This is a genomic window from Streptomyces sp. NPDC056628, assembly GCF_042792555.1.
Taxonomy (GTDB): Bacteria; Actinomycetota; Actinomycetes; order Streptomycetales; family Streptomycetaceae; genus Streptomyces.
The window spans coordinates 56,664-106,702 of sequence record NZ_JBHTWG010000026.1; the positions used below are offsets into that span (position 1 = coordinate 56,664).

The following is a 50,039-nucleotide window of genomic DNA, read 5'->3' on the forward strand; positions in this document are numbered from 1 at the left end:
GGCTGCAGTCGGAGACGATCGCCGAGGCCGACCGGATGCTGGCCGAGGCGCTCGCCAAGGCCGAGAAGCTGGTCGGTGACGCCACATCGGACGCGGAGCGGCTGCGCGCCGAGGCCGCGGAGGCGGTCGGGTCGGCGCAGCAGCACGCCGAGCGGGTCCGCGGCGAGTCGGCGCGGGTCCGCGCGGAGGCGGCCGCGGAGGCCGAGCGTCTGGTGGCCACGGCCCGCGAGGAGGCCGAGCGCACCCTGGACGAGGCCCGCAAGGACGCCAACAAGCGGCGTTCGGAGGCGGCCGAGCAGGTCGACACGCTGATCACGGAGACGACCGCCGAGGCGGACAAGCTCCTCACCGAGGCGCAGCAGCAGGCGCTCAAGACGACCGCGGACGCCGAGGCGCAGGCCGACACGATGGTCGGCGCGGCCCGCAAGGAGGCGGAGCGGCTGGTCGCCGAGGCGACGGTCGAGGGCAACACCACGGTGGAGAAGGCCCGTACGGACGCCGACGAGCTGCTGGTCGGGGCCCGCAGGGACGCCACCGCGATCCGGGAGCGGGCGGAGGGGCTGCGCGACCGCATCACGAGCGAGATCGAGGAGCTGCACGAGCGCGCCCGGCGGGAGGCCGCCGAGACGATGAAGTCGACCGGTGACCGCTGCGACGCGCTGATCAAGGCGTCCGAGGAGCAGCTGGCCAAGGCGCAGGCGAAGGCCAAGGAGCTGGTGTCGGAGGCCAACTCGGAGGCCGGCAAGGTCCGTATCGCCGCGGTGAAGAAGGCCGAGGGTCTGCTCAAGGAGGCCGAGCAGAAGCAGGCGCGGCTGATCCGGGAGGCCGAGGAGCTCAAGGCGGAGGCCATCCGCGAGGCCAAGGCCACGGTCGAGGAGGGCAAGCGTGAGCTGGAGGTCCTCGTCCGGCGCCGTGAGGACATCAACGCCGAGATCTCCCGGGTCCAGGACGTCCTGGAGGCACTGGAGTCCTTCGAGGCCCCCGGCGGGGCCAAGGACGGCGGGGTCAAGGCGGGGGCGACCGTGGGCGCTCCCCGATCGGGTGGCAAGTCATCAGACGGCTGACGGCCGATGCGGCTTCGGGTGACGTCTGGGGGCTTTGACCGGGTTTTTGGCAAGCCGTCCGACGGTTAGCCACTCAAAAGGGGTCTCATTCTCCAGATCAAACACGTATCCGCTCGATGACACACCGCTTCGGCCCCTAGGATTCCACTTATCACCTCACCGGTCTCATTCGACAGGAACCCCATGAGCGACACTTCCCCCTACGGCTTCGAGCTTGTGCGGCGTGGGTACGACCGCGCTCAGGTGGACGAACGGATCTCGAAGCTCGTCTCCGACCGTGACAGCGCTCTCACCCGTATCACCGCCCTGGAGAAGCGCATCGAGGAGCTCCACCTCGAGACGCAGAACGCCCAGGCGCAGGTGACCGACGCCGAGCCGTCGTACGCGGGCCTCGGCGCGCGGGTCGAGAAGATCCTCCGCCTCGCCGAAGAGGAGGCCAAGGATCTGCGCGAGGAGGCGCGCCGCGCGGCGGAGCAGCACCGCGAGCTCGCCGAATCGGCGGCCCAGCAGGTGCGCAACGACGCAGAATCGTTCGCCGCGGAGCGCAAGGCCAAGGCCGAGGACGACGGCGTCCGCATCGTCGAGAAGGCGAAGAGCGACGCCTCGCAGCTGCGTTCCGAGGCGCAGAAGGACGCTCAGTCCAAGCGCGAGGAGGCGGACGCCCTCTTCGAGGAGACCCGCGCCAAGGCCGCGCAGGCCGCCGCCGACTTCGAGACGAACCTCGCCAAGCGCCGGGAGCAGTCCGAGCGCGACCTGGCCTCGCGCCAGGCCAAGGCCGAGAAGCGCCTCGCCGAGATCGAGCACCGCGCCGAGCAGCTGCGCCTGGAGGCCGAGAAGCTGCGCACCGACGCCGAGCGCCGTGCCCGCCAGACGGTGGAGACCGCGCAGCGCCAGGCCGAGGACATCGTGGCCGACGCGAACGCCAAGGCCGACCGGATCCGTTCGGAATCCGAGCGCGAGCTGGCCGCTCTCACCAACCGCCGCGACAGCATCAACGCCCAGCTGACGAACGTCCGCGAGATGCTCGCGACGCTCACGGGCGCCGCGGTGGCCGCCGCCGGCACGCCGGCCGAGGACGAGCCGATCTCCCGCGGGGTCCCGGCGCAGCAGACCCGGTGACCGGCTGACGCCGTAGGACGACCGAGGCCCGTGCCCCTCCGTGGGGCGCGGGCCTTCGCCGTGCCCGGGCCCGTCCGGCGGACATCGCCCAGGGCTGTTTGCCTCGCCCGGGTGGCATCGGCCCAACCGGCCCCCTAGCGTGGCCGCATGATCGAGCTCTCGGGGCTGACCAAGCGGTACGGCGACAAGGTGGCGGTGAACAACCTCTCCTTCACCGTCAGACCGGGCATCGTCACGGGCTTCCTTGGGCCGAACGGCGCGGGCAAGTCGACGACCATGCGGATGGTGCTGGGCCTGGACCACCCGACGGCAGGCGACGTCCGGATCGACGGCCGGCACTACGAGGAGCTGAAGGACCCGCTGACGTACATCGGCGCCCTGCTGGAGGCGAAGGCGTGGCACGGCGGCCGCAGCGCCTACAACCATCTGCTGTGTCTCGCGCAGAGCAACGGCATCCCTGTCGCCCGGGTCCGCGAGGTGCTGGAGACGGTCGGCCTGACGGCGGTCGCGCGCAAGAAGACCAAGGGCTTCTCGATGGGCATGGGGCAGCGGCTGGGCATCGCGGCCGCGCTGCTCGGCGACCCCCGCATCCTGATGTTCGACGAACCGGTCAACGGCCTCGACCCCGAGGGCATCCACTGGATCCGCAACCTGATGAAGTCGCTGGCCGCGCAGGGCCGCACCGTCTTCGTCTCCTCCCACCTGATGAGCGAGATGGCGCTGACCGCCGACCACCTCGTCGTCATCGGGCAGGGCCGGCTGCTCGCCGACACCTCCATGGCCGACTTCATCGCCCGCAACTCCCGGTCGTACATCCGCGTCCGCAGCCCCCAGCCGGAGCAACTGCTCGACGTGCTGCGCGCGGCGGGCGTCACGCCGGTGGGGGCGGGCGACGGCGCGCTGGAGGTCGACGGCGGCACGCCCGCGCGGATCGGGGAGCTCGCGGCGCGCCACCGGATCGTGCTGCACGAGCTGAGCACGCAGCAGGCGTCCCTGGAGGAGGCCTTCATGCAGCTGACCGCGGAGTCGGTCGAGTACCACGCGCACACCGGGCAGGCCCCGGCCCCACCACAGCCGGCGTGGGGCGACGGCTGGAGGAGGAGCTGAGATGGCGACGACGCAGGTGCTCCGCTCGGAGTGGACCAAGATCCGCTCCGTGGCGTCCACCGTGTGGACGCTCTCCCTGGCGCTGGTCGTGACCGTGGCCCTGGGCGTGCTGATCTCGGCGCTGTCGAAGAACGAGTTCGGCACCATGGGCGAACGGGACCGGCTGGACTTCGACCCGACCTTCATCAGCTTCGCGGGGATGGGCCTCGGTCAGCTCGCGATGATCGTGTTCGGGGTGCTGGTCGTCTCGAACGAGTACAGCACCGGGATGATCCGCGTCTCCTTGGCCGCCGTGCCGCGCCGCGGCACCTTCCTGTTCAGCAAGATCGCGGTGGCGACCGGGCTGGCGCTGGCCGTCGGTCTGGCGACCAGCTTCCTCACCTTCTTCCTCGGGCAGGCGATGCTGGGCGACCACCGGGCGTCGATCGGTGACCCGGGGGTGCTGCGGGCGGTGTTCGGCGGCGGGCTGTACATGATGCTCATCGCGATGTTCTCGATGGGGATCGCGGCGATGCTGCGCTCGCCCATGCTGTCGCTGGGCATCCTGATGCCGTTCTTCTTCCTGGTCTCCAACATCCTCGGCAACGTCTCCGCCACCGAGAAGGTGGGCCGCTACCTGCCTGACCAGGCCGGCAGCGCCATCCTGCAGGTGGTCACCCCGGTCCACGACGCCCGTCCCTACGGCCCCTGGGGCGGGCTCGGCATCATGGCGCTGTGGGTGATCGCGGCCCTCGTGGGCGGGTATCTCACCCTGCGGAAGCGGGACGCCTAGCACGCGGGGCCAAAGGGGCCGGCGCGGCGAAGTTTTACCCGCCCTTGAGTGGAACCGTCAGCGCCCTTATATCCTCCTAACCCTTACGGGGGGCGTGCGCCCCGCTGTCCTGAACCTTTCGATGGGTGCGGAGCATGATCGAGGCAGTCGGCCTGACCAAGCGCTACGGCGACAAGACCGCTGTGTACAACCTGTCCTTCCAGGTGCGGCCCGGTGCCGTCACCGGCTTCCTGGGCCCGAACGGCTCCGGCAAGTCGACGACGATGCGGATGATCCTCGGTCTGGACAACCCGACCGCGGGCCATGTCACCATCGGCGGCTATCCGTACCGCAGGCTGCCGAACGCGCCCCGCCACGTCGGCGCGCTGCTGGACGCGAAGGCCGTCCACGGCGGCCGGTCGGCCCGCAACCACCTGCTGAGCCTCGCGCAGCTCGCCGGCATCCCGGCCCGGCGCGTGGACGAGGTGCTGGGCGTGGTCGGCCTGCAGGACGTCGCCGGGCGCCGCTCCAAGGGCTTCTCGCTCGGCATGGGCCAGCGCCTGGGCATCGCGGCGGCGCTGCTCGGCGACCCGCAGGTGCTCCTGTTCGACGAGCCGGTCAACGGCCTCGACCCCGAGGGCATCCACTGGGTGCGGAACCTGATGAAGTCGCTGGCGGCCGAGGGCCGTACCGTCTTCGTCTCCTCCCACCTGATGAGCGAGATGGCGCTGACCGCCGACCACCTCATCGTGATCGGGCGCGGCCAGCTGCTCGCCGACATGAGCGTGAAGGACTTCATCGCGGCGAACTCCGCCGGGTTCGCCCGGGTCCGCACCCCCGACACCGAGCCGCAGCTGCGCGAGAAGCTGGCCGGCGCGCTCACCGAGGCGGGCGGGCACGTACTGCCCGAGCAGGACGGCGCGCTGCGGGTGACCGGGCTGCCGCTCCCCCGCATCAGCGACGTCGCCCACGCATCCGACGTACGGCTGTGGGAGTTGTCGCCGCACCAGGCCTCGCTGGAGGAGGCGTACATGCGGATGACGCAGGGCGCCGTCGACTACCGCTCGACCGCCGACCAGAAGGCGGGGCTGCAGCAGCCGCTGCCGCCGGGCGCCCAGCCGCCGATGCCGGTGCCCGGTCAGGGCCAGCCCGGCTGGTACGCCCCGCCGCCGCCCCAGCAGGGCGCGCCCGGCTCCTACGGCGCGCCCGCGGGCCCGGGCGCCGCCCCGGCCAACCCGTACGCCCAGCCGGCCCCCCAGGCGCCGCAGGAGGCTCCCGCGAGCCAGGCGTCCGCGGCGCGGCCCGCCGAGGCGCCCGCGCCCACGCAGGCGCCCGCCCAGCCGCCCGCGCCGGCCTCCGCGCCGCAGGACGCCGCCCCCGCCGCCCCGACCAAGCCCGAGGAAGCCCGATGAGCACGCCCCAGCCCCCGATGCCGCAGACCGCCGCACCGACCTGGCAGGCGGCTCCCGGTGCGCCGTACCCCACGTACACCTCGCCGATCCCGGTGGTGCGCACCCACCTCGGGCACGCGCTCGCCTCGGAGTGGACGAAGATCCGCTCGGTGCGCTCCACGATGTGGACGCTCGGGGTGTTCGTGGTGCTCGTGGTCGGCATCGGCCTTGCGGTCGCCGCGCTGATCTCCGCCAACGCCGCGGAGGAGAGCATGTCGGGCGAGAGCCCCCTGTCCTTCGGGTTCTTCGGGCTGCTGCTCGGCAGCATCTGCGTCATCACGCTGGGTGTGCTGACGACGGCGTCGGAGTACGGCACCGGCATGATCCGGACCACGATGACGGCCTGCCCGAGCCGCGGCCGGGTGCTGGCGGCCAAGGCGATCGTGTTCTTCGCGGTGGCCTTCACGGTGACGCTGGTGTCGGCCCTGCTGGTCGCCCTCGCGGACGTGGCCATGCTGGACGGCGCCCGTGAGCCGTCCACCGAGGAGTGGCTGAAGGGCACCGTCGGCATCTCGCTCTACATCGCGCTGCTCGGGCTGCTCTCGCTCGTCGTCGGCTCGGTCATCCGGCACTCGGCGGGCGCGATCACGATCATGATCGGCCTGGTCCTGGCGCCGCTGGTGATCGCGCTCTTCATGTTCGCGGAGTCGCTGCAGGTCCTGCAGGAGGCCCTGTTCGAGTACTCCATCCCGAACCAGCTGAGCGTCTTCTACGCGCAGTCCCTGTCGGAGTCCGGGCCGCAGGGCTGGGACCCGCTGTGGATCATGCTCGGGGTGACGGCCGCCGCGTTCGCGGGCGCCTGGGCGCTCCTGGAGCGACGCGACGTGTAGCGCCGGTCTCAGAACCTCGGCGCGTTACGGGACCGCTGCACCCGCGTGGTGCGGCGGTCCTTCGCGTTCCAGCACGCCTTGTGCCAGTGCCGGCGGTCGTCGACGCCCGCGTGGTCCGGCCAGGCGACGACGTGCGGGACGCCGTCCGGGATCATCTGGTCGCAGCCCGGGCAGCGGTACGACTTGCCCTGCGCGCTCGATCCCGCGACGTGCCGTACGTTCCAGTCCTCGCCCTGCCAGGTCTCCGAGGACTGCCAGCCGCCGTAGCGGCCGGAGCGGTCCTCCCCGGCACCGCGGCCGGACGAACCGGCGCCCTTGGATCGGTTGCGACGCGGGGACACGGAACACCTCTCGGAGCTATACAGGACGGGGAGCCGTCTCCAGCCTACGCGGCGCGGACGGGGGTACCCGTACGGAACCAACCCCCACAAGTCCCCCACGCGGACCCGTGATTCTGCAGACAATCCGCAAATCCCCCCGCCAGGCCGTGTCCTCGGCACGTGTCAGACGGTTATGCCCGCTGGGGGAGCTCCGCGTCGGAGCCAAGGAAGCAGGAAGACAGCGATGCGCGTAGGTAGTTTCGTGTTGGCGGCCCGGTTCCCGGGCCAGGGCGACGGGGAGGCGCTGCACCGGGCGGTCCGCTCCGCGGAGGTCGCCGAGGAGGCGGGCCTCGACTCGGTCTGGCTGGCCGAACACCACTTCGTGCCGTACGGCACCTGTCCGTCCGCGGTCACCCTGGCCGCCCTGCTGCTCGGCCGCACCCGCCGGCTGCGCGTGGGCACCGCGGTCAGCGTGCTGCCGACCGCGCACCCGGTGGCCCTGGGCGAGCAGGCCGCCCTGCTGCACATCACCTCCGGCGGGCGGTTCTCGCTGGGCGTGGGGCGCGGCGGGCCCTGGGTCGACCTGGAGGTGTTCGGCTCGGGTCTGGGCGCCTACGAGGAGGGCTTCCCGGAATCACTCGACCTGCTGCTGCGCTGGCTGCGCGAACCGGCGGTCGGGGCCTCGGGCGAGCGGTTCGGCTTCCGCGAGGTGCCGGTCGTGCCCCGCCCCTCGGAGTGCCTGACCGAGACGGACGGCCCCGAGGTGGTCGTCGCCTGCACCTCGCCGCGCAGTGTGCGCCTCGCGGCCGAGCGCGGTCTGCCGATGCTGCTCGGCATGCACGTGGGCGACGAGGAGAAGGCCGAGATGGTCGCCCTGTGGCGGGAGCACGCGCGCGCCGCCGGGCGCCCGGAGGACGAGATCCGCGCGGCCGCCCATGTCTCCGCCGGGGTCTGCCAGATCGCCGACCGGCGCACGGACGCCGTCGAGACGCTCACGAAGGCGATGCCCGGGTGGCTCCGGCAGGGTCTGGAGGCCCATGTGACGGTGGACGGCCGCGCGCGGGCCATGCGCGACCCGCTCGCCTACACCGAACTGCTGTGTGGGCTGCACCCGGTGGGCACCCCGCGCCTCGCCGCCGACCGGCTCGCGGCGACCAGTGAGCGGACCGGGATCTCCCGTTTCGCCCTGCTGGTCGAGGGCTCGGGCGACTTGGCGGCCACCGAGGAGAACGTACGGCGGCTGGGCGCCGAAGTCCTCCCGCAGCTCGGCTGAATCGCGCGCGGGGAGGTCCCCCGCCGGTGGGCTTGCCGCCCCGGTACTGATGCACCTCCCACGTACGGAGCGGCAAGCAGGCGGCTCGCGTCAGCAGTCCCTGAACTCCGGGGACTGGTTGAGCACCTGACTGCGGACCGAGGTGAAGCGGGCCAGCGTCTGGTCGACCGAGGAGTCGACCGGGAACACCGCGACCCGGTGGCAGTTCTGGAAGGCCAGCCGCACCCCGAAGTGCCGCTGCAGGGCGCCGCGAATCGCGTCGCTCGCAAGGGCACGCAGCAACTGTCCCCGTGCCTGCTCGTCCGGCGGGGGCGTCTGGTTGTCGGCGAACTGACCGCCGTCGACCTTCAGCTGAGCCACCAGGGAGCTGATCATCTCCCATGCATAGGGCAGGGAGGTCCGGACGCAGTCGACGAATTCGGCTTCGTCGACCTCGCCTCGCTCGGCCTTCTCGAGTAGGGCCGGTGAGACGTCGAGCGACATGGGTTCTCCTCTCGCACCCCCGCCCGCGGCAGGGGTTGCCGGACAGATGAGGGAGTCCGCGCGACCGGACACGCTGTGTACACACCCCGCGACCTCCCGTTTAATACGGTAGGCAACAGACCGTGACGGCACCAGCAGAATGCGTACATGAGCCAGTCTCTTGAGGCTCACAATCGGCCAGAAACGAACAGGGGCAGTCCGGGGTCTTCCGGACTCCCCCAGGGCGGATCGCGTCGACCCAGGCCCGTCGAGTAGCGTTGCGGACCATGCGTCTCGTCATTGCCCGATGCTCCGTCGACTACGCGGGCCGGCTCACCGCCCACCTGCCCCCGGCGCCCCGTCTGATCCTGGTCAAGGCGGACGGCAGCGTCTCGATCCACGCGGACGACCGGGCCTACAAACCCCTGAACTGGATGTCGCCGCCCTGCACGCTGAAGGAGGGCGACGGCGAGCAGAAGGACGTCTGGACGGTCATCAACAAAGCGGGCGAGAAGCTGATCATCACGATGGAGGAGATCCTCCACGACTCCTCGCACGAACTGGGCGTGGACCCCGGTCTGATCAAAGACGGCGTGGAAGCGCACCTCCAGGAACTGCTCGCGGACCGCATCGAGACGCTCGGCGAGGGCTACACACTGATCCGGCGCGAGTACATGACGGCCATCGGCCCGGTGGACATCCTGTGCCGGGACGCCGAGGGTCGCACGGTCGCGGTCGAGATCAAGCGGCGCGGCGAGATCGACGGCGTGGAGCAGTTGACGCGCTATCTGGAGCTGCTGAACCGCGATCCCCATCTCGCCCCGGTGCGCGGCATCTTCGCCGCCCAGGAGATCAAGCCGCAGGCCCGGGTCCTCGCGACGGACCGCGGGATCGGCTGCCAGGTGCTGGACTACGACGCGCTGCGCGGCATCGAGGACGACAAACTGCGGCTGTTCTGACGCACCGCACGACAGCACAGGGCCGGCTCCGCTCGACGGAACCGGCCCTTTTGTGCTGATCGGACCGTCAGATGACGGTGTCGGTGCCGGTCGGCCCGGTGCCACCGGACTGCGACGCGCTCGCGGGACCGCTCGCGGGCGCGCTGGACGCCGGTCCGCTCGCCGAGTCCGAGGACTGCGGCTCGGACGGAGGCGGCTCACTGGTGGGCGGCTCGGACGTCGGGGGCTCGCTGGTGGGCGGCTCCGAGGTGGGCGGCCTGGTGGACGTCGGGGGCTTGGTCGTCGGCGGCTTCGTCGACGACGGCGGCCTGGTGGTCGACGGCGGCTTCGTCGTCCCGTCCGAGGAGCCACCGCCCGGCTTGTGGGTGCCGCTCGGGTCGTCCGACGGCTTCGCCGAGGTGGTGGGTGTCGGGTCGTCCGAGGTGCCGAGTGTGCCGTCGGGACCGGGGTCCGTCGGCCGGCTGGTCGCCGACCCGGTGTCGCCGGAGTCCTTGCCGTCGGCGCCCGCCGCCTCGTCCGCGCCGAGACTGTCGTCGCCGGCACCCTGGCTCGCGGACGGGTTGACGCCGACCCGCGTGGACGGGCTCCCGGGGTCGCCGTCGGAGGTCGCGCCGAGTGTCACGACCGTGCCGAGCACGGCCACCAGGACCGCGCCCGCGCCGGCCGCGACGAGGTTGCGCCGGGCGAAGCCGCGGATACTGCCCCGGCCCTTGTGGGTGGGCACCGGGGAGGCGGGCGCGGACGCCTGGTGGGTGACGAGCGTCGAGGTGTCGAGGACCGGCGGGAAGGGGGCGGGCACTCCCCCGGGCGGCGACTGGGACTCCTCGTACCGGGCGTCCGGGACCTCCTCGCCGGCCGTCGCGGTGAGGGAGACGAGTCCCGGCGCGGTGCCGCTGCGGTCGGCGACCAGGGCGAGCGCGCGGCGGCCCGCGACCGTGCCGCGCTTGTCGGCGAGGGCGCCGCGCAGGCCGATCGCGGTCTCCAGCTCGGTGCGGGCCCGGTCCAGCCGGCCGTCGCACAGCGCGAGGACGCCCAACTCGTGGTGGAAGTAGGCCTGTTCGGTGACGTCACCGGCCGCCCGGGCCGCCTCGGCGCCCGCGCGCAGCGCGCGCTCCCAGGCGCTCCAGTGCAGACCGGCCGCGAACGCGGGCGCCGCCGCGCGGGCCAGCTCGACGGCGGGGTCGGTCGCGTCCTCCTCGGTGCCGGAGGAGTCGGCGGCCGGGGCCGGGGAGGCCACGAGCACGCCCAGTGCGGCGAGCACGGCGTCCGCCTCGGCGCTGACGCGCTCCGGGGTGACCGAGGGGTGGCCGGCCCACCAGGTGTAGTGCCGGGCGGCGCTGAGGGCGGTCTCCTCGACGTCGTCGGCGTAGCCGGCGGCCTCCAGCTGGATCTGCACCCCGGCGGCGAGCCGGTAGCGGGTGCCGATCGGCGAGACGAGCCCGCAGCCGGTCAGTTCGCCCAGGGCGGCGTCCGCGTGCGTGTCGCCGACCAGGGCGGGCAGATGGGCCTGGTGCGGCATCTCGCCGCCCAGCGCGACGGCGAACCGCAGGGCGGCCCGGGCGGAGGGGCTGAGCCGTGAGGCGAGCAGCCGGGCCGGCGCGGCGGCCTCCCCCAGGGACGGCAGCGGCACCTCCTCGCGGTCGCGGACGCTCTCGGTGTCGACGGCGTCGGCGGGCGGGGCGTCCTCGAAGACGCCGTACTCGTCGACCGCCTCGGCCTCGGCCCGCAGCCGGTCGCGCTGCCGCAGCAGCGCCCCCGCCTGGACGAACCGCAGCGGCAGGCCCTCCGACTCGAACCAGAGGTCACCCGCCCAGTTCCGCTCGTCCTCGGTGAGGTCCCGGCCGACCACGTGCTCCAGCAGCTCCATGCCGGCGGCGCGGTCCAGGCCGCCGAGCGCGACCTCCTCGACGTCGGACTCGGCGGACGGGGCGGGCACGTCGGGCGTGGCGCCGATCAGGAAGGCGCACTCGGGGGTCGCGTCGAGGAGCTGGTCGAGGGCGGTGCCGCCGAACTCGATGTCGTCGAGGACGACGACCGCTCCGATGTCCCGTACGCACGCGAGCAGTTCGTCCTGTTCCGGACGGTGCAGCGGGGCGTCGTGAACGGCGCGGAAGAGGTCGTGCAGGAGATCGTCCGGGGTGCGGCGGAAGCCGGTGAGCCGGACCACCCCGTCGGGCGCGAGGTCCGCGCAGTCGTCGGCGACGAGGTCGAGGAGGCTGGTGCGGCCGGCGCCTCGGGGGCCGACCAGGCGTACGGAGCGGCCGCGCGCGAGCAGCCGGACCAGTTGCTCGCGTTCGTCCTGGCGGGCCAGCAGGGGCGGGGCGGGGCGCGTCGGCCCGGGCGGCACGGGCGGCCGCGCGGCCCGGTCGGCCTCGGCGCGGTCGGCCGCGGAGAGTTTCTCGGGACGGGACGGCCGCTCGGCGGGCGGGCAGGGTTCTATCTCGCTGCCGTCGACCGGGTTGACGGTGAGCAGGAGGTCGCCCGAGACCAGTTGCACGGTGCGGGCGAGCGTCGGCGCGTGCTGTCCGAAGTCGGATGTCAGGGGATCCCTGGGCGGCCGCGGACGCGACGACTCGTCGTCGGCGTCATGGCCGTACCCCTCGGGTCCCCGGGTGTTCGGGTCCATAGGTTCCAAGCCCCCCAAAAGCGTCGTGTGCGTATGCCAAGCCCCTCCCGGCCTTGCTGCACACCGCGCTGTCGCTTCTGGTCCGGGCCCGCTCGAAGGGAAACGTCTAGCCAGCGGGCAGCCGAACCCTAAACCTTCGCACAGTATCTACGACAGCCCGGGGTCCCGCGCCGTCCGAGACATCACAGTCTCGTGAGGATTGTGCGCGGTGTGCGCTTCGCAGACGGAACGCCCGACTGTCCCGCCCCACCCGTGCCGGGGGGTCACACGCGGGGCAGGGACTCCACCCCGATGCCGCCCTCGATCGCCAGGATCCGGTGCAGCCGGGTGGCCACCAGCAGGCGCTGCATCTGCAGCGGCACGCCGCGCAGCACCAGGCGCCGGCCGCAGCGGCCGGCCCGCCGGTGGGCCCCCATGATCACCCCGAGTCCGGTGGCGTCCCAGGAGTCCAGCTCGGACAGGTCGAGCACCAGATCGCCGACTCCGTCGTCGACGGCCGAGTGCAGGACCGTACGGGCGTCCGCCGCGCTGCGGACGTCGAGGCGGCCCCCGACGACCAGCTCGGCGTGGTCGCCCCTGATGTGCATAGCGCTCCCCTAAGCGTGCGTTCGTGCTCCGCGGTGTGTGGTCTGCGTACGTGCGTGGATCTGTCTTTGCTACGAGTCTTCGCGATGGCCGGTGATGCAACCTCTGACTGTGTTCAGCGGCCAGAGGTTGCCGTCTGTAGGCGAACCGATACCGAATTCACCCCATCGCGTGACTCGTACGGGGGCTGTGCGGTGGTGTACGAGACCTCAGTAGCTGTAAAAGCCTTGCCCGCTCTTGCGGCCGATGTCACCCGCGTCCACCATCCGGCGCATCAGCTCCGGCGGCGCGAACTTCTCGTCCTGGGACTCGGTGTAGATGTTGCTGGTGGCGTGCAGCAGGATGTCGACGCCGGTGAGGTCGGCCGTGGCGAGGGGGCCCATGGCGTGGCCGAAGCCCAGCTTGCAGGCCAGGTCGATGTCCTCGGCGGTGGCGACGCCCGACTCGTACAGCTTGGCCGCCTCGACGACGAGCGCCGAGATCAGCCGGGTGGTGACGAAGCCGGCGACGTCCCGGTTGACGACGATGCAGGTCTTGCCGACGGACTCGGCGAACTCACGGGCGGAGGCGAGGGTTTCGTCGCTGGTCTTGTAGCCGCGCACCAGCTCGACGAGCTGCATCATCGGCACCGGCGAGAAGAAGTGCACGCCGACGACCCGCTCGGGGTGCTCGGTGGCCGCCGCGATCTTGGTGATCGGGATGGCGGAGGTGTTGGAGGCGAGCACCGCGTCCGGGCGGACGATCTTGTCCAGCGCGCGGAAGATCTCGTGCTTGACCTCGAGCTTCTCGAAGACCGCCTCGACGACGACGTCCGCGTCGGCGGCGGCGTCCAGGTCGGTGGTCGCGGTGATCCGGGCCAGGGCGGCGTCGGCGTCGTGCGCCTCCATCCTGCCCTTGCTCACGAACTTGCCGTACGAGGCCTTGATGCCGTCCGTGCCGCGCTTGAGCGCCTCGTCCGTGACGTCTCGCAGGACGACGTCCCAGCCCGCCTGCGCGGAGACCTGGGCGATCCCGGAACCCATCAAGCCGGCGCCGATGACGGCAAGCTTCCGTGCCACTGTTGCGACTCCCCTTAGAAACGCCTAACACCCTGTTGAGGTTGCTCTTCGGCGGACCTTAGCGGCAGTGAGGCAGTGTGTGACCGGTTAGTAACGCGAGTCACGTCTCATCTGACGGACATCACACCGGCACGGCTCATTGCGCGCTCCGCACGGCGTAGTTGAGCACCTTCTCGCTCAACAGCTCCTCGACGTCGTCGAGAAGCGCCAGCGTCTCACGGGACACTTCGCCCGGTTTGCGCCCCTTGACCATCTCCCGGCCGACGGCCTCGAAGACGGTCTGGCGGATCCATGCGAGCTGACCGGCGATCAGCCCCGGCAGCGGGTCGCCGGCGGCGGCGCCGGTCTCCTCGCGCAGGGTCGCCTCCAGGTCGTCGTGGACCTCCTGCTGGAGGCTCCAGAGCCGGGAGCGCAGCGGCGGTGCCTCCTGGATGCAGCGCATGAAGCGGTCGTAGCCCTCCATGAGCCCGACGCGGGGCGAGACCGCCTCGACCTCGGCGCGCAGCTCGCGCAGCACGGCGCGGGCGGCCGACTCCCCCTCCGGCCGCGCCCGCACCCAGCGGGACAGCTGGTCGACGACCCCGGAGGAGCGGTCGAAGAACAGGTCCTCCTTGGCCGGGAAGTAGTTGTAGACGGTGTTCACGGAGACGTCCGCGGCCTCCGCCACCTCCGCGACGGTCACGGTCACGAAGCCGTGCTCCAGGAACAGCCCGGTGGCGATGTCCGAGATCCGCTGCCGCGTCTCGCGCTTCTTGCGCTCCCTGAGCCCTTCCGTCATGCCCCCATCCTAACTTCGATGGACTCTCTTGAATTTTGGTGACATTGCAAAATTTCAGTGACTCTGTTTTTCTGTGCGCATGCCTGTCATCAGTGCGGCCGGACTGGCCCGTACCTTCCAGACCAAGCGCGGCCCCGTGGAGGCCGTGCGCTCCGTCGACCTGACCGTCCAGGAGGGCGAGATCCTCGGCTTCCTCGGCCCGAACGGCGCCGGCAAGACGACGACCCTGCGGATGCTGACGACCCTGCTGGCGCCCACCGGCGGCGCGGCCACCGTGGCGGGCCACGACCTCGCGACCGACCCCGCCGGGGTGCGCCGCGCGAGTGGCTACGTGGCCCAGTCGGGCGGGGTGGACCCGCAGATCACCGTGCGGGAGGAGCTGGTGACCCAGGGCCGGCTGTACCGCCTGCCGAAGGCGCGGGCCGTCGAACGCGCCGCGGAACTGGCCCACGACCTCGGCCTGACCGGGCTGCTCGACCGCAAGGCCGGCGCCCTCTCCGGGGGCCAGCGCAGGCGCCTGGACATCGCGATGGCGCTCACCCACCGCCCGAAGGTGCTCTTCCTCGACGAGCCGACGACCGGCCTCGACCCCGGCAGCCGTGCCGACCTGTGGGACCTGGTGCGGCGCCTGCGCGACGAGCAGGGCACCACCGTCTTCCTCACCACCCACTACCTGGACGAGGCCGACGCCCTCGCCGACCGCCTGGTGATCGTCGACGGCGGCACCGTCGTCGCGGAGGGCACGCCGAGTGCGCTGAAGCTGCGCCACGGCGGCTCGATCGACGCGACCCTCCAGGACACCTTCCTCGCCGTCACCGGCCGCGGCCCGGCCGCGGCCGACGCAGCCCCCGTCGCCGTATAGGACCCCTCATGCTGATCCAGGACACGGCCCTCATCTACGGCCGCTACCTCCGCCAGTCCCTGCGCTCCCGGTTCGCGCTGCTCTTCGGCGTGCTCATGCCGCTGCTGTATCTGCTGTTCTTCGGCCCGCTGCTCACGGACCTCCCGCTCGGCGCGAAGGGGTCCTCCTGGCAGGTGCTGGTGCCGGGACTGCTGCTGCAACTCGGCCTGTTCGGGGCGTCCTTCGCCGGCTTCGCGGTCATCATCGAACAGAGCCAGGGCGTCGTCGACCGGATGCGGGTGACGCCCGTCAGCCGGCTCGCCCTGCTGCTCGGCCGGGTGCTGCGGGAGGCCACGGTGTTCGTCTTCCAGGCGGTACTGCTGGTGCTGGCGGCGCTCGTGATGGGGCTGCGGGCCCCGCTGCCCGGCGTGCTGATCGGGTTCGCCTTCGTGGGCCTGCTGACGGTGTCGCTGGCCTCCCTGTCGTACGCCCTCGCTCTGAAGGTCCGCACCCCGCAGGAGTTCGGCCCGGCGGTCAACGCCCTGACGATGCCGATGATGCTGCTGTCCGGACTGATGCTGCCGATGACGCTCGGGCCCCGCTGGCTGGACGTCCTGTCCCACTTCGTCCCCTTCCGCTATCTGGTGGACGCGGTACGGGACGCCTACGTCGGCGCGTACGCCACGCAGCACATGCTGTACGGCGCGGTGGTGGCCGTCCTGTTCGCCGCGCTCGCCGTGACAGTGGGCACACGCGTGGTCCGCGGTGCCGGAGCGTAACTAGGCTGGTCACATGGTCAATCTGACGCGCATCTACACCAGGACCGGCGACCAGGGCACCACCGCCCTCGGCGACATGAGCCGGGTCGCCAAGACCGATCTGCGGATCTCGGCGTACGCCGACGCCAACGAGGCGAACGCCGTCCTCGGCACCGCCATCGCCCTCGGCGGGCTGGACGAGGAGGTCGTCGAGGTCCTCACCCGTGTGCAGAACGACCTGTTCGACGTCGGCGCCGACCTGTCGACGCCGGTGGTGGAGAACCCCGCGTACCCGCCGCTGCGGGTGGAGCAGTTCTACATCGACCGGCTGGAGGCGGAGTGCGACCGCTTCAACGAGCGGCTGGAGAAACTGCGGTCCTTCATCCTGCCGGGCGGCACCCCCGGCGCGGCCCTGCTGCACCAGGCGTGCACGGTCGTCCGGCGCGCGGAGCGCTCGACCTGGGCCGCGCTGGACGTCCACGGCGCGACGATGAACCCGCTCACCGCGACCTACCTCAACCGTCTCTCCGACCTCCTGTTCATCCTCGCCAGGACGGCGAACAAGGAGGTCGGGGACGTGCTGTGGGTGCCGGGCGGGGAGCGCTGACCGGGCCGCGCGGTCACCCCACGGGCTCCCGTTCCGGTTCGCGGTCGGACTCCTTCTCGGGCCTCTTCGGCCACAGCAGGTAGGTCAGGGCGATCAGCCCGTGGATGCCGGCGGCCCGCAACGCCACGGCCTGGAAGGACCGCAGGGACGAGGTGTCGCCGTCCCCGACGTACCGGATCGCGGCCTGGAGCAGGGCCAGCGCGACCGCCGCCCCGAGGAGCGTCCGCAGCCACAGGGCACCCTCGTGGCGGGCCCGCGCCATGCCGTACCGCGGCGGGCGCGGGGGGCGGGGCGCCCCGGCCAGGCGGTGCGCGGCATGGCCGTCCAGCCAGCGGATCGTGTAGTGGCCGTAGGCCACCGTGTAGCCGATGTAGAGCGCCGCCAGGCCGTGCTCCCAGCCGGGCTCGGCGCCGTTCTTCAGGTCGACCGCCGTGGCGGCGAACAGGACCAGCTCCAGCACCGGCTCGCACAGCAGCAGGACCACACTGGTCCTGCGCCACTTCAGCAGGTACCGCACGGCCAGCCCCAGGGCCAGCAGCACCCAGAAGCCGACCTCGCAGGCGACGATGAGGGCGACGATCACAACGGGCTCCCTTCGCTCACCCTTCCAGGCTCCCGCCGGACGCGGCCGCTTCCGTCGTCAGCGGTGACGAAACCGCCGTACATCGAAAGATGCAGTCCGGGACCCGCCTGCGGCATCACGCGTCCGCCGGGGGCAGCGTGTTGGATGGACGCATGACCCTCCCCCGCCCGCACCGCTTCGACGTGTACGTCGCCGTCGCCGGGCTGCTCGGGGGTCTGCTGCTGGTGGGCATCGGCCTGGGCACACGGACCCCCGAGGACCCCGTCACGCTCTTCGACGGGCCCTGGCCGGTCCTGGTGCCGCTCACCGTGATGGCCGGCTGCGAGCTGCTGCGCCGGGCCGCCCCCCGTACGGCCCTGCTGATCGGCACACCCGCGATCTGCGCGGACGTCGTGACCCAGGGCAACCTGGCCACCGTCCTGATGTTCACCGACATCGTCTACGCGGCCGTGGTGTACGGCCCGCTCGCCTCGGCCCGGCGCATCCAGTGGATCACCGGTCTGCTCACGGTGGCCGGGACGCTCGTCCCGTACGCGGCCTGGCGGGTGCCGGAGGCGCTGCTCATCGGGGTGGTCATCGGGGTCGTGGCGTACGGCCCCGCCGCCACCGGCTGGATCGTGCGCAACCACCGCGACGCCGCCGAGGCGGCCCGGCTGCGCGCCGAGCAGACGGCGCTGCTGGCCGAGATGGACCGCGCCCAGGCCGTGTCGTCGGAGCGCGCCCGCATGGCCCGCGAGCTGCACGACCTGGTGGCCAACCACCTCTCCGCCATCGCCATCCACTCCACCGCCGCGCTCTCCCTCGACGACCCGGCGACGTCCCGGGACGCCCTGTCCGTGATCCGGGAGAACAGCGTGGCGGGGCTCGCCGAGATGCGCCGGCTCATCGGCATCCTGCGCGACGCGGGCGACGACGCGGCACCGGCGGCCGCGCCGACGCTGGACAGCCTCGACGCCCTGACCGGCAGCGCCCGCGCCAACGGCCTGGACGTCCACCTCGACGCCGACCCGGGGACGGTCCCCGCCCCGGTCGAGCTGGCCGCCTACCGGATCGTCCAGGAGTCGCTGACCAACGCCCTCAAGCACGCGGCGCCCGGCCGGGTCGCGGTCACGCTCGCCCGCCGGGACGGCTGTCTGGCCGTCACCGTGACCAGCCCGTTCGGCGGCCGAGCGGGGCCGCGCGCGCCCGGCTCGGGCGCCGGTCTGGTCGGCATGCGGGAGCGGGTCGCACTGCTCGGCGGCACGTTCGAGGCGGGCCCCACCCGTGACCCGCGTTCCGCGGACGGCACGCTCTGGGCCGTACGCGCCCTGCTTCCGCTGACCGAAGGAGACTCCGCATGATCCGTGTCCTGGTCGCCGACGACCAGTCCGCGGTCCGCGCCGGCCTCGTCCTCATCCTGCGCAGCGCGCCCGACATCGAGGTCGTCGGCGAGGCTGCGGACGGCGAGCAGGCGGTTTCTCTGGCCCGGGAGCTGCGCCCCGACCTGATACTGATGGACATTCAGATGCCGCGTCTGGACGGGGTGTCGGCCACCCGGCGGGTGGTCGCCGAACGGCTCGCCGACGTGCTGGTGCTGACCACCTTCGACCTGGACGAGTACGTCTTCGGGGCGCTGCGCGCGGGGGCGTCCGGGTTCCTGCTGAAGAACACCGAGGCGAAGGACCTGATCGACGCGGTGCGCACGCTGGCGCGGGGCGAGGGGCTGATCGCACCGGCGGTCACCCGGCGCCTGATCGCCGAGTTCGCGGCGAAGCCGGTGCGGGAGACGGCGGCCGATCCGTCCGTGCTGGACGCGCTCACCCGGCGCGAGCGCGAGGTGCTGTCCTGTCTCGGCGAGGGACTGTCCAACGCCGAGATCGCGGCCCGGCTGGACATGGCCGAGGCGACGGCGAAGACGCACGTCAGCCGTCTGCTGGGGAAGCTGGAACTACGCAGCCGGGTCCAAGCGGCCGTGCTGGCGCAGGAGTTGGGTATCTAGACCGCGGGCGGGGGACGCTCATCCGGCGTGAAACGTCAAGTGGTCCAGACCTATTGACCTGTGGTCCAGACCTTTCTATTCTCACCGCACCATGAGTGGGCGTGAGGCTCAGTCACGCCCCAGGACTCCCCCAAGGAGGCGCGACATGCGCTTCAGACACAGAGCCGCGGCAGGATTCGCGACGCTGTTGCTCCCGCTGGCCGGTCTGGTCGGCCTCGCGAGCCCCGCCGAGGCCGCGGCATCCGCCACCGCCACCTACTCCAAGCCCCAGGACTGGGGCACCGGATTCGAGGGCAAGTGGACGGTGAAGAACACCGGCACCACGACCCTCAGCTCGTGGACCGTCGAGTGGGACTACCCCTCCGGCACCTCGGTCACCTCCGCCTGGGACGCCGACGTCACCTCCTCCGGCACCCACTGGACCGCCAAGAACAAGTCCTGGAACGGCAGCCTCGCCCCCGGCGCCTCCGTCAGCTTCGGCTTCAACGGCACCGGCTCCGGCTCTCCCTCCAACTGTAAGCTCAACGGCGGCAGTTGCGACGGCGGCACCACCAACCCCGGTGACAATCCGCCCAGCGCCCCCGGCACCCCCACCGCCTCGGACATCACCAACACCTCGGTGAAGCTGTCCTGGAGCGCGGCCACCGACGACAAGGGCGTCAAGAACTACGACGTCCTGCGCGACGGCGCCAAGGTCGCCACCGTGACGGCCACCTCGTACACGGACACCGGCCTGAGCGCCGGCACCGACTACGCGTACACCGTCCGCGCCCGCGACACCGCCGACCAGGTCGGCCCTGCCGGCGGCGCCCGCGCGGTGCGCACCACCGGCGGCGGCACCACCGAGCCGCCGACCGGCGACAAGGTCAAGCTCGGCTACTTCACCGAGTGGGGCGTCTACGGCCGCAACTACCACGTCAAGAACCTGGTGACGTCGGGCACGGCCTCGAAGATCACCCACATCAACTACGCGTTCGGCAACGTCAAGAACGGTCAGTGCACCGTCGACGACACCTACGCCGCCTACGACAAGGCGTACACCGCCGACCAGTCCGTCAGCGGCCAGGCCGACACCTGGGACCAGCCGCTGCGCGGCAACTTCAACCAGCTGCGCCAGCTGAAGGCGAAGTACCCGCACATCAAGGTGCTGTACTCCTTCGGCGGCTGGACCTACTCCGGCGGCTTCGGCCAGGCGGCGCAGAACGCGGCCGCGTTCGCCAAGTCCTGCAAGGCCGTCGTGGAGGACCCGCGCTGGGCCGACGTCTTCGACGGCATCGACATCGACTGGGAGTACCCGAACGCCTGCGGTCTGACCTGCGACTCGTCCGGCCCCGCGGCCTTCAGGACGCTGATGCAGGCCCTGCGCGCCGAGTTCGGCTCCACCTACCTGGTCACCGCGGCCATCACCGCCGACGGGTCCAACGGCGGCAAGATCGACGCGGCCGACTACGGCGGCGCCTCGCAGTACCTCGACTGGTACAACGTGATGACGTACGACTACTTCGGCGCCTTCAACGCGCAGGGCCCGACGGCCCCGCACTCGCCGCTGACGTCGTACGCCGGCATCCCGCAGGCCGGCTTCAACTCGGCCGACGCGATCGCCAAGCTCAAGTCGAAGGGCGTGCCGTCCAAGAAGCTGCTGCTCGGCATCGGCTTCTACGGCCGCGGCTGGACCGGGGTCACCCAGGCCGCCCCCGGCGGCTCGGCGACCGGCGCGGCCCCCGGCACCTACGAGGCGGGCATCGAGGACTACAAGGTCCTGAAGAACTCCTGCCCGGCCACCGGCACCATCGCCGGCACCGCCTACGCCTACTGCGGAAACAACTGGTGGTCGTACGACACCCCGTCGACCATCGCCGGGAAGATGAGCTGGGCCAAGAATCAGGGCCTCGGCGGCGCCTTCTTCTGGGAGTTCAGCGGTGACACCGGCAACGGCGAACTGGTGAGTGCCATCAACAGCGGTCTGCAGTAACCCGTACGGCAGCACCCCGCCACGGACAGGTCACGCGCCTGTCCGTGGCTCTTTTTCGTTCCCCGCACGGGAACACTGCGTATCTTCAGCCGGCGAGTGGAATCCGTAATCCGGGGGGCGGCGATCAAGCGCAGACTCAGCGGGCCGACCGGCCGGCGCGAGCAGGGCAGCAGAAACGCGCCGATACCCCAGCAGCCGCCGGTGTGTCCGACGGCGTGATCGGCGCGTGGTCCAGGGGGGGCCGGGCCTCAGGCGACGTTGACGCGCTGGCCGGGCGGGGCCGCCTCCAGCCACGCCAGGAACCCGGTCAGCGCGTCCTCGCTCATGGCCAGTTCGAGCCGGGTGCCCCGGTGCAGGCACGTGAGGATGAAGGCGTCGGAGAGGAGCGCCAGCTCCTCCTCGCCGTCGGGGACGCGGCGGCCGACCACCTCGATGGCGGAGCGCTCCAGGACGCGGCGCGGACGGTAGGCGTAGGAGAAGACGCGGTACCACTCGATGCGGTCGCCGTTGTAGCGGGCGACGCCGTAGCTCCAGCCCTTGCCGTTCGTGTCCGGTTTCTCCGGCACGTCCCAGCGCAGGGAACAGTCGAAGGTGCCGCCCGAGCGCTGGATGAGTCTGCGGCGCAGGCCGAAGACGAACAACCCCAGCACCACAAGGGCGACGACGGTTCCGCACACAGTCAGAGCGAGGACCATCGGCACCGACCTCCTCGTCTCCTAGGTAACGGAACGTAAAAAACATCCATATCTGCCTCAGCCGCGACCGGCACCGGATCGCTCCGGTCCCAGCCGCGGCTGAGTGACGTCAATCGCGAGCGCTCCCCCAGAGCCTAAAGGGCCCGGGGGGCGACCCGTGGGGTCAGCGCGCCGTCGCCGCCCGCAGGCGGACCTCCGCGCGGCGCCCGGCGGAGGCGTCGTCGTCCGACTTCGCGCGCTCGAGCGCCCGCTCCGCGCGCTGGACGTCGATCTCCTCCGACAGTTCGGCGATCTCCGCCAGCAGCGACAGCTTGTCGTCCGCGAACGAGATGAAACCGCCGTGCACCGCGGCGATGACGGTCCCACCATCACTCGTACGGATGGTCACCGGGCCCGACTCCAGCACACCGAGCAGCGGCTGGTGACCGGGCATGACGCCGATGTCGCCGGACGTGGTGCGCGCGACGACCAGGGTGGCCTGGCCCGACCAGACCTCACGGTCGGCGGCGACCAGCGCGACGTGCAGCTCAGCAGCCAAGATGGCTCCTCGGGTCACCACCCGGCGGTTCTGCCGGGTGTTGGTTACAAGTCTAATAGGCATGAATGAGGGGGCGGGACGTGCCCCGCCCCCTCATCACGAGCTCAATGGCTCACGAAGACCGATGCGTCAGGAGACGCCCAGCTCCTTCGCGTTCTTCTTGAGGTCCTCGAGACCACCGCACATGAAGAACGCCTGCTCCGGGAAGTGGTCGAACTCACCGTCGCAGATCGCGTTGAACGCGGTGATCGTCTCCTCCAGGGGCACGTCCGAGCCGTCCACACCGGTGAACTGCTTGGCGACGTGCGTGTTCTGGGACAGGAAGCGCTCGACGCGGCGGGCACGCTGGACGACCAGCTTGTCCTCCTCGCTGAGCTCGTCGATACCGAGGATCGCGATGATGTCCTGGAGGTCCTTGTACTTCTGGAGGATCCCCTTGACCCGCATGGCGGTGTTGTAGTGGTCCTGCGCGATGTAGCGCGGGTCCAGGATCCGGGACGTGGAGTCCAGCGGGTCCACGGCCGGGTAGATGCCCTTCTCGGAGATCGGACGGGACAGAACCGTCGTCGCGTCGAGGTGGGCGAACGTGGTGGCCGGGGCCGGGTCGGTCAGGTCGTCCGCGGGGACGTAGATCGCCTGCATCGAGGTGATCGAGTGACCACGGGTCGAGGTGATGCGCTCCTGGAGGAGACCCATCTCGTCGGCCAGGTTCGGCTGGTAGCCCACCGCGGAGGGCATACGGCCGAGCAGGGTCGACACCTCGGAACCGGCCTGCGTGAAGCGGAAGATGTTGTCGATGAAGAACAGCACGTCCTGCTTCTGCACATCGCGGAAGTACTCCGCCATGGTCAGACCGGCGAGGGCCACGCGCAGACGGGTGCCCGGGGGCTCGTCCATCTGGCCGAAGACCAGCGCGGTCTTGTCGATGACGCCCGACTCGCTCATCTCGCCGATGAGGTCGTTGCCCTCACGGGTGCGCTCACCGACACCGGCGAACACCGACACACCGTCGTGGTTGTTGGCGACGCGGTAGATCATCTCCTGGATGAGCACCGTCTTGCCGACGCCGGCACCGCCGAACAGGCCGATCTTTCCACCCTTGACGTACGGGGTGAGAAGGTCGATGACCTTGACGCCGGTCTCGAACATCTCGGTCTTCGACTCGAGATCGGCGAAGTTCGGGGCCTTGCGGTGGATGGACCAGCGCTCGCCGTCGTACTTCTCGTCGGTGTTCAGCACCTCACCGAGAGTGTTGAACACCTTGCCCTTGGTGAACTCGCCCACCGGGACGGTGATGCCGTCGCCGGTGTCGGTGACCGGGGCCTGGCGGACCAGACCGTCGGTGGGCTGCATGGAGATGGTGCGGACCAGGCCGTCACCCAGGTGCTGGGCGACCTCCAGGGTCAGGATCTTCTTCTCGCCGGCGTTGGCCGGGTCGGCCACCTCGACGTGAAGGGCGTTGTAGATCTCCGGCATCGCGTCGACGGGGAACTCCACGTCGACGACCGGGCCGATGACCCGGGCGACGCGGCCCGTAGCCGTCGCGGTCTCAACAGTGGTGGTCATTATCGGTCACTCCCCGCGGTCGCGTCGGCCAAGGCGCTGGCGCCACCGACGATCTCGCTGATTTCCTGGGTGATTTCGGCCTGGCGGGCCGCGTTGGCAAGACGGGAGAGCGTGTTGATCAGCTCGCCCGCGTTGTCGGTGGCCGACTTCATCGCGCGCCGCGTGGCGGCGTGCTTGGAAGCGGCCGACTGGAGCAGCGCGTTGTAGATCCGGCTCTCGACGTACCGCGGCAGCAGGGCGTCGAGGACGTCCTCCGCCGAGGGCTCGAAGTCGAACAGCGGAAGGATCTCGCCCTGGGACGGAGCCTCCTGCGCGACCTCGTCGAGGCGCAGCGGCAGCAGCTGGGCGCCCAGCGCCTGCTGCGTCATCATCGAGACGAACTCGGTGTAGACGATGTGGAGTTCGTCCACGCCGCCCTCGGCCGTGTCCTTCTCGATGGCCTCGATCAGCGGGGCCGCGACCTTCTTGGCGTCCGCGTACGTGGGCTCGTCCGTGAAGCCGCTCCACGACTCCGCGATCTTGCGCTCGCGGAAGTTGTAGTGCGCCACACCGCGCCGGCCCACGATGTACGACTCGACCTGCTTGCCCTCGCGCTCGAGGCGCTGGGTGAGCTCCTCCGCGGCCTTGATGGCGTTGGAGTTGAAGGCGCCGGCGAGACCGCGGTCGCTCGTGAGGAGCAGCACCGCGGACCGCGTGACCGTCTCGGCCTGCGTGGTCAGCGGGTGCCTGGTGTTCGAACCGGTGCCGACCGCCGTGACCGCGCGGGTGAGCTCGGTCGCGTACGGCGTGGAGGCCGCCACCTTGCGCTGCGCCTTGACGACGCGCGAGGCGGCGATCATCTCCATCGCCTTCGTGATCTTCTTGGTCGCGGTGACGGATCGGATGCGACGCTTGTAGACCCGGAGCTGAGCTCCCATGAGTCAGGTCCCTTCCTTACGTCACTTGGCGGCAGCGGCCGGAGCGTCCTCGCCGAGCAGCCTGCCGTCCGAGGTCTCGAACTGCTTCTTGAACTCCGCGATGGCGTCGGCGAGCGCCGTGAGGGTGTCGTCCGACATCTTGCCGCCCTCCTTGATGGAGGTCATGAGGCCCTGGTGCTTGCGGTGCAGGTACTCGAGGAGTTCCTTCTCGAAGCGCCGGACGTCGGCGACCGGGACGTCGTCCATCTTGCCGGTGGTGCCGGCCCACACGGAGACGACCTGGTCCTCGGTGGGCATGGGCTCGTACTGGGCCTGCTTCAGCAGCTCGACCATGCGCTGGCCGCGCTCCAGCTGCGCCTTCGACGCGGCGTCCAGGTCGGAACCGAAGGCGGCGAACGCCTCCAGCTCACGGAACTGGGCGAGGTCCACGCGCAGACGGCCGGAGACCTGCTTCATCGCCTTGTGCTGCGCGGAACCACCGACTCGGGAGACGGAGATACCGACGTTCAGCGCGGGGCGCTGACCGGCGTTGAACAGGTCCGACTCCAGGAAGCACTGGCCGTCGGTGATGGAGATGACGTTGGTCGGGATGAACGCCGAGACGTCGTTGGCCTTGGTCTCGACGATCGGCAGACCGGTCATCGAGCCGGCACCCAAGTCGTCGGAGAGCTTGGCACAGCGCTCCAGCAGACGGGAGTGCAGGTAGAAGACGTCACCCGGGTAGGCCTCACGGCCCGGCGGGCGGCGCAGCAGCAGGGACACGGCGCGGTAGGCGTCGGCCTGCTTCGAGAGGTCGTCGAAGACGATGAGGACGTGCTTGCCCTCGTACATCCACTGCTGGCCGATGGCCGAACCGGTGTACGGCGCCAGGTACTTGAAGCCGGCCGGGTCGGACGCCGGGGCGGCGACGATGGTCGTGTACTCCAGCGCGCCGTTCTCCTCCAGCGCGCGGCGGACCGACGCGATGGTCGAGCCCTTCTGGCCGATGGCGACGTAGATGCAGCGGACCTGCTTGTTCACGTCGCCCGAGCGCCAGTTGTCGCGCTGGTTGATGATCGTGTCGACGGCCAGGGCGGTCTTGCCGGTCTGACGGTCACCGATGATCAGCTGACGCTGGCCACGGCCGATCGGGGTCATCGCGTCGACGGCCTTGTAGCCGGTCTCCATCGGCTCGTGCACCGACTTGCGCTGCATGACCGTGGGGGCCTGCAGCTCGAGGGCACGACGACCGCTGGTCTCGATCTCGCCGAGGCCGTCGATCGGGTTGCCGAGCGGGTCGACGACACGGCCGAGGTAGCCCTCGCCGACGGCCACGGAGAGCACCTCACCGGTGCGGTGCACCGGCTGACCCTCCTCGATGCCGCTGAACTCACCGAGGACGATGGCGCCGATCTCGCGCTCTTCCAGGTTGAGCGCGAGGCCGAGGGTGCCGTCCTCGAACTTCAGCAGTTCGTTGGCCATGGCCGAGGGCAGGCCCTCGACCTTCGCGATGCCGTCGCCGGCAACGGTGACCGTACCGACCTCCTCGCGCGAGGCCGCGTCCGGCTTGTACGACTGGACAAAGTTCTCCAGCGCGTCCCGGATCTCCTCCGGCCGGATCGTGAGCTCCGCCATCTGGGTTCCCTGCTCTCCTTGTTGGGCCCGAAGTTTCACTTTGGGGGGGTGGGGACTCCCCCCTGAACGAGGTGAATCCTCTGTACGACCCAACTGGGCCGTCGTAAGTTCGTACTGCGTATTGAGTTGCTGCTAGCCCGCCAGGCGGCGGGCGGCGTCCTCGATGCGGTCCGCGATCGCGCCGTTGATGATCTCGTCGCCGACCCGCACCCGGATCCCACCGACGACCGCGGGGTCCACGTCGAGATTGAGGTGCATCGGACGGCCGTAGACCTTGGCGAGGGCGGCGCCCAGGCGCTGCTTCTGCCGTTCGCTCAGCGGCACCGCCGAGGTGACGACGGCGACCATGCGCTCCCGGCGGTCGGCGGCGAGCTTGGACAGGGACTCCAGTCCCGACTCCAGGCTACGTCCACGCGGCGCGGTCACGAGGCGCGTCACCAGACGCACGGTGGTCGCCTTGGCCCGGCCGCCGAGAAGGCTGCGCAGCAGCTCGCTCTTGGCCTCGGCGGTGGCGGCGCGGTCGGTGAGCGCGGCACGCAGCTCCGTGTTGGAGGAGACGATCCGGCTGAACCGGAACAGCTCGTCCTCGACGTCGTCGAGCGTGCCCGCCCTCTCGGCGGCCGTGAGGTCGGCGATGTTCGCCAGCTCCTCGAGCGCGTCCACCAGGTCGCGGGACTGCGACCAGCGCGAGCGCACCATGCCGGCCAGCAGGTCGGCGGTCTCGCCGCTGACCTGGTTGCCGAGCAGAAGCCGGGCCAGGTCGGCCTTGGCCTCGCCGGGCTGCGCCGGGTCGGTGAGGACCCGACGCAGCGACACCTCGCGGTCGAGCAGCGCGGTGACGGCGGCCAGCTCGTCGGCGAGCCGTGCGGCGTCGACGGACGTGTTGTCCGTCAGCGCGTCGAGTCGCTCACGTGCGGCTGCCAGGGCCTCGCGGCTCGCTCCGTTCATCGTCCGGCCTCGGCCTTCTCCTCGAGCTCGCCGAGGAAGCGGTCGATGACGCGGCTCTGCCGGGCGTGGTCCTCGAGGGACTCGCCGACGAGCTTGCCGGCCAGTTCGGTGGCGAGCTTGCCGACGTCACGGCGCAGCGCGGACGCGGCGGCCTTGCGGTCGGCCTCGATCTGGGCGTGACCGGCGGCGACGATCTCCTCGCGCTGCCGCTGGCCTTCCGCGCGCATCTCGGCGATGAGCGTGGCGCCCTGCTCCTGCGCCTCCTGGCGCAGACGCGCGGCCTCGTGCCGGGCCTCGGCGAGCTGGGCCTTGTACTGCTCCAGGACGCTGTGGGCCTCGGTCTGGGCGGCCTCGGCCTTTTCGATACCGCCCTCGATGGCCTCGCGACGCTGCTCCAGAACCTTGTTGATGTTCGGGAGGAGCTTCCAGGCGAGGAAGCCGAAGACGATGACGAAGGCGAGCAGGCCGATGACAAGCTCGGGGATCGGCGGGACGAGGGGGTTTTCCATCTCCTCGGCCGCCACAATGAGCAGTTGGCTCATGTCAGTGCCTTTCGTCTGGTCGGCTGGTCGTGGATCGTCAGATCACTTGCCGTAGACGAACGGCATGACCAGACCGATCAGGGCGAGCGCCTCACAGAAGGCGAAGCCGAGGATCTGGTTGGCACGGATCAGGCCGGCAGCTTCGGGCTGGCGGGCGAGCGCCTGGGTGCCGTTACCGAAGATGATGCCGACGCCGACGCCGGGGCCGATGGCAGCGAGGCCGTAACCGATGGAGCCGAGCGAGCCGGAAACAGCGGCAAGGGTCTGGGACATGCCAGTTCTTCCTTTTCTTTACGGACCGGTGGGGGTTGGCCACCGGACGACTTGAGGTCGAGGGGAGGAGGGGCTCAGTGGTGCTCGGCGAGCGCGCCCTGGATGTAGGTGCACGTCAGGAGCACGAAGACGTACGCCTGCAGAGCCTGGATGAAGAGCTCGAAGGCCGTCATCACGATGGTCATGACGAACGAGACACCGGCGTAGGCGATCCCGATGCCGTTCAGCAGGTACCAGCTGGCGATCGTGAAGAGAAGCAGCAGGGTGTGGCCGGCGAACATGTTCGCGAAGAGTCGGACGGCGTGCGTGAACGGGCGCACCAGCAGGTTCGAGAAGAACTCGATGAGCATGGCGAGCGGAAGCACTGCACCGAGCGACTTGTCGTAGCCCGTGACGTTCTTGAAGAACCCGACGAATCCGTGACGCTTAAAGGTCAGGGAGACCCACAGGACGTAGACGATCAGCGCCAGCACGGCCGGGTAGGCGATGATCGCCGTCACCGGGAACTGGGCGACCGGGATGATCGACCAGAGGTTCATCATCCAGACGAAGAAGAACAGCGAGACGATCAGAGGAACGTACTTCTCGCCCTCCTTCTTGCCGATCGTCTCGTAGACGACACCGCGCCGGATGAAGTCGTACCCGGCCTCGGCGACCATCTGCAGCTTGCCCGGAACGACCTGGGGCTTGCGGAACGCGGCCCAGAAGAAGCCGACGATGACGATCGAGCCGAGCAGCGCGAGCAGCATCGTCTTGTTGAAGTAGACGTTGCTGTCCGCGTCGCCCCACAGAGGCTCGAACAGGAACGAGTGCAGGCCGGGAGCCGGGAAGCCACAGCCGTCGAAGATGTGGCAGTCGGTCTCGAAGGCGAGCACCTGCGTCGGGTCAGCACTCACCGCGGGCTCCTTCAGCGTGACGCATAGGTACGGCAACCTCGTTGTGTCGGCGCGGCGCGAGGCCGCGGGTCGGCACGGGACTGGTGTTACGGATATGGGGGCGGCTGGGGGGCATCTCGCCTCGCGATTGAGCAGGCGTCAGCTCAGATGCCCGCGCCCGCGATGCCGCAGTTGGCACCGGACGATAGCAGGACTTCTCGAGCGCCTTTATCCCGCCCCTACCCCTCACGACGAATGCCCCGTCTTTTCGGACCTGCCGCCCTGGGAGGAGGCGTCCGAACCGGGTTCCACGTAGAGGATTTTGGCCTTCATGTGGGCCCGGGTCTGCGCGGCGATCCACACGAGTGTGGTCGCGAGCAGGGTGATCGCGAAGGCCCGCGGGTTGAACAGCGTCGTGTTCTTGAACGCGGCCATGAAGATGAAGAGCAGCAGGATCTGCGCGGCGTAGAGCATCAGCCCCATGGCCTGGAACAGGTGCGGAAGCGACTTGGCAGTGCGCTGCAGGATGTAGAGGCCGATCCCCATGAAGAGGATCACAACCAGCGTCGCGACGACGGCCCCGATCGCGCCCTTGCCACCGGCGACCACACCGCTGACGACGGCGGCTACGGCGCCGGCGCCGGCTGTGGGCACAGCGGCCTGGAGCAGGGTGCGGGCGTCATTGGACGGCATGGCGGCAACTCCGCTTTCACGGTGGGGGCAGGGTGTCGTCATGGACGAGCGTAGTCCCGGGTGGAGAGAGAACCTCACGCCGGTGGACCGTCGCACTGCGGTCCTACGGCTCTGTCCGGGGGTTCTCGTGAACCGTATCACAAACTATTTGATGAGGTCTTTACCTAGGAGTGTGCCTACTGTCACACATGAGAGTGACGGCGCGCGTCTGTGCGGTCCACGGGGTGACTTGTCTGCTATTGGGGTGCTTCGCTCCCCCATGACTTGGCAATGCTCTCGTCAGATTCTTACCTTGAGGCGCTTCTCACCTGGTCCGTGAGCGGGCCCCGAGCGCGGTCGCCCCGTTGGCGCCGGGCGCCCCCGCGGCGACCGGAGTGCGGAGCTCGGCGTCCTCGGTCGTGCCGGATGACGGCGCGGTCGCCGTCGACTCCGCGGTGACGGACCGGCTTCGGCGGTAGCGCGGCGGTACGAAGTGTTCCGCCCAGCGCGGGGTGCGCGGGGTGAAGCGTGGAAGGAGCAGGAGGACCAGGCCGATCGCGCTGAGGAAGACCACGCCGAGGACGATCCACATGGACGCCGAGTTGACCGAGTAGGCGAGCGCGCCGAAGGCGATCAGGGCCGACCAGAAGTACATGATCAGCACCGCGCGGCTGTGGGAGTGGCCGATCTCCAGCAGCCGGTGGTGCAGATGCCCGCGGTCGGCGGCGAACGGCGACTGGCCGCGCCAGGTGCGGCGCACGATCGCCAGGATCAGGTCGGCGGCCGGGATCGCGATGATGGTGAGCGGCATCAGCAGCGGGATGTACAGGGGCACCATCTGGTGCACCGCGCTGCGCTCGGACCCCCCGAACAGGTTGTCCGGGTCGACCTGGCCGGTGACCGAGATCGCGCCGGCCGCCAGGACCAGCCCGATCAGCATCGAGCCGGAGTCCCCCATGAAGATCCGCGCCGGGTGCATGTTGTGCGGCAGGAAGCCCAGGCACATGCCCATGAGGATGGCCGAGAAGAGCGTCGCGGGGGCGGCCGCCTCGATGCCGTACGAGTACCAGATGCGGTAGGCGTACATGAAGAACGCCGCCGCCGCGATGCACACCATGCCGGCCGCGAGGCCGTCGAGGCCGTCGACGAAGTTGACCGCGTTGATGGTGATGACGACCAGGGCGACCGTCAGCAGGGTGCCCTGCCACTGGGTCAGCGCGACCGTGCCGACCTTGGGGATGGGCAGCCACAGGATGGTCAGGCCCTGCATGACCATCACGCCCGCGGCGATCACCTGGCCGCCCAGCTTGATCAGGGCGTCGATCTCGAACTTGTCGTCCAGGACGCCGATCAGCCAGATCAGTGCCGCTCCGGAGAGCAGCGCCCGCGGTTCGTTGGACTTCTCGAAGACCGCGCTGAGGTTCGTGAGGTGGTCCGCCACCAGCAGGCCCGCGCACAGGCCGAAGAACATCGCGATCCCGCCGAGGCGCGGAGTGGGTTCCCGGTGCACGTCACGGGCCCTGATCTCCGGCATCGCCCCCGCCACGATCGCGAACTTCCGCACCGGCCCTGTCAGCAGATACGTCACCGCGGCCGTGACACAGAGCGTCAGCAGGTATTCACGCACGGGCTTCCCCACAAATCTCGCCGGCCATCTCAGCCCCACACCCTAGCGATGGACGCGTACGCGACGCATATGTGAGGGGACTCCCGGGTAACGACGATGGTTGCACGTGTGGCTGGGTGGCCGGTGCGGGTACCCCGCCTCACCGCGGATAGGGCGGGAATCCGGCGGTCAGCTCCCGGACCTCCTCACGGGCCCTGTGACGTTCGTCGTCCCCGCTCAGCACGCGCGCGATCAGCGCCGCCGTCCGCGTCATCTCCTTCTCACCCATGCCCTGGGTGGTGACGGCCGCCGTACCCAGCCGCAGGCCCCGGACGTCGCCGTGCGGCAGTGCGCAGCAGTCCAGCACCACCCCGGCCGCCGCGAGCCGGGCGCGTGCCGTGCGGCCGTCGACGCCGAGCGGGGAGGGGTCGGCGGTGATGAGGTGGGTGTCCGTCCCGCCCGTGGTGACGACCAGCCCCTGCGCGGCCAGGCCGGCGGCGAGCGTGCGCGCGTTGGCGACCACCTGGTGCGCGTACACGGCGAACGCCGGGGTGGCGGCCTCCCCGAACGCCACGGCCTTGGCGGCGACGGTGTGCATCTGGGCGCCGCCCTGGGTGAACGGGAACACCGCGCGGTCGACGCGTTCGGCGAGGTCGGCCCCGCACAGGAGCATGCCGCCGCGCGGGCCGCGCAGCACCTTGTGGGTGGTGGCGCACACGATGTCGGCGAACGGCACCGGGCTGGGCGCCGCTCGCCCGGCAACCAGCCCGATGGGGTGGGCGGCGTCGGCGATGAGGTACGCCCCGACCTCGTCGGCGACCTCGCGGAAGAAGGCGTGGTCGATGTGGCGGGGGTAGGCGATCGAGCCGCACACGATCGCCTTGGGCCGGTGGGTGTGGGCGAGCGTGCGCACCTGGACGTGGTCCATGAGCCCGGTCTCCGCGTCGACGCCGTAGGGGACGAAGTCGAACCAGCGGCCGGAGAAGTTGGCGGGCGAGCCGTGCGTGAGGTGCCCGCCGTAGGGCAGGCCGAGGGCGAGGACGGTGTCGCCGGGCCGCAGCAGGGCCGCGTAGGCGGCGAGCACGGCGGAGGACCCGGAGTGGGGCTGCACGTTGGCGTGCTCGGCGCCGAAGAGCGCCTTGGCGCGCTCCACGGCGAGCCGCTCGGCCGCGTCGGCCATCTCGCACCCGCCGTGGTACCGGTTGCCCGGATACCCCTCCGCGTACTTGTTGGCCAGGGACGAGCCGAGGGCCGCCAACACGGCCGGGGACGTGAAGTTCTCCGCGGCGATCAGCTGGAGCGTCGTGGACTGCCGGTCGAGCTCGCCGCGCAGGATGTCGGCGACCTGGGGGTCCTGCCGCCGCAGGACATCGGCCTCGAGGGTGTGGGTGACCGACATGGTGGGCTCCGGACGTGCGTCGACGGTGACGTAGTCCAATGTAGGCCCGGCGCACCAGGGGCGCCCTGCGGTGTTACGCCCTCGCGGGAACCCCCGTCAACGCCGTCACCACCGGATCCAGCGCCTCGTGTATCTCCTCGCCCACCGAACGGAAGAACGGCAACGGCGCACCGTACGGGTCGTACACCTCGTCCGCCTCCGCCGTCGGCGCCAGAAGCCACCCGCGTAGAGCCGCCGCCGCACGCACCAACGCACGCGCCCGCCGCACCACACCCTCCTCCAACGGAGGCAGCGTCGCCGGGTCTATGGCGCGGACCAGGCGGGTGAACTCCTTCAGCGTGAAGGTGCGCAGGCCCGCCGAGTGGCCCATGGAGATGACCTGGGCGCGGTGGTCGCGGGTCGCCGTCAGGACCAGGTCGGCCATGATGACGTGCTCGTCGAGGAGCTCCCGGCCGGTGAAGCCCTGGGCGTCCGCGCCGAAGTCGGCCAGGACCGTCTCGGCGTTGGCCTCCATGGGCGCGCCCTCGTGCCCCCAGGTGCCGGCGCTCTCCACGATGAGGGAGCGGCCCAGCACACCGAGCCGCTGCTGCACGAGATGCCGGGTCAGCCGCTCGGTGATGGGTGAGCGGCACACGTTGCCGGTGCTGACGTGGAGGATGCGGAAGCTGTCGCGCGGGAGACCCACGAAGGTCGTCGTGATCTCCGCCGCGCTTTCCCCGTTGCCTATGCCACGCATGGGGGTCCCCCCTGCTCGAGCGCAGCCGAGAGCTCGGGGGATTCACGGGCTGTCAATTGGCCACCTCGAGGTCGGGTACGACCTTGCGCAGCTCCTCCGCCGAGATGGCGCCCTCGCGGAGCAGGAGCGGCACCTCGCGGGTGACGTCGACGATGGAGGAGGGCACGTTGCCCGGGGTCGGGCCGCCGTCCAGGTAGACGGAGACCGCGTCGCCGAGCATCTCCTGCGCGGCGTCGCAGTCCTCCGGCGCCGGGTGCCCGGTGAGGTTCGCCGAGGACACCGCCATCGGGCCGACCTCGGTCAGCAGCTCGATGGCGACCGGGTGCAGCGGCATGCGCACGGCGACCGTGCCACGGGTGTCCCCGAGGTCCCACTGGAGGGACGGCTGGTGACGGGCGACGAGGGTCAGCGCGCCCGGCCAGAACGCGTCGACCAGCTCCCAGGCCGGCTCGGAGAAGTCGGTGACGAGTCCGTGGAGCGTGTTCGGGGAGCCGATCAGGACGGGGGTCGGCATGGTCCGGCCGCGCCCCTTGGCCTCCAGGAGGTCGCCGACGGCCTCCTTGGTGAAGGCGTCGGCGCCGATGCCGTACACCGTGTCGGTCGGGAGGACCACGAGCTCGCCTCGGCGGACGGCGGACGCGGCCTCACGCAGACCCGTCGTACGGTCGGTCGCGTCGTTGGTGTCGTATCGCCGTGCCATGTCTAGCAGGCCTCCTCGTACACGTGCTTCCGGACAAGGGCTCGGGGTGCGGTCACGGCAGCGCCTTGCGTGCGGTCGCGAACCGGGGGCGGTTGTTCAGGTCGGGGTGGTCGGCGGCGTCGGCCCAGCCCCGCTCCTCGGTGAAGATCCACGGCACCTGGCCGCCCTGGGTGTCGGCGTGCTCGATGACGACGACGCCGCCGGGGCGCAGCAGACGGTGCGCGGTGCGCTCCAGGCCCCGGATCAGGTCCAGGCCGTCCTCGCCGGAGAACAGGGCGAGCTCGGGGTCGTAGTCCCGGGCCTCGGGGGCGACGTACTCCCATTCGGTGAGCGGGATGTACGGCGGGTTGGAGATGACCAGGTCCACCTGGCCGTCGAGGTCGCGGAAGGCGTCCAGGGCGTCGCCCTGGCGCAGCTCGACCCTGGACCCCTCGACGTTCTTGCGGGTCCAGCGCAGGGCGTCCTCGGACAGCTCCACGGCGTGCACGCGGGAGCGGGGCACCTCCTGGGCGAGGGCGAGCGCGATGGCGCCGGAGCCGGTGCACAGGTCGACGATGCAGGGCTCGACGACGTCCATCGCGCGGACCGCGTCTATGGCCCAGCCGACGACCGACTCGGTCTCGGGCCGGGGCACGAACACCCCGGGCCCGACGTGGAGCTCGAGGTAGCGGAAGTAGGCCCGTCCGGTGATGTGCTGGAGCGGCTCGCGCTGCTCGCGCCGGGCGATGACCTCCCAGTAGCGGGCGTCGAAGTCGGCGTCCTTCACGGAGTGCAGCTCGCCCCGCTTCACGCCGTGCACGAACGCGGCGAGCTCCTCCGCGTCGTTGCGCGGCGAGGGCACGCCGGCGTCGGCCAGCCGCTGGGTGGCCTGGGCCACCTCCGCGAGCAGCACGCTGCGGGGGCTCGAGGGTCGCCCCCCAAAAGATTGCTGCACGCAAGTCCTCCGTGTCGTACTCGTCCGTGCCTGGGTCCCTGGCGTCCTTACGCGGCTGCCAGCTTGGCTGCCGAGTCCGCGTCGACGCAGGCCTGGATCAGAGCGTCGAGGTCGCCGTCCAGGACCTGGTCCAGGTTGTAGGCCTTGAAGCCCACCCGGTGGTCCGAGATGCGGTTCTCGGGGTAGTTGTAGGTGCGGATCTTCTCGGAGCGGTCGACGGTGCGGACCTGGCTGCGGCGCGCGTCGGCGGCCTCCTTCTCGGCCTCCTCCTGCGCCGCGGCGAGCAGCCTGGAGCGCAGGATACGCATCGCCTGCTCCTTGTTCTGCAGCTGGCTCTTCTCGTTCTGGCAGGAGGCGACGACTCCGGTCGGCAGGTGCGTGATGCGCACCGCGGAGTCGGTGGTGTTGACCGACTGGCCGCCCGGGCCGGACGACCGGTAGACGTCGATGCGCAGATCGTTCGGGTTGATCTCGACGTCGATCTCCTCGGCCTCGGGCGTGACCAGCACACCGGCCGCGGAGGTGTGGATACGGCCCTGGGACTCGGTCGCCGGCACACGCTGCACGCGGTGCACACCGCCCTCGTACTTCAGCCGGGCCCAGACGCCCTGGCCGGGCTCGGTGGCGCCCTGGCCGCCCTTGGTCTTCACCGCGACCTGGACGTCCTTGTAACCGCCGAGCTCGGACTCGGTGGCGTCGATGATCTCGGTCTTCCAGCCGACGCGCTCGGCGTAGCGCAGGTACATGCGCAGCAGGTCGCCCGCGAAGAGCGCGGACTCGTCGCCGCCGGCGCCCGCCTTGATCTCCAGGATGACGTCCTTGTCGTCGCTCGGGTCGCGCGGGACGAGCAGCAGGCGGAGCTTCTCGGTGAGCTCCTCGCGCCGCTGCTCAAGCTCCTTGACCTCGGCGGCGAACTCCGGGTCTTCCGCGGCGAGTTCGCGGGCCGTCCCGATGTCGTCGCCCGTCCGCCGCCAGGATCGGTACGTGGCGACGATCGGGGTGAGCTCGGCATAGCGCTTGTTCAGCTTGCGCGCGTTCGCCTGGTCGGAGTGGACCGAGGGGTCGGCGAGCCTCGTCTCCAGGTCGGCGTGCTCAGCGACCAGTTCCTCGACGGCCTCGAACATCTTGGGGCTCCTGAAATGCGTACGGAAGGGAAGGGCGGGCGACCAAAAACGCCGGTCCCGGCGCGCCTGGTGGGGGCGCGGCCGTGGACCGGCGAATCGGTGCTCGCTACTTCTTGGAGCCGGCGGCAGCCTTGCCGAAGCGGGCCTCGAAGCGGGCCACACGGCCACCGGTGTCGAGGATCTTCTGCTTGCCCGTGTAGAACGGGTGGCACTCGGAGCAGACCTCGGCGCGGATGGCGCCGCTGGAGATCGTGCTGCGGGTGGTGAACGACGCGCCACAGGTGCAGCTGACCTGCGTCTCGACGTACTCGGGGTGGATGTCGCGCTTCAAGGTGTCTCCTAGAGTTCCGGGAGGGCGCCGGGTCGCCGCCGCGGGATGCGAAAGCGTGAACCGGGGCCGACGTACCAGTCTGCCAGGACTGGGGCCATCCCCCAAAACCGGGGGCCTCCGTGATCTATTCCCCGGACGTCACGACGCCGCCGGCGTCGCCGGTCGCGGTGCCCTCGGTGGCCGCCTTCGGGATCGGCCGGTCGTGCTTCAGGGCCGTGAACACCTGCTTCGCCTTCGCCTCGGCGACGATCACCCGGTTCGGGTCGGCCGGGTCGTAGCGGACGGGCAGCGTGACCATGGTCATGTGCTTCGAACTGATGCCCTTGAGGCCGTTCGCGAAGGACATGAGCCGGTTGACCGAGCCCAGGTCGGAGTCGGCCGTCACGGTCTTGGTGGCGGCGTCGGCCAGGTCGAGCAGCCGCTTGGGGTTGCCGAACAGCTCGGTGCTCTTGGCCTGCTCGATCAGGGCCTTCACGAACGCCTGCTGAAGCTGGATGCGGCCGAGGTCGGAGCCGTCGCCCACGCCGTGCCGGGTGCGGACGAGGCCGAGGGCCTGCTCCCCGTCGAGCCGGTGCGGGCCGGCGGTCAGCTTCAGATGGCTGTCGGGGTCGTCGATGGCCCTGGTCGTGGTGACCTCGACGCCGCCGAGTTCGTCGATCAGCTTCCGGAACCCGGAGAAGTCGACCTCCAGGTAGTGGTCCATGCGGACGCCGGTCAGGGTCTCCACCGTCTTCACCGCGCAGGGCGCGCCGGCCGTGCTGTACGCGGAGTTGAACATGACGCCGGAGGCCGCCGGGTACACCTTGCCGTCGGTGTCGGTGCAGCGGGGCCGGTCGATGATCGTGTCGCGCGGGACGGAGACCACGACGGCCTTCTTGTGGCCCTTGTAGAGGTGCAGGACCATCGCCGTGTCCGAGCGGGCGGTGCCGTCGTCGGCGCCGCCGCCGAGCTTCTTGTTGCCGCCGGAGCGGGAGTCGGAGCCGAGGACGAGGATGTTCTCGGAGCCGTTGTCGGTCTTCTGCGGCCGGTCGGTGCCGAGGGCCTGGTCGATGTCGACGCTCTTCAGGTTGCCGTTGAGCTTGAGGTACAGGTACCCGGCGCCGGTGCCGCCCAGGACGACGATCCCCGCGGCCGTCCAGGCCGCGATCAGCGGCCCCTTGCGTCTCTGGCGGGGCCTGCGGCGGCGCCCCTTGCCTCGGTGACGGGGCGTCTCGGCGCCGGGTCCGCCCTGTATGCCGGACTCCGGCGTGTTCTCGGCTGACACTGCGCTCCTCATTGCTCGTCCGGTCGTCTCCCCCTTGCGGTCAGGGCTGTGCCTGGTACACATGCACCCTTACCGCACTATCGTCGCCCCGTCGGGTCAGACGGGGAAACCCGGACGAGGGTTGCACAGACGACTGTGCCCACCGCCGGAGCGACGGTGGGCACGGGGTGCTGCCGGTGAGGCGGGCGGGACCCGCTCTCACCTGGGACATCAGCCGAAGATGTCGTACTGCTTGAAGTCGGTCCCGACCGAGATCCTTGTGGCGAAGATCTCGCTGGTGGCCTTGCCGGTGCCCTTGTACAGGTAGAGCGTGCCGGCGGACGTACGGGCGAGGAAGTCGGCCTTGCCGTCCCCGCTGATGTCGCCGACGGCGTCGAAGGCGTTGTAGGTCCAGTTGCTGCGCACCTTGATCCGGGACGAGAACGCCTCGGAGCCGGTCTTGCCGGTGCCCTTGTACAGGTACAGGTCGCCGGTGCTCGCCTGCCGGGCGAGCAGGTCGGCCTTGCCGTCACCGGTGAAGTCGCCGTGGCCGCGCACGGAGTTGTACTGGTTCCAGCCGGTGCGGACCGAGAAGCGGGAGCCGAAGGTGCCGTCGCCCTTGCCCGGGTAGACGTACAGCGTCCCGCCGGAGTCGACCGAGATCAGGTCGGGCAGGTAGTCGCCCGTGACGTCACCGGGGGTGATGACGCGGGTGCGGGTCTTCCAGTTGTCCGCGATCTTCGTGGTGGACCAGCTCTGGCTGGACGCCACGTAGTGCGACCAGAAGACGTCGCCGTCGCTGCTGCGGCGGTACACCAGGTCCTGGTAGCCGTCCCGGTCGAAGTCGGTCTGCAGGACGACGTTCACGCCGTCCCAGTCGCCCCAGGACTCGCGGGCCGCGAAGGAACTGCCCTTGGAGTCCTTCGAGTAGCCGGTCCTGGTGGAGGAGTTGCGCACCCACAGGTCGGCCTTGTGGTCACCGCTGATGTTGGTGTCCTCGACGCGCGGGTAGGCGGCGCCGACGTAGGTGCTGACCTTCGAGAAGACGCTGTAGGCGCCCTTGGCGACGCAGTCCTCCACGCCCCACGAGACGACGCCGACGATGCGGCCGTTCACCACGAGCGGCCCACCGGAGTCGCCGTTGCAGGCGGAGACGGTGCCGCTGTCGCTGCCGGTGGCCGGCTTGCCGGCGCAGACCATGTGGCCCTTGACGAAGTCCGTGCCGTAGTAGCCGGCGCAGGTGCTGTCGGACTGCACGGGCAGCGTGGCCGACTTCAGCGACTGCGAGATGTCCTCGCTGGTGGAGCTGGTGCGGCCCCAGCCGTAGACCTTGGCGCTGGTGCCGGAGGCGTACGAGGCGGTGTCGCCGGACGTCGTCATGCGGATCGGCGTCGCCTTCACCTTGCTGCCCAGCGTGATGACGGCGATGTCGTTGTCGATCTTCGTCTCGCTGTACGACGGGTGGTACCACTGCCGGTACGGCAGCGAGACGGTGCCGCCGTGCAGGTCGCTGCCGCCGGAACCGTCGGAGGTGGGCAGCTGGTTGGTGCCGGTGACGACGGCGCCGTAGTTGTACCAGTCGTAGCCCTTGACGCAGTGCGCGGCGGTGAGGATCTTCGTCGGCGCGACGACGGCTCCGCCGCAGAAGAAGCCGAGGTCGTCGTCCTCGGAGGTGGTGCCCCGGTCGTCGTAGTACCAGAGCTGCGCCATCCAGGGCGCCGTGGTGATGCTGGTCGTGGTGCCGCCGATCACCATGGGGCTGGCAGTGGAGTCGTCGGTGCGTGCGGCGTACGACGACTTCTTCGGCGTCTCGCCCGCGGTGTCGTCGCCGGCGAGCGCGCCGGTCACCCGGCGCTCCAGCTCGGCCGACGGCACCGAGGCCGTGGCGGGCTTCACGGTGGGCTGCGGCGCGGCGGTGGCGGCTCCCGCGGTGGACGTGAGCAGCGCGGCGGCGACGGCCGCGGCGACACCGACGGCGGCGATGGGCAGCCCGAAGCGGATCCGGCGTCTGTGGCGACCGCTGCCGGATTGGGTGGTGGTCAAGAAGGTCCCCCAGGACACAAGAGTAGGAAGGGGTGCCTATGGCCCCCGTCCCTATCAGCGCCAAAAGGCCGCCCCACGTCACTCGCGTGACGTGGGGCGGCCTTTTTCGGACGCTGACGGCTCAGTCGCCGTTGCCGGGGGTCGGCGTCGTCTTCTGGATCTGCATCAGGAACTCGCCGTTCGACTTGGTCTGCTTCATCTTGTCGAGGAGCAGCTCGATGGCCTGCTGCTGGTCCAGCGCGTGCAGGACGCGGCGCAGCTTCCAGACGACCGCCAACTCCTCGTTGCCGAGCAGGATCTCTTCCTTACGGGTGCCGGACGCGTCGACGTCCACCGCGGGGAAGATGCGCTTGTCGGCGAGCTTCCGGTCGAGCTTGAGCTCCATGTTGCCGGTGCCCTTGAACTCCTCGAAGATCACCTCGTCCATGCGGGACCCGGTGTCCACCAGGGCGGTGGCGAGGATGGTCAGCGAGCCGCCGTCCTCGATGTTGCGGGCCGCACCGAAGAAGCGCTTCGGCGGGTACAGGGCGGTCGAGTCGACACCACCGGACAGGATGCGGCCGGAGGCCGGGGCGGCAAGGTTGTACGCACGGCCCAGACGCGTGATCGAGTCGAGCAGCACGACGACGTCGTGACCCAGCTCCACCAGGCGCTTGGCGCGCTCGATGGCGAGCTCGGCGACCGTGGTGTGGTCCTCGGCCGGCCGGTCGAAGGTCGAGGAGATGACCTCGCCCTTCACCGACCGCTGCATGTCGGTGACCTCTTCCGGACGCTCGTCGACGAGGACGACCATCAGGTGGCACTCGGGGTTGTTGTGCGTGATCGCGTTGGCGATCGCCTGCATGATCATGGTCTTGCCGGTCTTCGGCGGGGCCACGATCAGACCGCGCTGGCCCTTACCGATCGGCGACACGAGGTCGATGATGCGGGTGGTCAGCACGCCCGGGTCGGTCTCCAGACGGAGCCGGTCCTGCGGGTACAGCGGGGTCAGCTTGTTGAACTCCGGGCGGCCACGGCCGTGTTCGGGCGCCATGCCGTTGACGGAGTCCAGGCGGACCAGCGCGTTGAACTTCTCGCGGCGCTCGCCCTCCTTGGGCTGACGGACCGCACCGGTGATGTGGTCGCCCTTGCGCAGGCCGTTCTTGCGGACCTGGGCGAGGGAGACGTACACGTCGTTCGGGCCCGGCAGGTAGCCGGAGGTGCGGATGAACGCGTAGTTGTCGAGGATGTCCAGGATGCCCGCGACCGGGATCAGGACGTCGTCCTCGGTGATCTGCGGCTCCTGCACGTCGTCGCGGCCACGACGGCCACGGCGGTCGCGGTAGCGGCCTCGACGGCCACGCCGGCCGCCCTCGAAGTCGTCATCGTCCTGCGGGCCGTTGTCACGCTGGCGGTCCTGGCGGTCCTGGCGGCCACCGCCCTGCTGCTGGCCCTGCTGACGGTCCTGACGGCCGCCGCCCTGCTGGTCGTCGCCCTTGCGGCGGTCCCCGCGGTCACGGCCGCGGTCGCGGTCACGGCGGTCACGGCGGCGGCCCTCGCCGCCCTCACCGGCGTCGCCCTTGGCGTCGTTGCCCTGCTGGCCCTGCGACTGCGCGGGCGTCTCGGCCTTCGGCTCGGCGGCGATCGTCTCGGGCGCACCGGCCTCGGCGGTCGCACGACGGCGGCGGCGCTCGCCCGGCGCGTCGTCTCCCCCGCGCTCACCGTCCGCGGCACGCTCGCCCGCGTTCCCGTGGGAGGGGCCGCCGGCCGGCTGGCCGGGGATCTCGATCTGCTGCTGGGCCACCGCCTGCTCGGCGGGGGCCTCCGCCTTGGCCTTGTTGTCGGTGTCGTCGCCGGTGCGCGCCTTGGAGGTGGCACGGCGCTTGGGCTTGGTCTCGGTGGCGGCGTCGGTCTTCGGGGCCGCGCCTCCCCCTGCCTGCGCCTCCTTGATGACCTCGATCAGCTGGCTCTTGCGCATCCGCGCGGTGCCCCTGATGCCGAGGCCGGAGGCGACCTGCTGCAGCTCGGCCAGCACCATGCCCTCGAGGCCGGTACCGCGGCGCCGCCGGGAGCCGGCACCGCTGGCAGGCGCGGAGGCGTCCGTGGCGGGCGCGGCAGCGGTCTCCTCGACACGTGCGCCCATCAGATCGGTGGTGTCGCTCACGAAGGGTCCTTCCCTGGAGCGGACGTCGGCCTGTCTGGCTCGGCGACCGGTTGTGCTGTCCGGCGTCGGTCCTTGGTGTGTGGACCGTGCCGGGGCGGTGGTCCGCCAAAGGCGGCGGAGGAATATCTGGAGATGGCGGTTCCCTGAGCCGTGGCACTGAGTGTCGGTGTCACGCGGCTCGGTCGCGCCGGTTCCGGAGCGTGCCCGGCGAGTCGCTCAGCGCTCGTGTACGACGTACTGCCCACGTACGTCGTACGGAACACAGTGCGGCTTGGGAGGCTCCCGGAAGAATGTCTGTCCCGGACGGGGACAACAAGCACCTCGCCATGGTGGGGTCGGGTGCAGACTTGAGGTTAACACTACCGGATCCAACAAACATTCCCCCTCTCGAAATCCGGCAACCGCACGCTTTTAGATGTCACCGGACGGCGCGTTTAGATGTCACCGGACGGCGCGAGCGGCAGTACGCACGCGCCTTGAGCGTCGAGGTCGAGCCGGTTCGCGGCCCATCCCTCGCCTGCCAGATGGGCGACCTTGTCGGCACTGGCCTCGTCGGCCAGCGCCAGCACGGTCGGGCCGGCGCCGGAGATCACCGCGGGCACTCCGTCGGCCCGCAGCCGCTCCACCAGCGCCGCGCTCTCCGGCATGGCGGGCGCGCGGTACTCCTGGTGGAGGCGGTCCTCGGTGGCGGGCAGCAGCAGCTCGGGGCGCCTGGTCAGGGCCTCGACGAGCAGGGCGGCACGGCCCGCGTTGGCGGCGGCGTCGACATGCGGGACGGTGCGCGGGAGCAGTCCGCGCGCGGTCTCGGTGAGGACCGGCTTCCCGGGGACGAAAACCACCGGAACGATGGAATCGGCCGGATCCATCCTGATGGCGCGGGCGGCGCCGGCCTCCATCCAGGAAAGGGTGAACCCGCCGAGCAGACAGGCCGCGACGTTGTCGGGGTGGCCCTCGATCTCGGTGGCGAGCTCCAGCAGCGCGTCGTCGTCGAGCCTGGTCTCGCCGCCTATGGTCACCGCCCGGGCGGCGACGATGCCGGCGCAGATGGCGGCGGAGGAGGAGCCGAGGCCGCGGCCGTGCGGGATGCGGTTCGCGCAGACGATCTCGAGGCCGCGCGGCTGGCCGCCCAGCAGGTCGAAGGCGGTGCGCAAGGCCCGTACGAGCAGGTGCTTCTCGTCGCGGGGCAGTGTCTCGCCGCCCTCGCCCGCGATGTCGATGTGCAGCCCGGAGTCGGCCACCCGGACGACGACGTCGTCGTAGAGCCCCAGCGACAGGCCGAGGGCGTCGAAGCCCGGGCCGAGGTTGGCGCTGGTGGCGGGGACGCGCACCCGGACGGCGGCGGCGCGGAACGCTGGACCGGCCATCGCTCGATGACTCTCCTTGAGCTGCGTGATTGTCGAAGACACTTCGATGCCGTACGAGAACCCAGGGGGCCGCGTCCGGGCCGCGGAGACGACGCGGCACCTCGCCCCAGCGGAGGCATATGCGGCGGGCGGGTTCAGTACAGCCTATCGAAGACAGGTTCTGTGGCGACATAGGGCGCACAGGAGGCGCACGATGCGTGTCGTATGCCCCCTGTGCACCCCCCGGTCAGGGACTTCCCCAGGTGGGCGCTCCCTACCGCGCCGTGCGGACCCCTGCGACGGGGCGTGGCGCCACTGCTCCTGCGGTGGCGCCCCACGCCCGTCCGGCGGTGCTCACGCCAGTCCGAGCCGCTCCGCCGCGGTGGCCGCGTCGACCGGGACGGTGACCGGCTGCGGGGCGCCGGCGACGGCCCAGTCCGGGTCCTTCAGGCCGTTGCCGGTGACCGTGCAGACGATCCTCTGCCCCGGGTCGACCTTGCCCTGCTCGGCCGCCTTCAGCAGACCGGCGACCGACGCGGCGGACGCGGGCTCCACGAAGACACCCTCCTGCGCGGCCAACAGCCGGTAGGCGCGCAGGATCTCACGGTCCGTCACCTCGTCGATGAAGCCGCCCGACTCGTCGCGCGCGTCGAGGGCGTACTGCCAGGAGGCCGGGTTGCCGATGCGGATGGCGGTGGCGATCGTCGAGGGGTCCTTGACGACCTCGCCGCGCACGATGGGCGCGGAGCCGGACGCCTGGAAACCCCACATGCGCGGGGTCCGCGTCGAGACGCCGTCGGCGGCGTACTCCTTGTACCCCTTCCAGTACGCGGTGATGTTGCCCGCGTTGCCCACCGGCAGGACGTGGATGTCGGGGGCGTCGCCCAGCATGTCCACGATCTCGAAGGCGGCCGTCTTCTGCCCCTCGATCCGCACCGGGTTGACCGAATTCACCAGCGAGACCGGGTAGTTGTCGCTGAGGTCGCGGGCGAGCGTGAGGCAGTCGTCGAAGTTGCCGTCGACCTGGAGGATCTTCGCGCCGTGCACGAGCGCCTGGCCCATCTTGCCGAGCGCGATCTTGCCCTGCGGCACGAGCACGGCGGACACCATGCCGGCGCGCACCGCGTAGGCGGCGGCCGAGGCGGAGGTGTTGCCGGTGGAGGCGCAGATGACCGCCTTGGCCCCTTCCTCCTTGGCCCGCGTGATGGCCATGGTCATGCCGCGGTCCTTGAAGGACCCCGTCGGGTTCGCGCCCTCCACCTTGAGGTGGACCTCGCAGCCCGTGCGCTCGGAGAGCACCTGCGCGGGCACGAGGGGCGTGCCGCCCTCACGGAGCGTCACGACCGGCGTGGTGTCGGAGACGGGCAGCCGGTCCCGGTACTCCTCGATGATTCCGCGCCACTGGTGGGTCATTGCTGGTTACTCTCCTTCAACCCGCATGATGCTGGCGACACCCCGCACGGTGTCGAGCTTGCGCAACGCCTCGACGGTCCCGACGAGGGCCGCGTCGGACGCACGGTGGGTGACGACGACGAGGGACGCCTCGCCGTCCTTGCCCTGCTGGCGAACCGTATCGATGGACACACCGTGCTCGGCGAACACGGTCGCGACCTGGGCGAGAACACCCGGTTTGTCCGCCACGTCAAGGCTGATGTGGTACCGCGTGACGACCTCGCCCATCCCGGAGACGGGAAGGGCGGCGTACGCGGACTCGCCGGGACCGGTCGCGCCGTTGAGCCGGTTGCGGCAGACGGCGACGAGGTCGCCGAGCACGGCGGACGCGGTCGGGGAGCCGCCCGCGCCGGGGCCGTAGAACATCAGCTGTCCGCTGGCGTCGGACTCCACGAACACGGCGTTGTAGGCGCCGCGCACGGAGGCCAGCGGATGGGTCAGCGGGATCATGGCGGGGTGCACGCGCGCGGTGACGGACCCGCCGTCCGCGGCCCGCTCGCAGATGGCGAGCAGTTTGATGGTGCAGCCCATCTCCTTGGCGGAGGCGAAGTCGGCCGCGGTCACCTCGGTCATGCCCTCGCGGTAGACGTCGTCGAGACGCACGCGCGTGTGGAAGGCGATGCCGGCGAGGATGGCGGCCTTGGCGGCGGCGTCGAACCCTTCGACGTCGGCGGTGGGGTCGGCCTCGGCGTACCCGAGCGCGGTGGCCTCGTCGAGGGCCTCCTGATAGCCGGCTCCCGTGCTGTCCATCTTGTCGAGGATGAAGTTGGTGGTGCCGTTGACGATCCCGAGCACCCGGTTGACCTTGTCGCCGGCGAGGGACTCGCGCAGCGGGCGGATCAGCGGGATGGCACCGGCGACGGCGGCCTCGTAGTAGAGGTCCCTGCCGTGGTTCTCGGCGGCGGCGTGCAGGGCAGCACCGTCCTGGGCGAGGAGCGCCTTGTTGGCGGAGACGACGGAGGCGCCGTGCTCGAAGGCGGTGGTGATGAGCGTCCGGGCGGGCTCGATGCCTCCGATGACCTCCACGACGACGTCGATGTCGCCGCGTTTGACGAGGGCGGTGGCGTCGGTGGTGACGAGCGCGGGGTCGATGCCCTCACGGACCTTGGCGGGACGCCGTACGGCCACGCCCGCGAGCTCCACCGGGGCGCCGATGCGGGCGGCGAGGTCGTCGGCGTGCGTCGTCATGATGCGCGCCACCTCTGAGCCGACCACTCCACAGCCCAGCAGCGCCACCTTCAGCGGACGCGTACGCATCATCCGACCTCGTTTCCTCATACCGTCTACGGTTGCACCAGTCTCACTCACCGGACGGAAGTTTCTGCCCTTCGTCCGGATCGTGAGACATCTATTTCATTTGTACCGGGGTGGGTGACGGGAGATCTTCCAGCCCGGGGGCGCTGCTGTTGCTGTTGCTGTTGGTGTTGCTGTTGGTTTTGGTGTTGCCGTGGCCGTGGCGGGGGTCAGCCCACGTCGAGACGCAGGAGGTCCTCCTCCGTCTCCCGCCGGACGATCTCCCGGGATCCGCCGTCGTGCACGGCGACGACCGGCGGCCGCAGCACGTGGTTGTAGTTGCTGGCCATGGAACGGCAGTAGGCGCCCGTCGCGGGGACGGCGATGAGGTCACCCGGTGCCAGGTCGGCCGGCAGGAACGCGTCCTTCACCACGATGTCGCCGCTCTCGCAGTGCTTGCCGACGACGCGCGCCAGCATCGGCGCGGCGTCGCTGGTGCGGGAGACCAGGGCGACGCTGTACTCGGCGTCGTACAGCGCGGTGCGGATGTTGTCCGACATGCCGCCGTCGACGGAGACGTACGTCCGCAGCCCCTCGAGGTGCTTGACGGTCCCCACCTCGTAGAGCGTGAAGGCGGTCGGCCCGACGATGGCCCGCCCGGGCTCGACGGAGATGCGCGGGGTGCGCAGCCTGGCGGCCTCGCACTCGCGGGTGACGATCTCGGTGAGCGCCTTGGCGATCTCGTGCGGCTCGCGGGGGTCGTCGTCGCTGGTGTACGCGATGCCGAGCCCGCCGCCGAGGTCGATCTCGGGCAGCTCGACGCCGTGCTCGTCCCGGATGTCCTTGAGCAGCCCGACGACCCGGTGCGCCGCGACCTCGAACCCGGACATGTCGAAGATCTGCGACCCGATGTGGGAGTGGATCCCGATGAGCTCCAGCCCGTCGAGCTGCAACGCCCGCCGCACGGCCTCCGCGGCCTGCCCGCCGGCCAGCGGGATGCCGAACTTCTGGTCCTCGTGCGCGGTGGCGATGAACTCGTGCGTGTGCGCCTCCACGCCGACGGTGATCCGGATCTGCACCCGCTGGCGCCGGCCCAGCTCCTGCGCGATGTGGGCGACCCGGACGATCTCCTGGAAGGAGTCGAGGACGATGCGCCCGACACCGGCCTCGACGGCCCGGCGGATCTCCTGCGTGGACTTGTTGTTGCCGTGGAAGGCGATGCGGTCGGCGGGCATCCCGGCGGACAGCGCGGTGGCGAGCTCGCCACCGGAGCACACGTCGAGGTTGAGCCCCTCCTCGTGCAGCCACCGCACGACGGCACGGGAGAGGAACGCCTTGCCCGCGTAGAAGACGTCGGCGTCCTGGCCGAAGGCCTCGCGCCAGGCGCGGGCGCGGGCCCGGAAGTCGGCCTCGTCGAGGACGTAGGCCGGGGTGCCGTGCTGTTCGGCGAGGGTGTTCACGTCGACACCGCCGACGGTGACGACGCCGTCGGCGCCCCGGGCGACGGTCCGGGCCCACACCTTGGGGTCGAGGGCGTTGAGGTCCGCGGGCGGGGCCGAGTAGTGGCCCTCGGGGAGGACGTCGGCGTGACGGGGCCCGGCGGGGTGTGCGGAACGGCTCATCAGGCGTGCTCTTTCAAAGATGGTCGGGTGCGTCGATGCCGAGCAGGGACAGGCCACCGGCCAGCACCGCCCCGGCGGCTTCGGCGAGCGCGAGCCGGGCACGATGGGTGGCCGAGGGTTTCTCCGCCCCGCGCGGCAGCACCGCGGGCAGCAGGAGCAGCACGGCATCGGCGACGGTGACGAGGTGCCGGGCAAGACGATCGGGAGCGCGGTGGGCGGCGGCCTGGGCCAGGACGCGGGGGTGGTCGGCCAGGGGGTGGAGGAGGGGGTGGGCGCCAGGTGAGGTGTCGACGCCTGTTGCGCTGGGAGCGCCGTCAGCTGGCCCGATCACACCGGGCTCGGCACGGAACCGCGCGTCGGGGGCGTCGAGGGTGGAGACGCCCGCGGGAGTGGGAGCACCGTCAGCCGACCCGATCACACCGGGTTCGGCGCGGAATCCCAGGTCGGCGGCGTTACGGCTGGCGGCCCGGATGCGGGCGTGCGCGTAACGCACGCGGAAGAGGGGGTTGCCCTCACGCTGGACGAGGTGCTCGTCGGAGATGCGGGGTCGGTCGTGGGCGGCCGGGTGAAGCAACGCCCACCGGGCGGCGTCACGACCGAGGTGGAGGGGGGAGGCCGGGGCGGGGACGGCCTGGATGGTCAGGGGCGGGGGCGGGGTCAGGGAGGAGTACGCATCACCAGGTGCACCCTCATCCCCACCGACCCGCACGCCGAGGAGGGACACCCACTCGCCATCGGGCGCACGCCCCTCACACCTGGTGCGTACGACCGCCCCCTGGGACCGCAACAACCGAGCGACGACATCCATGGCGACGACGGCACGGAGCTCGCACGGGGCCTGCAGCTCCACAACCTCACCGCTGGGTTCGTCGACGAACCCGTACCGCGGGCCGCGCCGCAGAACCTCGGCGACGAGATCAGCGCCGGCCACGTCCCCGAGGGTGATGTTGAGGAACCCGGGACCGGTGACGACGACGTCCCGCACACCGCCACGGCCGACGAGCCGGGCGCGCAGGATCTCGGCCACCTGGAGCGGCGGCTGTCCGGCCGGCCGGGCGAGCTGGAGGGCGATGTTGGTGGCGTAGTCGCCACAGCCACCGGGCCCGGGAGCGGTGACCTTGACCCGCTCCGGCACGGCGACGGCCAGCACCCCGTCATCGACAGCACGACGCACCGCGCCCAGCACGGTACGGGAGAGCTCGACGGGGGTCACGGGTCAAGCGTATGGGAGGAGGGGGGTAGGGATGCGAGTGGGTTTGGGCGGGGTGGGGGTGTGATCCGGCACCCCACGGAAGGTCTCCGCTCCCACCCGGAAAGGCGGGCTCCAGCCCTAGACCCGAACCCCGGCTCCCAGTCCCCCACCGACGTGCCGCTCCCCCTCCAGCAACCGCCGCACCACACTCACCAGTTCGCCAGGCTCGAAGGGTTTGGGCAGGAAGGCGTCGACGCCGACATCCAAGCCGCTCTCGATCTCGAACTGCGTACACGCACTGATGATCGCGAGGGGAAGGTCACGGGTACGGCTGTCGCCGCGGAGATGCGCGGCGGTGCGCAGCCCGTCGAGGCGGGGCATGACGACGTCGAGGGTGATCACGTCGGGCCGCACCTGATGGACCACTTCAAGACACTCGGCACCATCGGCCGCGGTCACGACCTCGATGCCCTCCAGCTCGAGATTGACCCTGATCAACTGCCGGATGACCTTGTTGTCGTCCACAACAAGCACCCGACCGGACGCGCCTGGCACAACTCGAGAGTAGGTCCGGACCGGCCACGGCGTCCGGGTTTTCCCCACTTCCACCCCCTGCGGGGGACCCACCCCAGCTCGCACGGGGTGCCACACCCCGGGAAACCCGTTCATGAACACCCCACCGGAGCTGGTAGTGTTCTACTCGTCGCCGCGAGCAACGCGACCGACACGCCCCCGTAGCTCAGGGGATAGAGCAACGGCCTCCGGAGCCGTGTGCGCAGGTTCGAATCCTGCCGGGGGCACCCTGTATGAGGTGCCCAAAGACCCCGTCACCAGCGGAAACGCTGAGAGCGGGGTCTTCGCGTATGTGCAGCCGTATGCCGCTCTGAGCGGGCATATGTCGGGGGCTGTGGACGAGGCGTGGACGGGATCTTGGAACATCACTGCAGGTCACTGTCGGATTCCAGAGACGGCCGCCGAAGGCGACCTCCCCGGCATCGTGCCGCGCTCCGCTCCTTAGATCATCGGCATGACGGACTGTGGGAGTCCATTGGATAGGCCGGCAAGAAGGTCTTTGTGCTGGTACTGAACTTGATTGAGTGATGTCGGGGTCCGGCGGAGGGTGGCAGGGGCCAGCTCGCGCCTTCCCCGGGTGGCCGGAGCACGAGGATGATGCTC

The 50,039-nt window shown here is 70.7% G+C and carries 47 protein-coding genes and 1 tRNA gene (1 of these 48 only partly in view); 15 read left to right on the top strand and 33 right to left on the bottom strand.

Going from position 1 to position 50,039, the window contains the following annotated elements; translation table 11 throughout:
* From scy to ACFRAC_RS26290, 6 genes are all read left to right on the top strand, one after another.
* Nucleotides 1-1,064, top strand: the final stretch of a protein-coding gene (gene scy / locus ACFRAC_RS26265) for a polarized growth protein Scy (RefSeq protein WP_382930162.1). It extends 2,785 nt beyond the left edge of the window; only the last 1,064 of its 3,849 coding nucleotides appear in the window; its start codon lies beyond the left edge, outside the window; its stop codon occupies nucleotides 1,062-1,064.
* A gap of 183 nt (nucleotides 1,065-1,247) precedes the next feature.
* Nucleotides 1,248-2,183 (top strand): cellulose-binding protein, encoded by a 936-nt coding sequence (locus ACFRAC_RS26270; protein ID WP_382930168.1) that lies wholly within the window; start codon nucleotides 1,248-1,250, stop codon nucleotides 2,181-2,183.
* A 147-nt stretch (nucleotides 2,184-2,330) separates the two neighbouring features.
* The gene (locus ACFRAC_RS26275) at nucleotides 2,331-3,290 is read left to right on the top strand and encodes an ABC transporter ATP-binding protein (RefSeq protein WP_382930174.1); all 960 of its coding nucleotides are present in this window, start codon (nucleotides 2,331-2,333) and stop codon (nucleotides 3,288-3,290) included.
* A gap of 1 nt (nucleotide 3,291) precedes the next feature.
* Nucleotides 3,292-4,062: an ABC transporter permease gene (locus ACFRAC_RS26280; RefSeq protein WP_382930181.1), complete on the top strand. Its 771-nt coding sequence runs from the start codon at nucleotides 3,292-3,294 to the stop codon at nucleotides 4,060-4,062.
* Nucleotides 4,063-4,196: 134 nt separating this feature from the next.
* Nucleotides 4,197-5,453: an ABC transporter ATP-binding protein gene (locus ACFRAC_RS26285; protein ID WP_382930190.1), complete on the top strand. Its 1,257-nt coding sequence runs from the start codon at nucleotides 4,197-4,199 to the stop codon at nucleotides 5,451-5,453.
* A complete protein-coding gene (locus ACFRAC_RS26290) occupies nucleotides 5,450-6,322 on the top strand; it encodes an ABC transporter permease subunit (RefSeq protein ID WP_382930195.1) in 873 nt (290 codons plus the stop codon). The genes ACFRAC_RS26285 and ACFRAC_RS26290 overlap by 4 nt, the downstream gene beginning before the upstream one ends.
* An 8-nt stretch (nucleotides 6,323-6,330) precedes the next feature.
* On the opposite strand, the gene ACFRAC_RS26295 is transcribed toward ACFRAC_RS26290, so the two are convergent.
* Nucleotides 6,331-6,663 (bottom strand): ATP/GTP-binding protein, encoded by a 333-nt coding sequence (locus ACFRAC_RS26295; protein ID WP_382930200.1) that lies wholly within the window; start codon nucleotides 6,661-6,663, stop codon nucleotides 6,331-6,333.
* Between the two features lie 223 nt (nucleotides 6,664-6,886).
* Here ACFRAC_RS26295 and ACFRAC_RS26300 point away from each other — a divergent pair, with 223 nt between their 5' ends.
* Entirely contained in the window at nucleotides 6,887-7,915 is a 1,029-nt protein-coding gene (locus ACFRAC_RS26300; protein WP_382930208.1) for an LLM class flavin-dependent oxidoreductase, read from the top strand.
* Between the two features lie 90 nt (nucleotides 7,916-8,005).
* Here ACFRAC_RS26300 and ACFRAC_RS26305 read toward each other — a convergent pair whose 3' ends face one another.
* Nucleotides 8,006-8,398: an SCO5389 family protein gene (locus tag ACFRAC_RS26305; RefSeq protein ID WP_361351120.1), complete on the bottom strand. Its 393-nt coding sequence runs from the start codon at nucleotides 8,396-8,398 to the stop codon at nucleotides 8,006-8,008.
* A 266-nt stretch (nucleotides 8,399-8,664) separates the two neighbouring features.
* Here ACFRAC_RS26305 and nucS point away from each other — a divergent pair, with 266 nt between their 5' ends.
* Entirely contained in the window at nucleotides 8,665-9,336 is a 672-nt protein-coding gene (nucS, locus tag ACFRAC_RS26310) for an endonuclease NucS (RefSeq protein WP_382930219.1), read from the top strand.
* A gap of 67 nt (nucleotides 9,337-9,403) precedes the next feature.
* Here nucS and ACFRAC_RS26315 read toward each other — a convergent pair whose 3' ends face one another.
* From ACFRAC_RS26315 to ACFRAC_RS26330, 4 genes are all read right to left on the bottom strand, one after another.
* Entirely contained in the window at nucleotides 9,404-11,962 is a 2,559-nt protein-coding gene (locus ACFRAC_RS26315; RefSeq protein ID WP_382930225.1) for an ATP-binding protein, read from the bottom strand.
* 263 nt (nucleotides 11,963-12,225) lie between these two features.
* Entirely contained in the window at nucleotides 12,226-12,549 is a 324-nt protein-coding gene (locus ACFRAC_RS26320) for an STAS domain-containing protein (RefSeq protein ID WP_055625190.1), read from the bottom strand.
* A gap of 207 nt (nucleotides 12,550-12,756) precedes the next feature.
* Nucleotides 12,757-13,605 carry a 3-hydroxyacyl-CoA dehydrogenase family protein gene (locus ACFRAC_RS26325; protein WP_382930242.1) on the bottom strand — a complete coding sequence of 283 codons (849 nt, stop codon included), beginning with the start codon at nucleotides 13,603-13,605 and terminating at the stop codon, nucleotides 12,757-12,759.
* A 136-nt stretch (nucleotides 13,606-13,741) separates the two neighbouring features.
* Nucleotides 13,742-14,383 (bottom strand): TetR/AcrR family transcriptional regulator, encoded by a 642-nt coding sequence (locus ACFRAC_RS26330; RefSeq protein ID WP_382930247.1) that lies wholly within the window; start codon nucleotides 14,381-14,383, stop codon nucleotides 13,742-13,744.
* Between the two features lie 79 nt (nucleotides 14,384-14,462).
* Here ACFRAC_RS26330 and ACFRAC_RS26335 point away from each other — a divergent pair, with 79 nt between their 5' ends.
* The 3 genes from ACFRAC_RS26335 to ACFRAC_RS26345 are packed head-to-tail and all read left to right on the top strand — an operon-like array spanning nucleotide 14,463 to nucleotide 16,589.
* Nucleotides 14,463-15,245 carry an ABC transporter ATP-binding protein gene (locus tag ACFRAC_RS26335; protein ID WP_382930252.1) on the top strand — a complete coding sequence of 261 codons (783 nt, stop codon included), beginning with the start codon at nucleotides 14,463-14,465 and terminating at the stop codon, nucleotides 15,243-15,245.
* A gap of 8 nt (nucleotides 15,246-15,253) precedes the next feature.
* A complete protein-coding gene (locus ACFRAC_RS26340; protein ID WP_382930258.1) occupies nucleotides 15,254-16,003 on the top strand; it encodes an ABC transporter permease in 750 nt (249 codons plus the stop codon).
* 13 nt (nucleotides 16,004-16,016) lie between these two features.
* The gene (locus ACFRAC_RS26345) at nucleotides 16,017-16,589 is read left to right on the top strand and encodes a cob(I)yrinic acid a,c-diamide adenosyltransferase (RefSeq protein WP_382930269.1); all 573 of its coding nucleotides are present in this window, start codon (nucleotides 16,017-16,019) and stop codon (nucleotides 16,587-16,589) included.
* Nucleotides 16,590-16,602: 13 nt separating this feature from the next.
* On the opposite strand, the gene ACFRAC_RS26350 is transcribed toward ACFRAC_RS26345, so the two are convergent.
* The gene (locus tag ACFRAC_RS26350) at nucleotides 16,603-17,172 is read right to left on the bottom strand and encodes a hypothetical protein (RefSeq protein WP_382930275.1); all 570 of its coding nucleotides are present in this window, start codon (nucleotides 17,170-17,172) and stop codon (nucleotides 16,603-16,605) included.
* Nucleotides 17,173-17,324: 152 nt separating this feature from the next.
* On the opposite strand from ACFRAC_RS26350, the gene ACFRAC_RS26355 reads away from it, so the two are divergent.
* The 3 genes from ACFRAC_RS26355 to ACFRAC_RS26365 all read left to right on the top strand — a co-directional run bounded on the left by ACFRAC_RS26355 (nucleotide 17,325) and on the right by ACFRAC_RS26365 (nucleotide 21,122).
* Nucleotides 17,325-18,512, top strand: a complete 1,188-nt coding sequence (locus tag ACFRAC_RS26355) for a sensor histidine kinase (RefSeq protein ID WP_382930282.1) — start codon at nucleotides 17,325-17,327, stop codon at nucleotides 18,510-18,512.
* Entirely contained in the window at nucleotides 18,509-19,150 is a 642-nt protein-coding gene (locus ACFRAC_RS26360; protein WP_382930292.1) for a response regulator, read from the top strand. The genes ACFRAC_RS26355 and ACFRAC_RS26360 overlap by 4 nt, the downstream gene beginning before the upstream one ends.
* A 145-nt stretch (nucleotides 19,151-19,295) precedes the next feature.
* Nucleotides 19,296-21,122, top strand: a complete 1,827-nt coding sequence (locus ACFRAC_RS26365; RefSeq protein ID WP_382930297.1) for a glycosyl hydrolase family 18 protein — start codon at nucleotides 19,296-19,298, stop codon at nucleotides 21,120-21,122.
* Nucleotides 21,123-21,370: 248 nt separating this feature from the next.
* Here the strand turns inward: ACFRAC_RS26365 and ACFRAC_RS26370 are convergent, their stop codons facing one another.
* The 26 genes from ACFRAC_RS26370 to ACFRAC_RS26495 form a co-directional block, all read right to left on the bottom strand.
* Nucleotides 21,371-21,817, bottom strand: a complete 447-nt coding sequence (locus tag ACFRAC_RS26370) for a DUF2550 domain-containing protein (RefSeq protein ID WP_382930303.1) — start codon at nucleotides 21,815-21,817, stop codon at nucleotides 21,371-21,373.
* A gap of 163 nt (nucleotides 21,818-21,980) precedes the next feature.
* Complete coding sequence (locus tag ACFRAC_RS26375; protein WP_382930310.1) at nucleotides 21,981-22,355, bottom strand: F0F1 ATP synthase subunit epsilon; 375 nt, start codon at nucleotides 22,353-22,355, stop codon at nucleotides 21,981-21,983.
* Nucleotides 22,356-22,484: 129 nt separating this feature from the next.
* Nucleotides 22,485-23,921 carry a F0F1 ATP synthase subunit beta gene (atpD, locus tag ACFRAC_RS26380; protein WP_382930317.1) on the bottom strand — a complete coding sequence of 479 codons (1,437 nt, stop codon included), beginning with the start codon at nucleotides 23,919-23,921 and terminating at the stop codon, nucleotides 22,485-22,487.
* Entirely contained in the window at nucleotides 23,921-24,838 is a 918-nt protein-coding gene (locus ACFRAC_RS26385) for a F0F1 ATP synthase subunit gamma (RefSeq protein ID WP_382930324.1), read from the bottom strand. Before ACFRAC_RS26385 ends, atpD begins: the two co-directional genes overlap by 1 nt.
* A 21-nt stretch (nucleotides 24,839-24,859) precedes the next feature.
* Nucleotides 24,860-26,452 (bottom strand): F0F1 ATP synthase subunit alpha, encoded by a 1,593-nt coding sequence (atpA, locus tag ACFRAC_RS26390; RefSeq protein WP_382930330.1) that lies wholly within the window; start codon nucleotides 26,450-26,452, stop codon nucleotides 24,860-24,862.
* 132 nt (nucleotides 26,453-26,584) lie between these two features.
* Complete coding sequence (locus ACFRAC_RS26395; RefSeq protein ID WP_382930338.1) at nucleotides 26,585-27,400, bottom strand: F0F1 ATP synthase subunit delta; 816 nt, start codon at nucleotides 27,398-27,400, stop codon at nucleotides 26,585-26,587.
* A complete protein-coding gene (locus tag ACFRAC_RS26400; RefSeq protein WP_382930345.1) occupies nucleotides 27,397-27,942 on the bottom strand; it encodes a F0F1 ATP synthase subunit B in 546 nt (181 codons plus the stop codon). The genes ACFRAC_RS26395 and ACFRAC_RS26400 overlap by 4 nt, the downstream gene beginning before the upstream one ends.
* Nucleotides 27,943-27,984: 42 nt before the next feature.
* Nucleotides 27,985-28,215 (bottom strand): ATP synthase F0 subunit C, encoded by a 231-nt coding sequence (gene atpE / locus ACFRAC_RS26405; protein ID WP_024884520.1) that lies wholly within the window; start codon nucleotides 28,213-28,215, stop codon nucleotides 27,985-27,987.
* Between the two features lie 74 nt (nucleotides 28,216-28,289).
* The gene (atpB, locus tag ACFRAC_RS26410; protein WP_382930352.1) at nucleotides 28,290-29,111 is read right to left on the bottom strand and encodes a F0F1 ATP synthase subunit A; all 822 of its coding nucleotides are present in this window, start codon (nucleotides 29,109-29,111) and stop codon (nucleotides 28,290-28,292) included.
* A 225-nt stretch (nucleotides 29,112-29,336) separates the two neighbouring features.
* Nucleotides 29,337-29,783 carry a hypothetical protein gene (locus ACFRAC_RS26415; RefSeq protein WP_382930356.1) on the bottom strand — a complete coding sequence of 149 codons (447 nt, stop codon included), beginning with the start codon at nucleotides 29,781-29,783 and terminating at the stop codon, nucleotides 29,337-29,339.
* A 304-nt stretch (nucleotides 29,784-30,087) separates the two neighbouring features.
* Nucleotides 30,088-31,389 (bottom strand): MraY family glycosyltransferase, encoded by a 1,302-nt coding sequence (locus tag ACFRAC_RS26420; protein WP_382930362.1) that lies wholly within the window; start codon nucleotides 31,387-31,389, stop codon nucleotides 30,088-30,090.
* A gap of 139 nt (nucleotides 31,390-31,528) precedes the next feature.
* The gene (gene glyA / locus ACFRAC_RS26425; protein WP_382930371.1) at nucleotides 31,529-32,767 is read right to left on the bottom strand and encodes a serine hydroxymethyltransferase; all 1,239 of its coding nucleotides are present in this window, start codon (nucleotides 32,765-32,767) and stop codon (nucleotides 31,529-31,531) included.
* Nucleotides 32,768-32,840: 73 nt separating this feature from the next.
* Nucleotides 32,841-33,503 carry a protein-tyrosine-phosphatase gene (locus tag ACFRAC_RS26430; protein WP_382930376.1) on the bottom strand — a complete coding sequence of 221 codons (663 nt, stop codon included), beginning with the start codon at nucleotides 33,501-33,503 and terminating at the stop codon, nucleotides 32,841-32,843.
* A gap of 52 nt (nucleotides 33,504-33,555) precedes the next feature.
* Nucleotides 33,556-34,203: an L-threonylcarbamoyladenylate synthase gene (locus ACFRAC_RS26435; RefSeq protein ID WP_382930386.1), complete on the bottom strand. Its 648-nt coding sequence runs from the start codon at nucleotides 34,201-34,203 to the stop codon at nucleotides 33,556-33,558.
* Nucleotides 34,204-34,255: 52 nt separating this feature from the next.
* Nucleotides 34,256-35,095, bottom strand: coding sequence for a peptide chain release factor N(5)-glutamine methyltransferase (gene prmC / locus ACFRAC_RS26440; protein ID WP_361351079.1), 840 nt, complete (start codon nucleotides 35,093-35,095; stop codon nucleotides 34,256-34,258).
* Between the two features lie 89 nt (nucleotides 35,096-35,184).
* Entirely contained in the window at nucleotides 35,185-36,261 is a 1,077-nt protein-coding gene (gene prfA, locus ACFRAC_RS26445; protein WP_382930398.1) for a peptide chain release factor 1, read from the bottom strand.
* Between the two features lie 106 nt (nucleotides 36,262-36,367).
* A complete protein-coding gene (gene rpmE, locus ACFRAC_RS26450; RefSeq protein ID WP_166021190.1) occupies nucleotides 36,368-36,592 on the bottom strand; it encodes a 50S ribosomal protein L31 in 225 nt (74 codons plus the stop codon).
* Nucleotides 36,593-36,716: 124 nt separating this feature from the next.
* Nucleotides 36,717-37,856, bottom strand: coding sequence for an LCP family protein (locus ACFRAC_RS26455; RefSeq protein ID WP_382930410.1), 1,140 nt, complete (start codon nucleotides 37,854-37,856; stop codon nucleotides 36,717-36,719).
* Between the two features lie 210 nt (nucleotides 37,857-38,066).
* Nucleotides 38,067-39,878 carry a trypsin-like serine protease gene (locus ACFRAC_RS26460; RefSeq protein WP_382930415.1) on the bottom strand — a complete coding sequence of 604 codons (1,812 nt, stop codon included), beginning with the start codon at nucleotides 39,876-39,878 and terminating at the stop codon, nucleotides 38,067-38,069.
* 121 nt (nucleotides 39,879-39,999) lie between these two features.
* Complete coding sequence (gene rho, locus ACFRAC_RS26465) at nucleotides 40,000-42,021, bottom strand: transcription termination factor Rho (RefSeq protein WP_382930423.1); 2,022 nt, start codon at nucleotides 42,019-42,021, stop codon at nucleotides 40,000-40,002.
* 434 nt (nucleotides 42,022-42,455) lie between these two features.
* Nucleotides 42,456-43,385: a homoserine kinase gene (thrB, locus tag ACFRAC_RS26470; protein ID WP_382930429.1), complete on the bottom strand. Its 930-nt coding sequence runs from the start codon at nucleotides 43,383-43,385 to the stop codon at nucleotides 42,456-42,458.
* Between the two features lie 333 nt (nucleotides 43,386-43,718).
* Nucleotides 43,719-44,777 (bottom strand): threonine synthase, encoded by a 1,059-nt coding sequence (gene thrC, locus ACFRAC_RS26475; RefSeq protein ID WP_382930436.1) that lies wholly within the window; start codon nucleotides 44,775-44,777, stop codon nucleotides 43,719-43,721.
* Nucleotides 44,778-44,783: 6 nt separating this feature from the next.
* Nucleotides 44,784-46,073 (bottom strand): homoserine dehydrogenase, encoded by a 1,290-nt coding sequence (locus tag ACFRAC_RS26480; protein ID WP_382930463.1) that lies wholly within the window; start codon nucleotides 46,071-46,073, stop codon nucleotides 44,784-44,786.
* 206 nt (nucleotides 46,074-46,279) lie between these two features.
* Nucleotides 46,280-47,671: a diaminopimelate decarboxylase gene (lysA, locus tag ACFRAC_RS26485; RefSeq protein ID WP_382930440.1), complete on the bottom strand. Its 1,392-nt coding sequence runs from the start codon at nucleotides 47,669-47,671 to the stop codon at nucleotides 46,280-46,282.
* Nucleotides 47,672-47,684: 13 nt separating this feature from the next.
* Nucleotides 47,685-48,884, bottom strand: coding sequence for an ArgS-related anticodon-binding protein NrtL (gene nrtL / locus ACFRAC_RS26490; RefSeq protein WP_382930444.1), 1,200 nt, complete (start codon nucleotides 48,882-48,884; stop codon nucleotides 47,685-47,687).
* Nucleotides 48,885-49,001: 117 nt separating this feature from the next.
* On the bottom strand, nucleotides 49,002-49,532 hold the full coding sequence (locus ACFRAC_RS26495; RefSeq protein ID WP_382930448.1) for a response regulator: 531 nt from the start codon (nucleotides 49,530-49,532) through the stop codon (nucleotides 49,002-49,004).
* A gap of 59 nt (nucleotides 49,533-49,591) precedes the next feature.
* Between ACFRAC_RS26495 and ACFRAC_RS26500 the strand changes: the two genes are divergently transcribed.
* Nucleotides 49,592-49,663: transfer RNA gene (locus ACFRAC_RS26500), tRNA-Arg, on the top strand.
* The last annotated feature ends 376 nt before the right edge of the window (nucleotides 49,664-50,039 follow it).

Coding starts and splice junctions, on each gene's coding strand:
- ACFRAC_RS26270 (WP_382930168.1), top strand. CDS start 1,248: ATGAGCGACACTTCCCCCTACGGCTTCGAGCTTGTGCGGCGTGGGTAC.
- ACFRAC_RS26275 (WP_382930174.1), top strand. CDS start 2,331: ATGATCGAGCTCTCGGGGCTGACCAAGCGGTACGGCGACAAGGTGGCG.
- ACFRAC_RS26280 (WP_382930181.1), top strand. CDS start 3,292: ATGGCGACGACGCAGGTGCTCCGCTCGGAGTGGACCAAGATCCGCTCC.
- ACFRAC_RS26285 (WP_382930190.1), top strand. CDS start 4,197: ATGATCGAGGCAGTCGGCCTGACCAAGCGCTACGGCGACAAGACCGCT.
- ACFRAC_RS26290 (WP_382930195.1), top strand. CDS start 5,450: ATGAGCACGCCCCAGCCCCCGATGCCGCAGACCGCCGCACCGACCTGG.
- ACFRAC_RS26300 (WP_382930208.1), top strand. CDS start 6,887: ATGCGCGTAGGTAGTTTCGTGTTGGCGGCCCGGTTCCCGGGCCAGGGC.
- ACFRAC_RS26305 (WP_361351120.1), bottom strand. CDS start 8,398: ATGTCGCTCGACGTCTCACCGGCCCTACTCGAGAAGGCCGAGCGAGGC.
- nucS (WP_382930219.1), top strand. CDS start 8,665: ATGCGTCTCGTCATTGCCCGATGCTCCGTCGACTACGCGGGCCGGCTC.
- ACFRAC_RS26315 (WP_382930225.1), bottom strand. CDS start 11,962: ATGGACCCGAACACCCGGGGACCCGAGGGGTACGGCCATGACGCCGAC.
- ACFRAC_RS26320 (WP_055625190.1), bottom strand. CDS start 12,549: ATGCACATCAGGGGCGACCACGCCGAGCTGGTCGTCGGGGGCCGCCTC.
- ACFRAC_RS26330 (WP_382930247.1), bottom strand. CDS start 14,383: ATGACGGAAGGGCTCAGGGAGCGCAAGAAGCGCGAGACGCGGCAGCGG.
- ACFRAC_RS26335 (WP_382930252.1), top strand. CDS start 14,463: ATGCCTGTCATCAGTGCGGCCGGACTGGCCCGTACCTTCCAGACCAAG.
- ACFRAC_RS26340 (WP_382930258.1), top strand. CDS start 15,254: ATGCTGATCCAGGACACGGCCCTCATCTACGGCCGCTACCTCCGCCAG.
- ACFRAC_RS26345 (WP_382930269.1), top strand. CDS start 16,017: ATGGTCAATCTGACGCGCATCTACACCAGGACCGGCGACCAGGGCACC.
- ACFRAC_RS26355 (WP_382930282.1), top strand. CDS start 17,325: ATGACCCTCCCCCGCCCGCACCGCTTCGACGTGTACGTCGCCGTCGCC.
- ACFRAC_RS26360 (WP_382930292.1), top strand. CDS start 18,509: ATGATCCGTGTCCTGGTCGCCGACGACCAGTCCGCGGTCCGCGCCGGC.
- ACFRAC_RS26365 (WP_382930297.1), top strand. CDS start 19,296: ATGCGCTTCAGACACAGAGCCGCGGCAGGATTCGCGACGCTGTTGCTC.
- ACFRAC_RS26370 (WP_382930303.1), bottom strand. CDS start 21,817: ATGGTCCTCGCTCTGACTGTGTGCGGAACCGTCGTCGCCCTTGTGGTG.
- atpD (WP_382930317.1), bottom strand. CDS start 23,921: ATGACCACCACTGTTGAGACCGCGACGGCTACGGGCCGCGTCGCCCGG.
- ACFRAC_RS26385 (WP_382930324.1), bottom strand. CDS start 24,838: ATGGGAGCTCAGCTCCGGGTCTACAAGCGTCGCATCCGATCCGTCACC.
- atpA (WP_382930330.1), bottom strand. CDS start 26,452: ATGGCGGAGCTCACGATCCGGCCGGAGGAGATCCGGGACGCGCTGGAG.
- ACFRAC_RS26395 (WP_382930338.1), bottom strand. CDS start 27,400: ATGAACGGAGCGAGCCGCGAGGCCCTGGCAGCCGCACGTGAGCGACTC.
- ACFRAC_RS26400 (WP_382930345.1), bottom strand. CDS start 27,942: ATGAGCCAACTGCTCATTGTGGCGGCCGAGGAGATGGAAAACCCCCTC.
- atpE (WP_024884520.1), bottom strand. CDS start 28,215: ATGTCCCAGACCCTTGCCGCTGTTTCCGGCTCGCTCGGCTCCATCGGT.
- ACFRAC_RS26415 (WP_382930356.1), bottom strand. CDS start 29,783: ATGCCGTCCAATGACGCCCGCACCCTGCTCCAGGCCGCTGTGCCCACA.
- glyA (WP_382930371.1), bottom strand. CDS start 32,767: ATGTCGGTCACCCACACCCTCGAGGCCGATGTCCTGCGGCGGCAGGAC.
- ACFRAC_RS26430 (WP_382930376.1), bottom strand. CDS start 33,503: ATGCGTGGCATAGGCAACGGGGAAAGCGCGGCGGAGATCACGACGACC.
- ACFRAC_RS26435 (WP_382930386.1), bottom strand. CDS start 34,203: ATGGCACGGCGATACGACACCAACGACGCGACCGACCGTACGACGGGT.
- prfA (WP_382930398.1), bottom strand. CDS start 36,261: ATGTTCGAGGCCGTCGAGGAACTGGTCGCTGAGCACGCCGACCTGGAG.
- thrB (WP_382930429.1), bottom strand. CDS start 43,385: ATGGCCGGTCCAGCGTTCCGCGCCGCCGCCGTCCGGGTGCGCGTCCCC.
- thrC (WP_382930436.1), bottom strand. CDS start 44,777: ATGACCCACCAGTGGCGCGGAATCATCGAGGAGTACCGGGACCGGCTG.
- ACFRAC_RS26480 (WP_382930463.1), bottom strand. CDS start 46,073: ATGCGTACGCGTCCGCTGAAGGTGGCGCTGCTGGGCTGTGGAGTGGTC.
- lysA (WP_382930440.1), bottom strand. CDS start 47,671: ATGAGCCGTTCCGCACACCCCGCCGGGCCCCGTCACGCCGACGTCCTC.
- ACFRAC_RS26495 (WP_382930448.1), bottom strand. CDS start 49,532: ATGAACGGGTTTCCCGGGGTGTGGCACCCCGTGCGAGCTGGGGTGGGT.